Raw genomic sequence first — 54,716 nt, 5'->3', positions numbered from 1 at the left:
CTGACTTTCTGATGCCTGGCGGGCGTATATTGCTCGAAATTGGCCCCACACAAGCCGCGCAAGTGTCCGCCTTGTTGGATGCATCAGGTCTGGCTGACATCCGGATAATCCCCGATCTGGATAGGCGCGACCGCGTGGTTGGTGCCAGAATGCCTAGGTAAACGCAAAACTGAGGCCGAAAAACGCCGATCTCGGTAAAAAAGCTGAGAAAAATCCGAGAATCCTCTTGTCTGTACGCGCAGGACATGTTTACTCAGGATTAGTCGGCGAGGTAGACGCTGTTTCAGCGCGCCCCTGACGCCAAGCCCAAAAAGTCGATGACGCGTTACGGCACAAGCCTCTGAGCAGCGTAAGGTACGGGTTGATCGACAGCGAATGACAAGGCTGACGTAAAGTAGATGAGATCTTCCAAATCCCGCTCGCGGGCCAAGAATAACCGCAATCGTCCTTCTGGCGGCAACGTCGTAAACCGGGTTTTTGACAGCTCGGGTCCGGAAGGAAAGGTGCGTGGCACACCGCAGCAAATCATAGATAAGTACAATCAGTTGGCGCGCGATGCCCAGCTGAGCAATGACCGTGTTGCGGCCGAGAACTTTCAGCAACATGCTGAGCATTACTTGCGATTGCTCAGCGAAGCACAGAAAGAGATGGAAGCGCGCCGCGAAGAGCAGGAGCGCCAGAACCGCGAACGCCAGGCAGAACGCGATCGTGAACGCGCCGAGCGTCAGGAACGCGAAGCCGCCCGTCAGTCTGATCCGGCCGAGACGCCGCAGCCCGACGTCATGGATTTCGGGTCCGAGGCAGCTGCGCCTGAAAGCGGGCTGGTCGAAACCCCCGAAAGCCAGGGCAATGCGCCTGCAGAAGGTTCCGAGGCGCCAGAGCGCAAGGAAAAGCCAGCGCGCAAACCTCGCGCCCGCAAGCCGAAACCGGCACCCAAACCGGAAACGACCGGTGACAATGGCGATACGCCTGAGGCTGCTGAATAGTCAGCCCAACAGGCTTTGAGTTAAGAAACCCCGGTATATGCGCCGGGGTTTTCTTTTTATTGTATCAGGTTTTTCGAATTTCACGGGCCAATGCACAAAACGCTTCGAGCGAGATTTGCTCGGCGCGGTCTGTAGGCTTGATACCGGCGGCGATCAAGCGGTCTTCGATGTCCGGGGCGACGCCCTTCAGGGACGCGCGCAGCATCTTACGCCGCTGGTTGAAGGCCGCGGCAACTGTGCGGGACAAAGTGGCGGCATCTGCCGGATAGCGCGGTTCGGGCAGGGCAGTCAGATGAACGACCGAGCTGGAGACTTTGGGCGGCGGAGTGAACGCGCCCGGCGGCAGGGACATGGCAATACGCGCCTCGGCGCGCCACTGGGCAAGAATGGCCAGACGCCCGTAGGTTTTACTGCCGGGTTGGGCAACGATGCGCTCGGCCACCTCGCGTTGGAACATCAGCGTCAGGCTTTGCCAGAACGGGGGCCATTCTGGTGGCGTCAGCCAACGCACCAAAAGCTCGGTTCCGACATTGTATGGCAGGTTGGCTGCGACCCGGATCGGCGGCGTCAGATGAGCCAGAGGATCGATTTCCAGCGCATCACCTTTGATCACCTCAAGCTTGCCGGGATAGGCCGCGGCAATGTCATTCAAGGCGGCGATACACCGGGTGTCTTTTTCCACGGCGACAACCTTGCGCGCGCCTTCGGACAACAAGCCGCGTGTCAGACCTCCGGGGCCTGGGCCGATTTCCAGAACATCGCAGTCTTGCAAATCACCGGCCTGGCGCGCGATCTTGGCAGTCAGGTTGAGGTCCAGCAAAAAGTTCTGACCCAGCGACTTGCGGGCGGACAGTTGGTGTGACGCGATAACCTCGCGCAATGGGGGAAGTGTGTCGATGGCGCTCATGATCTGACTACCGTGGCGCGGAAAGGCAGCGTGGTGCCAGAGGTTTTTTGCCTCCGGCGGGGATATTTTTGGCCAGATGAAGCATCAAGGGGTCTGTGCCATCCGTTGGGCGAGTTTCAGAGCTTCGATCAGGCTGGTGGGGTTGGCGATGTTCTTTCCCGCGATATCCAGTGCAGTGCCGTGGTCAGGTGAGGTGCGTATGAAGGGCAGACCCAGCGTCACATTGACACCGCGGTCAAAATCCAGCGTTTTGATCGGGATCAGGGCCTGATCGTGATACATCGCAATCGCCGCGTCATAGCGGGTGCGGGCGGCGCTGTGGAACATGGTGTCCGCAGGCAGCGGGCCGGTAACCGTGTAGTGGTCGCTGGTCAGGTCCGACAGCAGCGGCGCGATCCAATCCAGCTCCTCGGTGCCCATTTTGCCTCCCTCGCCGGCATGGGGGTTCAAACCGGCGACGGCAAGTCGCGGGTGAGGGATGCCGAAATACTGCCGCAGGCCTTCAGCGGTGATCGCGATAGTTTCGCGCAACACCCCTGGGGTGAGTTCCTGAGGAACGCGTGACAACGGAATGTGGATGGTCGCAGGAACCACGCGCAGCTGATCGCTGGCGAGCATCATCACCACGCGGTTACGCCCGGCCAGCGCGGCGAGAAACTCGGTATGGCCGGGATAGGCGAACCCGGCCCCGTCGATGAGCGCCTTTTTATGGATCGGGGCGGTGCACAGCGCCGAAGCTTTGCCGGATTGCACCAAAGCAACCCCCTGTTCGATGGCATCAATGACCGACGGTGCGTTTGCTGGATCGGGATCGCCGGGTCTGTTCGCGGACGGGAACTCTAGTTGCAGCACTGGCAAGGCGGTTGAACTGACTCGTGACGCTTGCGACGGGTCTTCGATCACTTGCGTGGGCGTTTCATCCGGCAGGTGAGCGGCATCGCCGATATAGACAAACGGGCAGGCGTCACGCAGGTGATTCCACGCTTTGGCTGCGACTTCCGGGCCGATTCCAGCCGGATCACCGCAGCTAAGCGCGATAGGAGCCGTCATTGCTCGGTAATGGTTGCGTCGGCCCGTAGCTGTTCCAGCAGGCTGTCGGCAAAGGCTTGCAGGCGCTGCTGGGTCAGGGCATTGGCCACATCTTCGCGTGACGTGTCTTCACCCAGGTCGCGAGTTCGGTTGCACAGCATCAGGAACATCAGCGTTTGGCCATTGTTGCGGGTTAGCGTTGTCGACACTTCGTTTCGGTCAAGTTTGGCCAGTTCGACGGCCACATCGCGCGGAATCTCGGACGGGGCTGCGTCGATGCGATCCAGAACCTCGCGCGGCTGATCCTTCGCGATGCCATAGAGGTCATCGCAAGTGTCGATCTCTTCTTTCAAACGCGCAGCAGTTGCCAGCGTGTCGGCGCTGCGGCCGCCGGGCAGGTAGTAAATGGCGTAGTCGATCTTGGAGTATCTGGGTGCGCCTGTTGCAACTTCGCGTAGACCACGTAGCTGAAACAGAGCGACGGCATTTGGCAGAGAGATCGGATCAGTGACCTCGCCATTCTGCAGGCCCAGAATCACCGGTTGCAGAGCAGGTGGCAGGTTGGAGATATTGAGCCAATCCAGGCGTCCGCCATTGTCGCGGGTGGACGCTGCGGAATATTGCGCGGCTGCGGCAGAAAACGCATCAAACCCCTGTAATTGGGCAATTTCTTCTGCCAAAAGCTCGGTCTGGGCCAAAGTCTGGGGGTTTACGGGAATAATGATCTCGGACAACAAAACTTGCAGCCCGCCACCACCTGCCTGTCCCAAAGCGCGGTTGATTTCGTCTTGCGTCGGGCGGGCCTGAGACAGGTAGCGAGAACTGATGTAGTCGCGCCAGGACAATTGATCTGCCACGAAGTCCCGAACGGTTTCAGGTGCAACGCCGGCCTCGCCGAGCAGTTGCAGGAATTGTTCTGTCGTCAATTGTCCGCGCGCTGCAAATTCATCGATTCCCAATTGCACATCTTCGGGGGCAACCTGAATTCCAGCCTCGTTCATCGCTTGTTTACGCAACCTGTCATCGATCAAAGCCTGTCGGACTTCCTCATCCGAGCCGCCGGGAATGCCCAGCACAGTCAGAAACTGAAGCCTTTGGTCCAATTCGTACCACGTGACGATGTCCTGATTGACGCGTATCGCAGGTGAGAACAAACCTTGGGCACTGACATGCGGCGCAACGAAGCTAAGCGACGCGGCGATCAAAGCCGGAGCAACCGGTTTAAGCCAACCGGAACGAAGAAACCTGAAGAAACCTGATATCAACTGCATTTTCTCTTGTATGTTTGGCCACCACCTTCGAGGGCGTAACCTGTCAGCGACAGGGTAAAGCCGAATTCGGTCGAAGGCTCAATAGTTGATGTTGAAGTAAAGCGTCGCGTTACGGACATGTTAACCTGAACGCATTCGTTCTGGTAGGTCACACCGAGCCCAAGGCGGATGGGTTCGGATTCTGCGAAATCATAGCGAGCTTCGGCTTCTGTTAGCCAGTTTTGATCGATTGGGTACCGCCCAAGCAGCCAAATCTCAGAGATCTCATCGGTTGCATTTTCAGCGGGGTCTGTTTCTTGCCAGATGTAACTGCCTGACACGCCGGCACCATCTTTCTCCCAAGCGCCGCGAACCTCGGCTTTGACAAAACTCAGATCGCTATCCAACAAGCCGCGCCCGGCAAGTGACCAGCCATTGGCAGTGCGGATCTGGCCCGCCAACAACAGGTCTGAGGATGTGCCTTGTAATCCGGACGTCAGATTGAAATTCGGATCGGCATCCGCCCGGAACACCTGACCAACCGTAGCCAGCGCCTGCCAGCCATTTGCAGCATACCGGGCCCAATTGAGGCCCACGACCGCTGTCGCACCATCTTCTCGTTGGTCTTCTGCGGGGAACCGTGACAGCGATAGTAGGTTGCCCTGATCGAAGTCTTGAAAGGTGCTTTCGTCATTGGGGACGTCGGTGTCAGAAACATCTGTCCAGCCAAATTGCGCAATCGGTTCAAGGAATTGGGTCGCGCCGGATTTCTCACGCCGGGTCATCGGATAGCGCAGGGTGAGGGCCGCGCGCGGGGTCGAACGGGTGACTTCCGTGGGAAAGTTGCTGTCGTGGCGAATGTTGAACGTGTCAATCGACGCCCCAAGCTGGGCATCTGCCCGCAGGCCCGAGGCAAAGGTCCAGCTGCGCAACCACTCTGCATCAAACGTTGCCCGGGCTATGTCCCGCCCGACGACATCTTCGTCGCTGGTGCGTTCATGGGCATGACCGATAAAGCTGAGCCGGACTTCGCCCCCAAGTGTGCTTGGAAAAAAGCGTTTCTGGTAGTTCAGATCAAACACGCGCGACGGAATCTCGTCCTGATTTTCGCTGTCGCGCAGGGTTTTGTAGTGAATGAGACTGGTTCTGAACGCTGTGTCGCGTTTGATCCGTTCTAACGCAATTTCGCTGCGCAGGCGATCCAGATCCGGCAGGCCGTAATCGGCAAGATATGCATCGTCCGACGCGGTTTGAAGATTGAAGGTAAAACGGTAGTCGTTCTTCAGGGTGAACCAGCCGTTGGCAAACAGATAGCCGCGGTCCTGATCCTGCTGCACATCATCTCGTGTATAGGCGCCTTCGATCTGGATGCGGCCGTTCACAAACGCCTGACGGTATCGATAGCCCAGTGTTGTGGTTTTGGGCGAGAGGTAGGGCGTCAGCGTCAGGTCTTTGTGATCACCCAGCTTGAAGAAATACGGGACCTGCACCCCTGTGCCCAATTGCGAGGTTGTCCGGATCGACGGGACCAGAAAGCCTGTCGCGCGGTCCAGGGTCGGATCAGGCAGGCGCAGGTAAGGGAAATAGAATACCGGATAGTCCAGCACCCTAAGCTGCGCGCCTTCGAAATAGAGTTGTCGTTCCAGCTGATCATGCGTGACCTTGCGGGCCCGAATTTGCCACAGCGGCGGCTTCCCATTGTCGCAGACATGACATGAGGTGGCCGAGACCTTACTGAATTGCGTATAGCGGCCCGATGCCCTTTGGGCTTGCACCGACGCAATTTGAACTTGCTGGTCAAACACCATCCGCGCGCCGATCAGCAGGCCGTTTTGAATGCCGCTGTCTAGCTGGGCGGAATCGGCAAGAACCGTGGACCGACCACCCTGATCGATGCGAATGGGGCCTTCCAGTGTCAGCTCGCCGGTTTCCCGGTTGTAGACAACGCGCCTCGCAGACAATTTGATGTCGCCCTGGAACGCCTCGACATTGCCCTCGGCCACAAGGGCGCGATCTGAGGTGATGAACACCTTATCGGCGACCAGAAGGGCGGGTTCTTGCTGTTCCTGCGATCCTTGCGCCTGCAGCGTTGTCGTTTGCGCAACAAGGCCATCGGGAACCGACAAGGCAATTGCGCTTGTCAGCAGCAGAGCAACAATGTGCCGCATCAGCCATCCTCCGCATGTAAGAGCAAGCCGAGAGCCAGTAAGATTGCGGCAAAGGGCGGCGCCCAGGCAGCGACATAGATGGGCAATTGTCCGTTTTCCCCGAGAATTTGCGCAAAATTGCGGATGAAATAGATACCAAAGCCCAACAGAACGGCCGTCAGCACGGCAATTCCCGTACCACCGAAACGGACATGGCGCATGGTGAAGGCTGCTCCGATCAAGACCATTGCGACCAGGAAGAAGGGGCGGGCCAGTTGGGCCTGGAGCCAGACTTCGTATTGTTTGGTCGAAAACCCGGCCTCGCGCAGATCCGATATCAGCTGTGGGAGGTCATAGACCGAGACCGAGTCTTGTTGCCCAAGAGTATCCAGAATGCGTTCGCGCGTCAGTGATGTTGGCAGCTCTAACCGGTCATGCGCCACCGAGTTGAATTCTGGGTTCTGCCCATCCTGCAGCGTCCAGATTTTCGCTTGCGACAACACCCATTTTCCATCCTGCAGCTCGGCTCGGTCAGCGATGATTTGTTGAGTTGGTTTGCCATCGGGGGCAAAAGTAATGATGGTCACGTCATTCAGACCCAGCGTATCTCCATTCGAGGTGCCACGGGCGTGAATCACAGCCTGACCGTTTTCAGCACTTTGCCGCAGCCAAAGACCCTCGCTGCTGATCGACAGCGCAGAACTGCCATTGTTGCGATAGGAATCGGACAGGCGCTGAAATTCTTCAGAAGTGGCCGCTGCGATCGGGTTCAGCAACGCCACGGCAAGCGCACCGATAGTCAGCGCCAGCAGGACAGGGGCCACCAGCGCACGGATGCCGGACCGGCCCGTGGCGCGGGTCACCACCAGTTCGGATGTACGCGCCAGCCCAACAAACAGTGCAATTGTGGACAAAATGACCAGCAAGGGCAGCATTTCGCTGATTGCGGCCGGTGTGTTCAGCAGGGTCAAGTGCAGTAAACGTCCAAAGGACAAATCAACATCGTTAAAGCGGCGCACCTGTTCGATCAGGTCGATCAGAATCATCAGGGTCAGGAAAATGGCTCCTATGACCAGAAAACTCTGCAGAAATCTACGGGCGAAGTAACGATCGAGGATCACGGGCGTGCCCTCGTTAAGCTTGTGAAGTGGGGGTTCAGGCCGGAATCGACCACGCATTTAATAATGCGCGACGGCCTATGCCTGCCGTTTGGTGCCACTTCATTCTCCCCCGAGCCCGCCGGTTATTTTTTCGGGACCTTAATGCAATTGCGAGACGGGGAAAACTGCTATCTGGTCAAGTTGGGCAGCGCAGGCTAGGTCTTGGGGAACAGATTTTGAGGAGTTTGCAATGAGCAGTCTTGTACCGATCCATTTTCAGGCCTTCGACGTAGACGCAATGGCGCAGGCCGAAGGGCGCGTCGTGATCATTATTCCGTCGGACGGTAAAATGAGCCCGGCTGCGCGCCGCGCGAACCGGTTGACCAAAGGCGCTGTTGCACGGCTGGTGGAAAGTGAGAAATTTGGGAAGTCCAAATCAGGCGACGTGATCTCTCTGGCTTGGCCCGCGGGTATGGCGGCTGAGGCATTGGACGTTCTGGTTCTCCCGCGCCGCCCCGAACATGACGAAGCGCGTACAGCCGGTGCCGCCGTGGCCAAACTGGCGGGCAGCAAAGATGTATTGGTGATGGCGGGAAATCAGGTGCATGTCGAACATCTTGCGATGGGGATTGCCCTGCGCAGCTACGACTTTGACGCGCATAAAACCAAGGAAAGCGACGGTGCCGGGGCGGTGTTCATTGGCCACTCGAAACACGAAGAAGCCGAAGCAGCGTTCGCACCTCTATACGCAATCGCGGATGGTGTACGGATGACGCGGGATCTGACCAACGAGCCTGCGAATGTTCTGACCACCACCGAGTTTGCGGATCGCCTGGCCGAGATGAAAGATCTGGGCCTTGAGGTCGAAGTTCTGGAAGAAGATAAATTGGCAGAGCTTGGCATGCGCACGCTGTTATGCGTCGGGCAGGGCTCGGATAGCCCGTCAAAAGTCGTTGTCATGCACTGGAAAGGCGGAGACAAGGGCGACGCCCCGCTCGCGTTGGTCGGCAAGGGTGTCGTGTTCGATACCGGTGGCATCTCGCTGAAGCCTGCAGGCGGCATGGAAGACATGACCATGGATATGGGCGGTGCGGGTGTGGTGGCCGGCACTATGCGGGCCCTGGCCAAGCGCAAGGCCAAAGCCAACGTGGTCGGGCTGGTCGGGCTGGTGGAAAACATGCCCTCAGGTAACGCAACACGTCCCGGTGATGTGGTGACGTCAATGAAGGGTGATACGGTCGAGGTTATTAATACCGACGCCGAAGGCCGTTTGGTTCTGTGTGATGTCATGTGGTACGCGCAGGAGCGGTTCGAACCGGTTGGCATGATCGATCTGGCAACACTGACCGGCGCGGTGATCATCGGTCTGGGGCACGAGAATGCCGGTGTGTTTTCGAACAACGATACGTTCTGTGATGCGTTCCTGAAATCCGCCAAGGCAGAAGATGAAGGGGCGTGGCGGATGCCGCTGGGCGCCGGGTATGACAAGCTGTTAAAGTCGCGCATTGCCGACATGAAGAATGTGGGTGGCCGACCGGCGGGATCGATCACGGCTGCGCAGTTCCTCCAACGCTTTGTCAAAGAAGAAACGCCTTGGATTCATCTGGACATTGCGGGTGTCGCCTCGGTCACCACAGAGACGTCTTACGCGCCGAAAGGGGCGACCGGCTGGGGCGTGCGCGCGCTAAGCCGCTTCGTGCAGGACAATTTCGAGACTGCTGAAGAATAATCTGATGGGGGCCGTCTATTTCTATCACCTGACCCGCCAGCCGTTAGAGAGGACCTTGCCAGCCCTGTTGGACAAGGCGCGGCAGGCCGGGTGGCGGATTGCCGTGCGGGGCACCGACCCTGCACGGTTGGATTGGCTGGATGAAAAACTGTGGCTGGGACCCGAAGAGGGATTTCTGCCGCATGGCCGTGCCGGTGGGCCACATGACCAGGCACAACCCATATTGCTGACGACTGAGGCCGATGCCGCCAATGATCCGGCCTGTCTCATGGCGGTCGACGGCGCAGTGGTTGATCCCAGCGAGGTTGGGACGCTTGAGCGGGTTTGTATCCTGTTCGACGGCAATGATGACCAGGCTGTTCAGCAGGCGCGGGGTCAGTGGAAAGATCTGACCGATGCGGGATGTTCTGCGCAATACTGGTCCGAGGAATCGGGGCGGTGGGAAAAGAAGGCCGAGGCATAGCGCTTTGTCTTCGAACGTATTTTCAGGAGAGTGACGGATGGAAATGAAGCCCTTGGGCCGCACCGGAATCATGGTGTCGGATCTGTGCCTTGGAACCATGACGTTTGGCACCCAAACGTCCCAGGCAGACGCGCATCAACAGATGGACATGGCGCTTGAGGCCGGGATCAACTTTGTCGATGCGGCCGAAATGTATCCGGTGAACCCGATCTCGAAAGAAACCGTTGGGCGCACCGAAGAAATCCTTGGCAATTGGAACGCCGCCAATTCGGCGCGCCGGGACAGCTATGTTCTGGCCACCAAACACTCGGGGGCGGGGTTCTCGCATGCCCGGGACGGGGCGCCGATCTCGGGTCAGACGATCCCCGAGGCGATTGAAGGGTCTCTGCGGCGACTGAAGACAGATTGCATCGATTTGTATCAGTTTCACTGGCCCAATCGCGGCAGCTATATGTTTCGACAGAACTGGAGCTATGCGCCAACCGGCCACAATACCGACGAAGTTGTTGACAACATGCAGGAGTGTCTTGAGGCGTTGCAGGCAGAGGTAGATAGGGGAACTATTCGCGCCTTTGGTCTGTCGAACGAAAGCGCCTGGGGCACGGCGCGATGGCTGCGACTGGCAGAGGAAACCGGCGGGCCGCGTGTGGCATCGGTTCAGAATGAATACTCGCTTCTGTGCCGTCTCTATGACACGGATATGGCTGAACTCAGCATGCACGAGGATGTGGGATTGTTGGCGTTTTCCCCGCTCGCCGCCGGGTTTCTGACGGGCAAGTATCAGGACGGAGCGGTGCCCGAAGGCTCTCGAATGTCGCTGGTTCCCGAGATGGGCGGGCGCAAATACGAACGCGTCTTCGGTGCGGTCGCGGCTTATCTTGAAATTGCCGTGCGACATGGTCTGGACCCGACGCATATGGCGCTGGCTTGGTGCCGATCACGCCCCTTCATGATGTCCGCGATTTTTGGGGCCACGACGGTGAGCCAGTTGGAGCACATTCTGGCTGGGGCTGATCTGGACTTGTCAAAAGACGTTCTGGCCGAGATCAGTGCCGCCCATAAGGCGCACCCGATGCCCTATTGAGGGAAGGGGGCTCTGCCCCCATCACCTGCGGTGACTCCCTCGGGATATTTTTCGGCCAGATGAACGGACCCAGTCAGTGATGGGTGGGTTGCGTGTGTTTTTGCCGCAAGTCCCGGGCCGACTGACCGTGCGCTGTGCGAAATGCGCGGGCAAAGCTGGATTGCGATACAAAGCCGGTGGCCATGGCGACATCCATCAGAGGCATATTCGTATCGGTGACCAGACGACGCGCTTCGGCCAGACGAAGTTGCAGATAGTGATCCTGTGGGGTCGTGTTCAGGCGCAGGCGGAATTGCTGTTGCAAGGTGCGGGGGCTGGTGCCCAGGTTTGAGGCGATATCGGACAGCGCCAGCGGATCGTCCAGAGAGGATTCCATCAGCGTGTTCGCGCGGGCGGTCAGCGCTGTATGGCGATGGGGCAGACCCGTGCGGCTTTGCGGTTTCGACGGTTCGGGCGCGCCTTCGTAGAGGAACAACCCCGAGACGCGGGCCGCGAAACCTGCGCCGTGCCGGGCCGCGATAACATGCAACATCATCTCGACGGCGGGAATGGCGCCGCCAGAGGTCAGGCGCCCTTCGGAGACAGTGAACCGGTCGGGGCGCATGTCGACTTCGGGGAAGCGGGCGGCGAAATTGTCCAGATCTTCCCAATGGGTTGTGGCGGGGTGACCGTCCAGAAGACCGGCTTCGGCCAGCAGCCAGGGGCCGCCGTCTATCCCGGCCATGGTGGCTCCGGTGGCCGCGATGCGCCGCAAGCCGGCCAGCAGGCTGGGCGTGGCGTGGCGCGCCAGTTGGAATCCCGCGACCACGATCATCAGATCACAGCTTTGCAACCGCGCCAGCGGAGTGCCCGGAACGCTGAGCGCGCTGGTCAACATCGCTGGTTCCGCCGTAGCGGTCACATAATCCCAGTCAAAGGCAGGCCGGTCCGCCAGTCGGTTGGCGGCGCGCATCGGATCGACCGCAGATGCGAAGCTGAGCGTGTTGCATTCATCCAGAACCAGCACCGCCGTTTTCAGGGCGCGATGTTCGGGCTGAAGTATGTTTTTTGCGGATTTCATCAAGTCTGATTCGCATATTGCCAAGTTGTTTGCCTAAGGCTGCGCCAGAGTTGGCACTGACGCAAATCGGAATCCGGGGAGAAGTCTGGGGAAAACCCATGACAAAACCGGGTATAACTTGGGGAAAACGCCATGCCTCTGGAAATGAACCGCGAAGTCTTCATCACCTGTGCCGTTACGGGCTCGGGCGGGACGCAGGACCGCAGCCCGCATGTGCCGCGCTCGCCGAAGCAAATCGCCGACAGTGCGATTGCTGCGGCCAAGGCTGGTGCCGCGGTGGTGCATTGCCATGTGCGCGATCCTGAAACCGGCGCGCCCTCGCGTGATTTGGCGCTGTATCGCGAAGTCACTGATCGCATTCGGGATGCCGAAGTGGACGCCGTCCTGAACCTGACAGCGGGCATGGGCGGAGATATGGTCTTTGGCGGTGTCGAAAGCCCGTTGCCACTGGCCGAGGCGGGAACCGATCTGGTTGGGGCGACCGAGCGCGTGGCGCATGTGGCCGAATGCCTGCCCGAGATTTGCACGTTGGACTGCGGCACGATGAATTTTGCCGAAGCCGACTATGTGATGACCAACACGCCGGGTGCCTTGCGCGCGATGGGGCAGATGATGACTGATCTGGGCGTGAAGCCCGAGATCGAAGCTTTTGATACGGGCCATCTGTGGTTTGCCAAACAGCTGGTGAAAGAGGGCATTCTGGAGCCAAACGCGCTGGTGCAGCTGTGCATGGGCGTGCCATGGGGCGCTCCGGATGATCTGAACACTTTCATGGCGATGGTGAACAACGTGCCTGAAGACTGGACCTTCAGTGCGTTTTCTTTGGGGCGCAATGAGATGGCTTACGTGGCGGCCTCGGTTCTGGCCGGTGGTAACGTGCGGGTTGGTCTGGAAGACAACCTGTGGCTGGAAAAAGGTGTGCTGGCCGAAAACTGGCAGCTTGTCGAACGGGCCGGAAACATCATTGAAAACATGGGCGCGCGGGTCATTGGGCCGCAAGAGGTGCGAGAGAAATTGGGTTTGACCAAGCGTGCGCCCAAAAACTGAGCGCCTGCGAGGTGCCGAATGGAAACGCTGACCGGCAACAGCGGTGGCGTAAGGATCTGAACATGCGTTTGATCTCAGCGACGATGCTTTTACTGTGCTTCGCGGTTCAGGCAAGTTGTCAGACCGACAATCAGCCGGGTGTCGGTACGTCTGATGCGTCGGACAAACGGGTATGCGAGGCCAAAGGCGGTACCTATGAAATCGCCGGCCGCGCGCGCAGCTATGTCTGCTACCTGCCGCTGCCGGACGCAGGCAAGACCTGCGAAAAGGCATCCGATTGTGCCGGGTTCTGCCTGTCAGACACAAAACAATGCAGCGCGGTCACGCCGCAATTCGGATGTATTTCGCATCTGGATGAAGCCGGGCGCCTGCAGACGATCTGTATCGATTAGAGGACAGTATGACAAATACAGCAGCAATCATTGGTGGTGGCGTGATCGGTGGCGGATGGGCCGCCCGTTTTCTGCTGAACGGCTGGGATGTGCGGGTGTTCGACCCTGATCCTGAGGCGGAGCGTAAGATCCTTGAGGTTCTGGACAACGCGCGCCGGTCTTTGCCGGGGCTCAGCGACGTGCCTTTGCCGCCCGAAGGGACGCTGACCTTTCATGATGACATGGCTGAGGCCGTGTCCGGCGCCAGTTGGATTCAAGAAAGCGTGCCGGAACGTCTGGATCTGAAGCTGAAGGTCTACAAGGGTTTGCAAGAGGCATGTGATCCAGATGCCATCATTGGGTCTTCAACCAGCGGGTTCAAACCGTCCGAGTTGCAGGACGGGGCGTTGCGGCCCGAACAGATTGTGGTCACGCATCCGTTCAACCCGGTTTACCTGTTGCCGTTGATCGAAGTGGTGCCGACAGAAGTAAACCCACCCGAGATGATCCAACGGGCAAAAGACCTGTTGACCTCGGTCGGGTTCTTCCCGCTACACGTGAAGAAGGAAATCGATGCACATATTGCCGACCGGTTCCTCGAGGCTGTCTGGCGTGAGGCCTTGTGGTTGGTCAAAGACGGTGTCGCCACGACCGAAGAGATCGACGAGGCCATCCGCATGGGGTTTGGCATCCGCTGGGCGCAGATGGGCCTTTTCGAGACCTACCGCGTGGCCGGGGGCGAGGCCGGGATGCGGCATTTCATGGCGCAGTTTGGCCCGGCGTTGCAATGGCCCTGGACCAAGCTGATGGATGTGCCCGAGTTCACCGACGATCTGGTCGATATGATCGCCGATCAATCCGATGCGCAATCGGGGATGCATTCGATCCGCGAGCTGGAACGTATCAGGGACAACAATCTTGTCGGCATGATGCGCGCGCTCAAGGCGCAGAACTGGGGCGCGGGCGCGGTGCTGAACCAGCATGACCTGACGCTGAAACCCGGGGTGTTGCCGACGCTGGAGCAAGCTGACCTGAGCCAGCCAATCCTGACGCTGGCGCGCGCCGTGCCACTGGACTGGACGGATTACAACGGCCACATGAATGAGGCGCGGTATCTTGAAGCGTTTGCCGCGGCGACAGACCGGTTCATGGAGATATTGGGCTGTGACGCCGACTATATTGCCTCGGGCGGCAGCTATTTCACTGCGGAAAACCATATCCGCTATGTTGATGAGGTCCGGGCGGGCGCGAAGATCGAGGTGCGGACCCAGATGCTGCTGGGGGCCGGTAAGAAGCTGCACGTGTTCCACAGCATGTTTGAAGGTGACAAACTGCTGGCGACCGGTGAAAGCTTCCTGTTGCATGTCAGCTTGGAAACCCGCCGCCCCAGCGCGCCATCGGCAGAGATCGAGGCCGCAATGGCCCGGGTTGCCAAGGCACAAGCTGGATTGCCGTATCCCGAAGGGGCCGGGGCTGCGATCCGGAAACCCGCATGAGCGGACGTGTACTGATCACCGCAGGCGCCTCGGGTGTTGGGCGGGCGATGGCCGAGGCTTTTGATGCGGCTGGATGGCAGGTCTGGGTGGCGGATGTGGATCCACAAAGGCTCGCCGATTGCCCCTCTGACTGGATGACGGCAGAGGTTGATGTGTCGGATGAATCCGCAGTTGCCGGAATGTTTGAAGCGATTGACGCCAAATGGGGCGGGTTGGATGCGCTATGCGCAAACGCCGGTATAGCGGGGCCGACGGCGTTGGTTGAGGATGTGAGCTTAACAGATTGGAAAAATTGCCTTTCTGTCAATCTTGAAGGCGCATTCTTATGCGCGAAGCACGCCACCCCGATGTTGAAGCGACAGGGCCGTGGCGCTGTGTTGATCACGGCGTCGACCGCAGGCCAGTACGGATATCCCAATCGCGCGCCTTATGCAGCAGCGAAATGGGGCATGGTGGGGCTGGGAAAAACCTTGGCAATGGAGCTTGGGCCGCACGGTGTGCGATGCAACGTGATCTGCCCGGGCTCGGTCGAAGGCCCCCGCATGGAAGGTGTTTTGCAGCGTGAAGCCGCCGCCAAGGGCATGACCCGGGATCAGGTATATGCGGGGTATGCCTCGGGTACGTCGATGGGCCGGTTTGTCGAGGCACAGGACATTGCCAATATGGCCGTGTTCCTGGCCTCAGACGCGGCGCGGCTGGTGTCGGGCCAGGTGATCGCGGTGGATGGTCACACGGTCAATCCTGACCCGAAGCTCTAGGCGCCGTCAGCCTTGATTTGGGCCGCGAATCTGGCGGATTGACTGGCGGACAGCTTGCCAATCCTGTGCTTGCTGGCGGTTTCCGGCGGCCTCGCATTCGCGCATCTTTTGCGCAGCTTCCGCCTCGGCCCGGTCACCATGAGCGGTGTACAAGGCACGTGCGTATTGAGCGGTTTGGAGTGCGTCCATTCCTGATATCCTCCGTCTTTGGTTGGATCACCCGAAGGTTCGCGCCGGTTGACGATACCACAGGTTGAACGCTGCTGCATCACTTCGTCTTTGATGGGCCGGAAATCGCCTTCCGCAATGCGCGCAGATGGGCCAGAAAGTCGCGTGCTGTCAGGTCAGCCTCGCGTACAAGCGTGTCGAAATGACGGGTGAAAATCTCGATTCGGTCCCGGTCGCGGAAAGCCATGTAGTGGCTGCCAGCATAGAATACGCACAGCAACGGTCCGAAGATCGTGACCGGAGCGGAGTAAAGTCGTTTTGCATCAAATAGATAGATACGCATGCGTGGGTAAAGCTGCTCGCACAACGCCAGCAGATGGTCGATCTGTTCCAACCGGACATGAAGGGGCAAACCTTCATAATACCCGACAGCATGGGCAAAGCTGTGAATCTCATAGAGCGGCATCGCAATTTCATAGTCCGACTGCGCGCTGCGCATCCATTTAAGTCGGTCTTCAGACGCGCCGATGGCCTGGTCCGCAGTCCGACCCAGATGCGGCGCGTACTCCCATTCCAGCACAGCGCGGGTTTTTAGCATGTCGGGCAGGGTGGCTGGGACATAGCGGATTTTGTAACCCGCAGCCTCCTGATGCCATTCAAAGATGCGCTCATCGACCAGCGCACGGGGCGCTTCTGCCATGCTAAGCGAGCTTGCCAGCAGCTCCGCCGCACTTTCGGGTCGGTTCGACAGGCTCAGCAACCAATCAGCGGACACACCAAGGGCCGAGGCGCAACTGCCCACCACATGGGCATTGGGAAGGCGCGCACCTGCATCCGTCAGTAGTTGCGAGACGGTGGACCGGTCAACGCCGATACCACGCGCCAGCGCGCTTTGACTCATCTGTCGGTCCTCCATGGCCCGGGCCAAGCGGAGACGGAATTGAGTGGCGCGATCTCGTTTGTCGATTTTATCAGGCATGTGATGACAAATATCATGAATGATGAGTTTTGTTAATCATATTCAGAATTCCCCACATGAGGCGCGGTCTGTAACGCTTTTGCAGAACAATAAAAATGGGGTCTGGAATGGAAACGCGACAAAGATCTGTCGTGAAGGCAGTCGTTTGGAATGCGATGGGCCTGGCCGTCATGACGGGTGTTGGCCTGATCGCAACGGGCTCTGCCGCTGTGGGTGGCGCCGTCGCCTTGGTCAATACGGCCATCGGTCTGACGATGTATGTGGTCTACGAACGCATCTGGGCAGGGATTTCGTGGGGTCGCAATGGCTGAACCGACGCGGCCCGACTCCCCCGAATGGGGAACATTTGTTCTGATCGTTGCCTGCTATGCCGCGTGGCTGGTGGTGGTGTTTTTGCTTGCAAGCTGGTCGCTGTGGCTGGCCATTCCAGCGATGGGGCTTGTCGCGGCGCTGCATTCGTCGCTGACGCATGAGGCGTTGCACGGGCACCCGTTCCGCGCCACGTGGTTGAACGAAGCAATGATGGCATTTCCTTTGACACTGTTCATACCTTTCAATCGGTTTCGGGATTTGCATCTGGCACATCATCAGGATGCAAACCTGACAGATCCCTATGATGATCCCGAATCCAACTATTTGGACCCGCAGGTCTGGAGCGGTTTGTCCGGATTGCAAAAGCGGCTGTACACTGCCAACAACACATTGCTGGGCCGTGTGGTGCTAGGCCCGGCAATCGGGCAAGCAGCGTTCCTGCGGGACGAATGGCGCGGCGCTCTACGAGGAGATAAGGCTGTCTTGCTGGCCTGGGCGATGCATTTGCCTGGGGTGGCGGTTGTGCTTTGGATCGTGGCGCAGTCGGCCATGCCGGTCGGGGCCTTCATCGCCTCGGCCTATATCGGCTTGGGGCTGGTCAAAATCCGTACCTTCCTGGAACACCGTGCGCACGAAAAATCTCGGGCGCGAACGGTCATTGTCGAGGATCGCGGATTGCTGGCATTTCTGTTTTTGAACAATAACCTGCACGTTGTCCATCACATGAATCCGGCCGCGCCGTGGTATCGGTTGCCCGCACTTTATCGGTCTGGGAAAGAACGATATCTGGCCTGTAACGAGGCTTACGTATATCGGTCTTACGGCCAGATTTTCCGAGAGTATTTCTGGCATGCCAAAGATCCGGTGGCGCATCCGCTCTGGCCAAAGTCCTGATTAAGCGACACAAGGGACGCCATGAGTTTATGGATTCCCGTCGCGATCGCCGCGGCCACGTTTCAAACCGTGCGCTTCATGTTGCAGAAATCGCTAAGCAGCGTGAAGCTATCCGCTGCTGGTGCGACTTTCGCGCGGTTTGCCTATTCGATGCCGTTGGCGATTTTGGGTCTGATCATTGTGGTCTGGACTACCGGGGCAGAGCTGCCGCCGCTAACGGCCCGGTTCTGGATGTTTGTCGTTATCGGAGGCACAGCGCAGATCCTTGCGACAATCTGCGTGGTCGCCCTGTTCAAGCAGCGCAACTTTGCGGTCGGGATTACCTTCAAGAAGACCGAAGTGATCCAGACAGCCATTGTCGGGTTGGTTATCCTGGGAGACGGCATTTCCACCGGTGCGTTTCTGGCGATCCTGATGGGGCTTACGGCTGTTTTGTTGCTGTCCAAAACACCTGGTGGCGACGGTGCATGGTGGCGCCATCTGACCAATCGCGCCTCACAACTGGGTCTTGGGTCCGGCGTGTTGTTTGCGTTCTCAGCTGTCAGCTATCGCGGTGCCTCGCTTGAGCTCGGGGGGATCGAGGCATGGTTCCGCGCCCTGATCACACTGGCAACCGTTGTCACGTTTCAATTCCTGAGCATGTGGCTTTGGCTGATGTGGCGCGACCGGGCCGAATTGCGTGCGGTCTGGGACACCAGACGCACCGGCATCTTCGTCGGGCTGACCAGCCTGGGTGGATCATTCTGCTGGTTCTGGGCGTTCAGCTTGCAGAATGCAGCCTATGTCAAAGCGTTGGGGCAGGTGGAACTGATCCTAAGTCTGCTGGCTTCGACATTGTTCTTTAAGGAAACCATCACCCGGCGAGAGATCGCCGGGATTGCATTGTTGGGGCTGTCGATTTTGGTACTGGTCCTGGCCATCTAGGGTCAGTGGTTCGGTGCCTTAACCTGGTTTAACCCGTGCGACGTTCGTCAAAGCTTAGCGCGATGAAGCTGGGCAGGTGATCACCCATACCCACAACGTCAGGTCCGCGATCGTTCCGGCGGCCACGACCGCGCCCTTTAGGCTCGGGGTCCTTGCGGGGTTCAACTTTTTTATCGTCGTTCTTTTTCGGGGCCGGAGCTTTGGATTTCCGCTCGGGCTTTGGCGCCTCGGCTTTAGGCTCCTCGGCCTTGATCGGGTTGTCGAGGCGCGGAATGTCTTTCTGAATCAGCTTCTCAACAGCGGCCAACGCTTTTTCATCGCGAGAGGAGCAAATCGTGATCGCCTTGCCCTCGCGTCCCGCGCGACCGGTTCGGCCGATGCGGTGGACGTAATCCTCGGGGTGGCCGGGGACATCGAAATTGATCACATGGCTGACAGAGGGCACATCCAACCCTCGTGCGGCCACGTCCGAGGCAACCAGCAGGCGCAGGGTTCCATCGCGGAATCCGTCCAGCGTTTTCGTACGTTGGGACTGATCCAGATCACCATGGATGGCTGCGGCATCATATCCGTGTTTTTTCAGTGACTTGGCGCAGATGTCCACGTCGGTCTTGCGGTTGCAAAAGATGATCGCGTTGGTGCACTTTTCACCTTCGGCATCAATCAATGCGCGCAATACGTTGCGTTTCTGGCTGGCTTCGCGATCGCGGCGACCGCCTTTGAACATGACCACGCCTTGCTCGATCGTCTCGGAGGCGGTGGCCTGACGGGCAACCTCGACCCGCTTTGGTGCGGACAGGAATGTGTCGGTAATCCGCTCGATCTCCGACGCCATGGTGGCTGAGAAGAACAGGGTCTGCCGGGTGAATGGTGTCAGCGAGAAGATGCGCTCGATATCAGGAATGAAGCCCATGTCGAGCATCCGGTCGGCTTCGTCCACCACCATTATCTGAACGCCAGTCAGCAGCAGCTTGCCGCGTTCAAAATGATCCAGCAGACGGCCCGGAGTGGCGATCAGCACATCGACACCCCGGTCAATCAGTGCGTCTTGTTCCTTGAAACTGACACCGCCGATCAACAGCGCTTTTGTCAGCTTGAGATGTTTGGCGTAAGTATCGAAGTTCTCAGCCACTTGCGCAGCCAGTTCCCGTGTCGGGCACAGCACAAGCGAGCGCGGCATCCGCGCCCGTGCGCGACCGCGGGCCAACAGAGTTATCATTGGCAGCGTGAAACTTGCGGTCTTGCCGGTTCCCGTTTGGGCGATGCCTAAAACATCTCGCCCTTCAAGCGCGGCAGGGATCGCGCCTTCTTGAATTGGAGTTGGGGTTTCGTATCCAGCTTCCTCAATCGCTTTGAGGACCTTCGGGTTCAGGTTTAGTTCGTTAAACTTTGTCATGTATGTCCGGTTCATGCGGACACTTGACCTGGCCCGCGCGTCTGAAATGTGCCGGGCCCGGATGGCCATGCGCCTTGTGCGCTGTTTCGGCTTGAGCGCGGACATAACAAAAACGTGGGTCAGGGTCAAACAAAGACCTGTGGATCAGCGGGTTGTGGTGCCTGTCCCCGAATTTTTGCAACAATTCAGCTACTTCCGGGAAAGTGTTTCGCAACTTTTTCATCCAGACTCAGTGGCCGGTGCTTGATCATGCCATGCGCTTCCAGTCTGGCACGTACATCAGGGTCTGCGCCGCTCATTTCAGTGTAGAATGCGCGAAGGCCATCGGGCCCTTGTTCAGCCTCGATCCAGCTGAGCAATTCGTTCTTGTTCAACCCGCCTTGATCGCGCGGAACATTCGGGGACATACCCGGTTGATACGAACCGCGATCCATTCGAAACTTGTAGTGTGCAATCCAATGTTCCCAGTCCGACGCATGGCGGTGGCAGAGTTCGATTTGTGGTACTTCAAACTTACAAGGCAGCAGCTTCTTGTTCTGAAACAGGTTGTGGATACGAAAGTTTAGGTTCTCCATGCCGGATCGCACGAACAGCTTGCCCTGCACATGGCTTAAGAAGCCGCCCAGAACAAAAGCGCCGTAATTCGGATAGATTTCCTCGACGATGGCCTCTCGGTCAGCTGAGTTCGGGATATGTGCCTTGTACAAGTCTTCGCTGCCACCGATTGCTTCGATAGGTCGAACGCGCACGGCCGGTTTGTCGGCAGGAACTGAACTCAGAAGGTCTGTAATTGGCTCTTGCGACCAAAGGAATTCGTCAACATCGATGTGGGCCAGCCAATCCAGCTTGGTATAACGATAGGCGAATGTCGCATGAACGGTCTGGCGGATCTGGTGCTTTTCGGGGCGATTGCGCCGCCGTTCCTGCCAGAATGCGTCGTCACAGTTCCGAACCCGGATCTTAGGATGACAGGACAATGCCTCAAACGCGTCCGGGTTAGGTTCATCCATGTAGATGTACAAAAAATCCGCGCCCAGATCGAGGTGATGGGCGGCAAAACCAAGAATAGTGTCCGTTGGCCCCCGGACCATTGAAACGATCCCCCAGGTGATCATGCGCGGGCTTGCCGGGACAGGCGTGTGTCGCGCATCAGCTTTAACCTGCGAAAAACGCTGCCGGGGTCTTTGTTCAATTCGGTCATCAGGTGATCGACCAGCGGTGCGATGGTGGTATCCTGCAATGCTTTGGTCCAGATGGGCGCGATGAGATTGACGTCTAATCCGCCTTTTTCAAGGGAAAAAGATTTCATTTCGTAGGGCAGCGACGCCTCGCTTTTGCCGCGCATCCTGTGCGGCGTATCGGGGGCCACACCGGAAAATAACCGCTCGAATTCATAGAGCTTCATCATGCCGAATAGCATACACAGGGCCTGACCGACCTCACGCTGCGTCGATGTTTCCCCGTGGATGGCAAAGGTTTGAACCGACGAGACCAACCAGCGCAGATTTAACGCAGATATCAGGTGATCGGGGTGTTCGCCCCAAAGACGGCAGAAAAGCGCGGGGGCGTGGCGAGGGTATGAGCGTTTCCGCAGGTTTGACACCAGTTGCGCATTGAGAAAGGCAAGCTCGGAATTGCCGACAAATTCCGTGGCGATTTTTGCGCGCTTGCGGTTCCATGAGGTTCTTAGATCTGGTTCAGGCAGAACTGTGGCGCTTTCGGGCACGATCTGCTGGACCATCGAGGCAAGGTCTGCGTCCAATGGTGGCAGCGTTTCCAAACCAAACTCAAATGGGCTGCGCCGGTTTTCATAGCTGTCCAGCATGTCGGGCAGGCCGCCCGGGAAAGTCAGATCGTCTTCGCTCATGAGCGCAGAATTGCACAGCCAGACTCGACTGCGCAATCAGCCAGTTGCGTCACGTCATCATCTCTTTCGTCGCCGTCAGGGTAAGCTCGGGATAGTCGCGAACAACGCGGTCAATGTCCCATTGCAAACGAGTCAGATAGACGATGTCGCCATCATGGTCATGGGCGATATGTTGTTTGTTGGCGTTGACGAATTTCTCAACCTCGGCTTTGTCACCGCTGACCCAGCGGGCCGAGGTGAATTGCGAGACTTCGAAACGCACCGGCAGGCCGTATTCCATCTCGATCCGGCTGGCCAGAACCTCGAATTGCAGTGCGCCGACCACGCCGACGATAAAGCCTGAGCCAATCGATGGTTTGAACACCTTGGCGGCACCTTCTTCGGCGAACTGCATCAGGGCCTTCTCTAGGTGTTTGGCCTTCATCGGGTCACCCGGGCGCACGGTTTGCAGCAGTTCCGGCGCGAACGACGGAATGCCCTTGACCCGGATCGCCTCACCTTCGGTCAGCGTGTCGCCGATGCGCAACTGGCCGTGGTTGGGAATGCCGATGATGTCACCAGCCCAAGCCTCTTCCGCAAGCTCGCGATCCGAAGCGAGGAACAGCACCGGGTTCGAGATTGCCATCGGTTTTTTCGTGCGGACATGCGTCAACTTCATGCCGCGCTTGAAATGTCCCGAGGCCATGCGCACAAAGGCCACCCGGTCGCGGTGCTTGGGGTCCATATTGGCCTGTACTTTGAAGACAAAGCCTGCGACCTTCTTTTCCTCGGGCGAGATCTGCCGGGGTTCGGCGGACTGAATCTGCGGTTGCGGACCGTATGAGCCTATGCCTTCCATCAGCTCCTTAACCCCAAACGAGTTAATGGCCGAGCCGAACCAAATCGGAGTCATATGCCCCTCAAGCACTGCCTGGGGGTCCATGGCGGGCAGCAGCTCGCGTGCCATCTCAACTTCTTCCAGGAACTTTTCCAACAGGTGCTCGGGCACGTGTTCGGCCAGTTTCGGGTCGTCCAACCCGTTGATCTCGATGCTTTCGGCCACCTTGTTACGGTCGGCACGGTCCATCAGTTCCAGCCGGTCGCGCAGCATGTCATAGCAGCCGATGAAATCCCGACCTACACCAATCGGCCAGGCGGCGGGCGTGACGTCGATGGCCAGCATTTCCTGAATTTCGTCGATGATCTCGAACGTATCGCGGCTTTCGCGGTCCATCTTGTTACAGAAGGTCAGGATCGGCAGATCGCGCAGGCGGCAAACTTCAAACAGCTTCTGCGTCTGGCTTTCTACACCTTTCGCGCCGTCAATCACCATCACCGCCGCATCCACGGCGGTCAGCGTGCGATAGGTGTCTTCCGAAAAGTCCGAGTGTCCGGGTGTATCCACCAGATTGAACCGGAAGGTGTCATAGTCAAACGACATGGCCGAGGCCGAGACCGAGATCCCCCGATCCTTCTCCATCTGCATGAAGTCCGACCGTGTGCGGCGCGCCTCACCCTTGGCACGCACCTGGCCCGCCATCTGGATCGCACCCCCATATAGCAGGAACTTTTCAGTCAGGGTCGTCTTGCCCGCATCCGGATGCGAAATGATGGCGAATGTCCGACGCCGGGCGATCTCGGGCGGCAATACAGGTTGGTTCGTGGCGGTATCAAGCATGAGCGCGCGTATAGGCGGGGAAACCTGCCGAGGCAAGACAAAGGGGGTGTTCCGAATCGGATCGCCATGGCAAAAAGAACATATAGTGAACAAAAAGTGGAGTGGAGCAATGAATTTGAAAGAAATCGCGCAGGAACTTGTGGCCGGATGCCGAGAAAACCGGACAACCGAGAATCTGGGCAAGATCTATGCAGCAGATGCTGTTTCGGTCGAGGCTGTGGATGATCAGGGTATGGGGCGGGAAGCCCATGGCCTGGATGCGATCCGGGGCAAACATGCTTGGTGGGACAATGCCACCGAGGTCAGCGACTTCAGCGCCAGCGATCCAATGATACACGGCGATGACCGCTTTGCCGTGATTTTTAAAGTTCAGGGCAAATTCAAAGAAACCGGTGAGAGCTTTGATATGAACGAAGTCGCCATCTACCACGTCGCTGATGGCAAGATCGTGCGGGAGGAGTTCTTCTACTAAGCGTTGATCGTGCTTGAAAAATCCGTTTCTAGCCTTCCTTGCCGGACCGGTGCTAGATGTTTGGCAAGAATTGGTTGGGAGGGTTAGAATGGATCTTGGAATTCAAGGAAAACGCGCACTGGTATGCGCCAGCAGCAAAGGGCTCGGTCTGGGCTGTGCCGAGGCTCTGGCGGGTGCTGGCGTAAACTTGGTGATGAACGCGCGCGGGGCTGAGGCGCTGGAAACCGAGGCCGCGCGCATTCGTGCGGATCATGGTGTTTCGGTCGAAACCGTTGCCTGTGATGTGACCAGTCCTGAGGGACAGGCGCAGGTGATCGAAGCCGCGCAAGGGGTGGATATTCTGGTCACCAACGCCGGAGGGCCGCCCCCGGGCTTGTGGTCGGATTGGGATCGGGACGATTTCATCAAGGCGCTGGACGCCAACATGCTGACGCCGATTGCCTTCATGAAAGCCCTGTTGCCGGGCATGATAAACAAAGGCTGGGGCAGGGTGGTCAACATCACCTCGCAATCCGTGCGCGCGCCAATTGCGGTTCTGGGGCTGTCGAATGCCGCGCGGACAGGGCTGACCGGGTATGTGGCCGGAACAGCGCGGCAAGTTGCGTCGCATGGTGTGACGATCAACAATCTGTTGCCGGGAATTCACGCCACAGACCGGGCGAATTCGCTGGATGGCGGGGTTGCGGCGCAAAAGGGCATCTCGATGGATGAGGCGCGCGCCGAACGTGCCGCAACGATTCCCGCGCGCAGGTATGGGACACGGCAGGAGTTTGGCGCGACCTGTGCCTTCCTGTGTTCGCAGCACGCCGGTTTTGTCGTCGGGCAGAACATCCTGCTGGATGGCGGCGCAACCAATTTGACGATGTAACAATGGCACAGGGTTTTTCACTGAAGGATCAGTTGTTTAACGCCGAAAAGACTCGCTACCTTGCGGGTCTGTTCGCCGATGCCGACCCGTCCTTTGATGCAGGTGCGTTCGAGGCACGGGTCATGTCCCGGCTTCTAAAGCTGGAATTGAAGGAGCGTATGGCGTGGATCGCCGAGTGTTTGCAGTACGCCGTTCCCGGCGATTTGCCAGATGTCGCGCCCGTCATCCTTAATGCCCTGCCACCGCCGTTGGATCCCGACAAAACGGATGATGATTTTGGCGATTTCATCTTTGCGCCCCTGGGGGATTGGGTGGTTTCGGTGGGGTTGGATCATCCCGAACTGGCGTTGGATGTGATCGAAGAACTGACACAGCGATTTTCAATGGAGTGGGCCATTCGTCCGTTCCTCAACCGACATCCCGATCAGGTTATGGAACGCATGGATCGGTGGTGCGGGCATGACAGTTACCATGTGCGCCGTCTTGTCAGCGAAGGCACGCGGCCGCGTTTACCCTGGGGGCAGGCGATCGGGCTTGGCCTGAACGATCCGCTGCCATTGCTGGACCGGTTGCATGGGGACAAGACGCGCTATGTCACGCGGTCGGTCGCGAACCATCTAAACGATATCACCAAGAAAGACCCAGAACTTGTTCTGAACCAGTTACAAACCTGGCAGAAACAGGATCTGCAGCACCGGGATGAGTTGGACTGGATGACCGCGCATACGCTGCGGGGATTGGTGAAATCCGGGCACCCGCAGGCAATGAAAATGCTGGGCTATGACCCGGATGCTGAGGTTGCGGTGGACGTTCAGGTGCATGGCGCGCCCCGGATCGGTGACGCGCTTGAGTTCTCAGTCGATTTGACCGGAGCCTCGGGGCAGCCGGTGCTGGTTGACTATATCATTCACTTTCAACGCCCCGGCGGGAAAACAACTGCAAAGGTGCATAAGCTGAAGCAGGCGGTTTTGAAGGACGGGCAACTCTCGCTGACCAAGCGCCACAAGCTGAAGGCAGACGCCACCACATTCAAACTGGTGCCCGGTGCGCACAGGTTAGAGGTTCAGGTGAATGGCAAAGTTTGTGCGGGTGTAGATTTCGAACTGCTGGGGTAAGCGATGCCCGGGCCGCTCACGCTTTTGTCAAAACGTGTTTTGGCGGATTGCGCAGCACCTATACCTGCATTAGCTGAGAGACATTCGAGAACAGAGGAGCACCGCGATGAAGCATGAATCCGTACAGAACTATTATGGTGAAGTGCTGCAAGGCAGTGCTGATCTGCAAACCAATGCCTGCTGCACACCGGATGATATGCCGGATCACCTTAAGGGTATTCTGTCGCAAATTCATGATGATGTGCTGACCCGTTACTATGGCTGCGGGTTGATCGCGCCGCTTGATCTTGAAGGGATGCATATTCTTGATCTGGGATGCGGCGCAGGACGGGACGTTTACGCTCTGTCCGCGATGGTGGGCGAAAACGGTCGCGTTGTTGGCGTCGACATGACCCCCGAACAGCTGGACGTGGCGCGCGCGCATCAAGACTACCACGCGCAGACCTTTGGTCATGCGAGCAGCAACGTGGAATTCCATCACGGCTTTATCGAAAAGCTGGAAGAACTGGACCTTGCGCCCGGTTCCTTTGACATCATCGTGTCAAACTGCGTGATCAATCTGGCCACCGATAAAGAGGCTGTTCTGAGAGGAGCGCACCGCCTGCTAAAAGACGGTGGCGAGATGTATTTCTCGGATGTGTATGCCGATCGCCGCGTGCCAAAGGCGATGGCTGAAGATGAGGTACTGTATGGTGAGTGTCTATCCGGCGCACTGTATTGGAACGACTTCCTGTCTATGTCGCGTGCTGCTGGCTTTGGCGACCCACGCCGGGTGACGCATCGCCCGCTGACCATCGAAAACCCGGTGCTGGAACAGCGCGTGGCCCCTTTGAACTTCCTGTCAGCCACGTATCGTCTGTTCAAACTGCCCGAACTGGAACCAGCCTGTGAAGATTTTGGTCAAGCCGTCATCTACAAGGGCACGGTGCCGCACGCACCGCATGAGTTTGCGCTGGACGATCATCACATAATCGAGGCCGGCAAGGTCTTTCCGGTTTGCGGTAATACTTGGATGATGCTGAAAGACACCCGCTTTGCCCGGCATTTTGAGTTCATTGGGGATTTCTCGACCCATTATGGCATTTTCGAAGGCTGCGGCGGAGAAAGCCCGTTTGAAGCCAACGGCGAGGTTGCTTCCGGCGGCTGTTGCTGAGGTTGTCGGACCTAATAAGGCGCGATCTGGAAGCTTTCGGTAAACCTGTCGAACTAGGTTGGCAGGTTCTTTTGATATAGTGTACGCTTTGCGGACAAAACAGACTTTTGCGATTGGATAAGGCATGTCCGCTTTGCGCCTGGTCCTCAACCTTGGCGTCAGGATGTCTGAAAGCGCACTTGACCTACCCTGCGCTCATGTTTCCCAAGGAGGCTTTGCGCCAATCTCTGCGACCAGAAAGTCCATGAACACCCGCACTTTCGGGGACAGTACGTTCGACTTGGGATAGATCAGCCACAAGACACTGTCTTCACTGGCCTCAAAGTTTGGAAGAACCCGTATCAAACGGCCTGATTTCAGTTGGTCATGCACGCTCCATAGAGCGTTCAATGAAATACCTGCTCCAGCAAGCGTGGCGCGGACCTGGCTTTTACCGTCATCGATAATCAATTGAACCTTCGCAGATGCAGGATCGAAAATGGCGTTCTCGCCTTCCGGCCCTGTCAGTGGCCGCGGCTGGAGGTTTTGGAAAGCGATCAGACGGTGGCTTTTCAAATCGGCTGGTGTTTCGGGAACGCCGTGCTTGTCGAGGTAGTGTGGCGCAGCACAAAGAATACGCTGGTCATCAGCCAGTTTGCGGCCCTTCAGGCTGGTGTCGACGAGTGGCGCGTTCCTGAGTGCTAGATCATAGCTTCCTTCGATCAGGTCGAACTGCACATCCGACAGGCGCAGATCGAGCTTGAGATCGGGGTGCTGTTCAAGGAACTTAGGCAGGATTGGCGCGATGTAGAGCTGAGCAAAACTGCTTGGCGCGGCAAAACGCAATGTACCCTTGATCGTTGTCGTTTGTTTACCCAACGCAGCAAGTGCTGCCTCTTCCTGCGCAATGATCTCGCGGGCGAAGGGCAGGAAATCGGCTCCTTCAACCGACAGCGACACTTTGCGCGTCGTGCGGTGCAAAAGCTCGGAACCCAGGTTCTGCTCCAGCTTGGCAAGCCTTGCGCTGGAGACCGCTGGGACCATGCCCAGGTCACGCCCCGCAGCGCTGATGTTCAGCAATTCTGCCGCCTTTACAAACAATCGAAGCGCATCTGTGTCTAAGCCCATTATATTCAGTATCCGAATTATAAATCCATAATTGAGCAGTTTATCTGCAGTCTGATCGAAGTTAAATCCCTTTCACAGACACAACAGAGCTTATGCAGGAGGCGCAAATGACACGGACAGCCACAGTCAACTACCATGTTCACAAGTCTTATCGGCAAGCCTTTGAACTTGATGCTGGCGGGATCGCAGGCAACCTGATTTCCCCTGAACTGGCAGCGACATCTGTTGTGCTAGCGGACAACCGCACAACGACTTCTTCAGTTTCATTTGCGTGTGATGCCGTTGAAATCACGCCACTGAAAACGCAGGTCCGAGACTTTGCAGGCGACGGCTGGAAACCGATTTACGATACGGAACTAAAGGCGATGCTGCAGGACAGGCTGGGTGCGCGAGAGGTTGTGGTTTTTGATCACACCGTCCGGGTGGATGACCCCGAAGCAACGCGTAAACCGGCGCGCAATGTCCACAGTGACTACAGTAGAAATGGAGCCGAGCAACGCCTCGTCGATCTGTTGGGCGTCGAGACCGCAGCGGAATGGGCGCAAGGACACTATGCCTTTGTCAATGTATGGCGTCCTGTGGATCATCCTATAAACTCGGCACCCCTAGGATTTGTTCGCCCGTCGTCCGTTGACCCGTCTGACTGGATTCTGCTGGACCTGGTATATCCCGACCGCAAGGGGCAAATCATGGGGCTGGTGGGAAATCCTGATCATGAATGGATATATCAATCCAAGATGACGCCGGATGAGGTCGCAATCTTCAACATCTATGACAATCAAGGACTACCGTCGATTGCGCATAGCGCGCTCGATATGGTCGAGGATCCAAACGTCACTACCATTCGCAAAAGCATCGAGAGCCGCACTTTGGTGCGCTATTGAAGGAGGGCCAGATATGTTGGATGAAATGCAGCCGACTGAGTTTGCCCAAATCAACGTGGCCTACAACCGAGTGTTCCGTCCCGGGCGACTGAGTGTTGGCCTTGTGTTGCCTCTCGAAGCATATGCCGTCGGCGCAGAACCAACGCTACGGGATCATCTGGAAGCGGCTCAGAAAGCCGAGGAACTTGGGTTTGCAGCACTTTGGCTGCGGGATGTGCCTTTCAATGTTCCAAGCTTCGGTGATCCCGGCCAAATCTTCGATCCGTTTGTCTATCTGGGTGCGCTGGCAGCAGTGACGGGCCGGATTGCGCTTGGAACATCGAGTGTGATCCTGCCATTACGTCACCCCGCTCATGTCGCCAAGGCGGCAGCGACGGCTGATGTGCTGTCGGGTGGGCGTCTGCTGTTGGGTGTTGCTTCTGGTGATCGCCCTGAGGAATACCCGGCGATGAACCAGAGCTATAATGACCGTGGGACGCGTTTCCGCGACAGCTTTGGATACATCCGCGCGGTTGGATCGGCTTACCCCAAGCATGAAAATGCACAGGGCAAACTGCCTGGCGAGATTGACCTATTGCCAAAGCCGCACGGAACGCGCCTGCCGATGCTCATTACAGGTGGCAGCCAGCAAGCACCCGATTGGGTGGCGCAGAACGGAGATGGTTGGATGACCTATCCGCGCAGCGTGGTGGCTCAGGGCCAAGTCATTGCAGACTACCGGCGACTCGTGAAAGCAGCAGGCCAACTGGATAAGCCTGTCATGCAATCGCTCTATGTCGATGTCGTTGCCGACCCCGCTGCGCCTCCGCGCCCGATCCACCTTGGGTTTCAGTCTGGCACCAACTTCCTGCGCAGCTATCTGCACGAGATTGAAACGCTCGGGGTCAATCACGTCGCGCTGAACCTAAGGTTCAATCAAGCGCCCATCTATACAACCCTCGAACATCTGGCGGACACTGTGCTGCCTGACTTTTCCTGAAGGATCAGACCGATGAAAAAGACTATTCTCATTACAGGTTCAACCGACGGCATTGGCCTGCTGACAGCAAAGAAGCTGGCAGCCAATGGGCACAAAGTGCTCTTGCATGGTCGCAGTTTAGCCAAATTGGAGAGTGTTGCCACCGAAGTCGGCGGTGATGTCGAAACCTATGCCGCTGATCTGAGCGATCTGTCCGCGGTGCGAAAACTGGCCGAAAGCGTGCGGGCCAAGCATGGCAAACTAGATGTGTTGATCAACAACGCAGGTGTGCTGAAAGCCCCGCAAACCGTGCTTGAAAATGGTCAGGATATTCGCTTTGTCGTAAACACCCTTGCGCCATATCTGCTGACCGAATTGCTCTTGCCGATCATTCCTGCCGACGGGCGTGTGGTGAATCTGTCATCGGCGGCACAGGCCCCGGTGAACGTTAAGGCCATGCAGGGTAATGTGCCGCTGGCGGATATGGAAGCCTACGCCCAAAGCAAGTTGGCGATCACCATCTGGACCCAGAATTGGGCCAAGTCGCAAGCCGGAGCACCAGTTATGGTGGCTGTAAATCCCGGATCACTTTTGGCCTCCAAAATGGTGAAAGAGGGCTTTGGCGTAGCCGGGAACGACATGAACATAGGCGCTGATATTCTGATTGATGCGGCATTGGGAGAGCGGTTCGCCAATGCTTCGGGCGCTTATTTTGACAATGACAGCGGAGGCTTCGCGGATCCGCATGCCGCAGCACTGGACAAAGGTCACGTTGCCGACGTCATGAACACCATCAGAGGTTTGATTAGCCAGACCAACTGACCCGCGCGGCGCTAAAGCGCCAGCCGCTTCCAGCTTTAACACTCCCTTACCCCTCACGCGTGCTGCGTCGAGGCCCAAGAAAGGACTGCCTGATGAAATACGAAAACTTTCAAACTTTCGACGTAGCCGTCGAAAACGGCATTGCCACAGTGACATTCAACTTTGGCTCTGTGAACGTGCAAGGTCAGGAAATGCTGGCCGACCTCAACAGTCTGGCCATGCGCTTAGAGCGAGATCGCGACACCAAAGTTGTGATCTTTCAATCTGCCAACCCGGAAATCTGGGTCTGCCACTATGACACCGACCTGCTCAAGGACACGTCGACTGAGGCGGTATCCCGCGAAGATGCTCAGCTCTTGGACCTGCAGTCAGTCTGCGAACGCATCAGCAAGGTGCCGCAGGCCACCATCGCGAAGCTCGAAGGTTTTGCACGCGGAGGCGGGCACGAATTAGCGTTGGCGCTCGACATGCGCTTTGCCACGCGGGGAAAGTACAAGTTCATGCAGATGGAGGTCGGAATGGGCATCCTGCCCTGCGGCGGTGGCGCCTCGCGCATGGCCCGTCAAACCGGCCTTGGCAAAGCGCTTGAGATCATCCTGAGCGCGCAGGACTACGACGCGGATGATGCAGAGCGTCTGGGCACCATCAACAAAGCTTTGGAGCCGGATGAAATAGGCCCGTACGTGACAGCGCTGGCCGAGCGGATAGCACAGTTTCCAGCAGAGTCGATCAATGCCTGCAAACAGATGGTCTATGAATCGATCGACAAGCCTATTGATGAAGCGCTGAAAGCCGAAGCCTATTGGCTTTATCAGGCGACCAGCAAGACCCCAGCCGTCAAACGTTTCACCATCGCTGATGAACAAGGTCTGGAACACGACATCGAGAACCAGCGCAAATGGGGCGATCTGGTGATGCAGGTTCAGGACATCAACTGACCACCCCGAAACACAATGATCTTGTCAGGCGTGCATTGTTACGATGTGCGTCTGATGCAACATCCCAAAGGAACACCTTAATGAAAGCATTGGTTTTAACGCCTATGGATCCGACGCGCCGTTCGCGCTTACTGAAATGCCTGACCCTGTCACGACATCTGGATATGTAGTTGTCAAAGTGGCCGCGACCAACGTCAACACCGTCGATACAATGATCCGAGGCATGGGCGCGGACCTATCTCTGTCCACCAAATTACTAGCTGTGCTTGGCATGGATTTTGCTGGCACAATCGTCGCAATTGGCGAAGGCGTCAGAGATTTTGCCATAGGCGATGAGTTATATGGCTGTGACGGTGGGTTGAGGGACATCCCGGGCTCTCTCGCAGAGTACATTAGTGCAGATGCCCGCCTTATTGCATACAAACTCAAGACGCTGAGGATGCGAGACGCCGCAGAGCTGCCTCTCGTCGGTATCACCGCCTGCGAAGGGCTGAGCCGTGCTGGTGGTGGCGAAGGGCAGACCGTGCTGGCGCAAGGCGGTGCCGTTGGCGTTGGTATTATTGCCATCCAAATCGCCTGTCACCCTGATGCCAAAGTGTCCGTAACAGGCCGCGGCGCAGATCAGGTGGCCCTGATCGAGAACCTCAGGGGGCGTCCACTGGATTTCACAATGCAACAAATCGAGGACTATGTGGTAGAGCATACCGATGGCATGGGATTCGATGTGGTTTTCGACAGCGTGGGTGGGCCGAACCTGACGAACTCGTTCGAAGCCGCCAAGCTCAATGGCCATGTCGCCTCAACGGTCGAGATTGACTCGACGCCTGTGCATTTCAAAGGTCTGTCTCTGCACTTCGTCTTCATGTTGATCCCGCTGAATCACAATATCGGACGGCAAACCCATGGTGACATCCTGAGGATATTGGCCGACATGGCAGATGCGGGCGGGCTTAGACCAGTAGTCGACGAGTAAAGGTTTGGTTGGGCCGATGTCAGCGCAGCTCATACGCAATTGGCTAGTGGATCTGCGATCGGCCAAGTCGTTGTGGAGCTGTGACAAGATTCGGCTGGGATTGGTGCGTGCATATTGACCTTGCGCACCAACTCAGTTTGAGCTGCAATTGATATCGCCTATCAGTGCTTGGCTGGCTTTAGTGCAAATTGCAGCATAGGTTGCTTTAGGGCTCGCTGCGGACGTTGCGCCAGAAGGTTGGGTACGTAGACTGCATCCAGCGACGGGCTCTGTTTCTGTTGCGCACGGGGCTCGAAGTGTTCGGCATAGCAGTTCCTAAGTCTGTTTGCGTTCCGCAAGTGACGAAAGAAAGTGAGAGTCTCCGATGGTATGTCCCAAACCTCCGTATGCAGGCGCCTGCCTTTGTGGTGCTGTGCGGGTCAAAGTGACCGCGTCGCCGCTTTTAACCCTGGCATGCCATTGTCGCGATTGTCATAAATTCAGCGCGAGCGCGTATTCTCTCACGACGATGTTTCCAAGTGACAGTTTTTCTTACACTGGCGAAGTGATCAAAGGCGGTCGCCATTCAAGCGGACGGACGCATTTTTTTTGTGCGTCGTGCCTGAATTTCATCTATTCCCGGATTGAAGGGGCGGATTGGCGAGTTAACCTGCGGACGTCAGTGCTGGACCAAGCCGCGTCGTTCGAACCGTTCGTGGAATTGATGACTGATGAAAAGATGCCTTGGGTGGATGTGCCCGTCGCTCACAGTTTCTCACAGTTTCCTCAGTCACTGGACGACTTACAAGCGCTTCTGGATGGCTACGCCGAATGGTGGCAGAGGAGCGGAGGAACAGATGAGCCAACGCGGCGATCATAGCCACCGGCCATCCCATGTACGACATTGGTCAATTTAGGCTTGGAATTGGCATTATATCGTTTCCGGAACAAGGTGGGCCGCGGTGTGTTGCGCACGTAAGCTGATCGCTTGCGCCTGAGGGGCGGGATTGCTATCTCGGCCCAAGCCCGATGAAATTGATCGGGAAAGGCAACGGGGTCCATTGGTGACAGAGAACGCAGCTCCTCCTCGGTTGGAAATTCGAAATCTGGTCGCCCGGTATGACGGGCGGGTCGTGGTGGATGATGTTTCCCTGACCGTGCAGGCGGGGCAGGTGACCTGTTTGCTGGGCCCGTCTGGTTGCGGAAAGTCCACGACGCTGCGAATGATCGCGGGTGTCGAGATGCAGGAAAGCGGCCAGATCTACGTCGATGGCAAGCTGATTTGCGACACGGTGTTTCGGGTGCCGCCCGAGCGGCGGGAAATTGGCTTGATGTTTCAGGACTTTGCCCTTTTCCCGCATCTGAGCGTAGCCAACAACGTGGCGTTTGGCCTTAAGGGCAGTAAAGACGAAAAACGCGCCCGCGTGGAACAGCTGTTGGCCAAGGTCGATCTGATGCGCTTCATCGACGGGTTTCCGCATCACCTGTCGGGGGGCGAGCAGCAGCGTGTCGCGCTGGCCCGTGCGCTGGCCCCGCGTCCACGCATCATGCTGATGGACGAGCCCTTCTCGGGGCTCGATAACCGTTTGCGCGATGGTATCCGTGACGAAACGCTGGCAATCCTTAAGGAAGAAGACGCTGCTGTTCTGCTGGTCACGCACGAACCGGAAGAGGCGATGCGCATGGCCGATGAGATTGCGTTGATGCGGGGCGGCCGTATCGTGCAGCAAGGCGCGCCCTACAATGTGTACACACGCCCCGCGGATAAAGCGGCGGTCTCATTTTTTAGCGATGTCAACGTGTTGCGATCGCAAGTTAACGGAGCATTGGCCGAGACACCTTTTGGTCAATTCCTGGCGCCAGGGGTTCCAGACGGAACAGATGTCGAGATTGTCTTTCGCCCGCAACATATCAAGCTGGATTTCGACCGTAACGGCAAAGGTCCCCTGCCGACGGCCACGGACGGAGTTGCCGCACGCGGTGTTGTCGAGCGGGCCCGGTTTTTAGGCAATGAAAGCCTCGTCGAGTTCCGTATGGACTATGACGGCTCGATCCTAAGGGCAACGGTTCCGAACGTGTTCGTTCCGGGTCCGGGGAGGGTCATGTGGCTAACCATTCGACGTGACAGGTGTTTTGTATTTCCGGTCTGACAGGGTTTGCCCCGCAGTTTCCAACTAAGTGGTGCGCGAAAGCCGCAGATTGTGGCGGCGCGTCGCTTGCTGCAACGCGGTGGCACGTCTATCAAGGGCCAAACGCGGGGGTGGAACGGGCATGCGTATTCTTCTGACCAACGATGACGGGATTAACGCTCCGGGGTTGATCACGCTCGAGGCGATCGCAGCGGATCTGGCCGGACCCGACGGTGAGGTCTGGGTGGTTGCACCGGCATTCGAGCAATCGGGCGTTGGGCATTGCATCAGCTATACCCATCCCATGATGGTCGCAAAACTGGGGGACCGCCGATTTGCCGCCGAAGGCTCACCCGCGGATTGCGTTTTGGCCGGGTTGCACGACGTGATGATCGAATGCCCGCCGGATCTGGTGTTGTCAGGGGTGAACCGGGGCAACAACTCGGCCGAAAACACGCTGTATTCGGGGACAATCGGTGGCGCGATGGAGGCCGCTTTGCAAGGTGTGCCCGCAATCGCCCTGTCGCAGTATTTCGGACCGCGCAATCTGGGTTTGGAAGACCCGTTCGAGGCCGCCAAGCGGTTTGGCGCCGATCTTGTGCGCCGCATTTTGGACGCCACACCAGACGAGCAGGGCGATTACAGACTGTTCTACAACGTGAACTTTCCACCGGTTCCGGCCGATGAAGTTTTGGGCACTCGTGTCGCGCCGCAGGGCTATCGCAAAGATACCCGCTTTTCGGTCGAGCCGCACAGCTCGCCTTCGGGGCGACGGTTTCTGTGGATCAAGGGCGGATACCAGCACAACCCAACCGCGCCAGGAACAGATGCCGCCGTCAATCTGGAAGGATATATCTCGGTCACACCGATGCGTGCCGACCTGACGGCCTATGATACGCTGGAGGCGTTGAAGTCGATCGAATGAGCGGACTGGACCCGGAAACAGTGATGCAATTCCTGTTCGCCCTACGCAAGCGGGGCGTGACAGATGCGCGTGTTCTGGCCGCGATGGAAAAGGTTGACCGGGGCCGGTTTGTTACTGGCCTGTTCGCGGACCGGGCCTACGAAGATATGCCACTGCCCATCGCATGTGGTCAGACGATCAGCCAGCCTTCAGTTGTGGGGTTGATGACTCAGGCTCTGGACGTGCGCCCACGCGACACGGTGTTAGAGATTGGCACCGGGTCGGGGTATCAGGCAGCCGTCCTGTCCAAGCTGGCGCGCCGTGTCTACACAGTCGAGCGTCATCGGCGTTTGGTAAACGAAACCGGCAAGCTGTTCAGCGAAATGGGGCTGACCAATATCACTTCGATGTTGTCAGATGGATCCTATGGTTTGCCCGAGCAGGCGCCGTTTGACCGGGTCATTGTAACAGCCGCCGCCGAGGACCCGCCAGGACCGCTCTTGGCGCAGCTTAAAATCGGGGGTATCATGGTGCTACCCGTGGGACAGTCGGATGCGGTGCAGCAGCTTATCAAGGTGACGCGTACCGAGGACGGTCTGGACTATGACGAATTAACGTCTGTTCGTTTTGTGCCTCTGCTTGAGGGGCTTGGGAAGGACGAGACGTAAAGGACGTACCGAATTGGTCGCCGGAACCCCGGAAAACAGGGGCAGGCGTTGAGGACAAAATGATGAGAGCAGTTTCCAAATCAGCGATACGCCGCTGTGCGACAGGGGTTGCCGCACTGGCGGTTTTGGCCGGGTGCGAAGGTCCGTTGGACTATGATCTGCGCGGTGAAGTCGGCGGATTTTCGACATCGCCAGCCGCGTTATCCGCAACCGCCAACAGGCCAGCGCCGGATGGGCGTGGCGTTATCACCTATCCCAACTATCAGGTTGCCGTTGCCCGCCGGGGTGACACGGTTGCAGATGTGGCCGCCCGTGTGGGCCTGCCTGGAGGGGAACTGGCCCGTTTCAATGGCCTGCAACCCAATGACGGGCTGCGTGATGGCGAAATCCTCGCCCTGCCGCGATCGGTCGGCGGTGCGAGTGGCGTAGACATTGCCACAATTGCTGGCACAGCGATTGATCAGGCACCCGATTCTGGCGGTGTTCAGACGACGACATTGGAGCCCGCCAAGCCCAAAGCCACCACGGCGCCCGTGCAGCCCGGTCCAGAGCCGACGCGACATAAAGTGAAACGTGGCGAAACCGCCTATACGATTTCGCGCCTGTACAACGTACCGGTCGAGTCGCTGGCCGAGTGGAACGGGCTGGGGCCTGATTTCGCAATCCGGGAAGGGCAGTACCTGCTTATTCCCGTCAAGGACCAGGCGGCCCCTCGGCAAACCGCAGCGGCTGCTCCGGTTGCTGCGACCGAGGTGACTCAGCCGGGACAGGGCTCACCCACACCGACCCCGCCTAGTGCGACGCAACCATTGCCGGAAGAAAAGATTGAGGCGGCTGAGGCGCCGGATGTCACAGCCGAGGCGCCCAGCAATTCCACCGGATCAGGGGCGTTGTCTCTGCCTGTGTCGGGTAAGATCATTCGGACCTACGACAAGGGCAAGAACGAAGGCATCGATATCGCAGCTGCCCCGGGGACCTCGGTTCAAGCGGCCGAAGCAGGAACAGTTGCAGCCATCACGGCGGATGCAGACCAAGTGCCAATCATAGTGGTCAAGCACACCAACGATCTGCTGACCGTTTACGCCAATGTTGAAGGCATCACCGTCAAAAAAGGTGATCGGGTTCGGCGCGGTCAAAAGATTGCTGCGCTGCGCGGTGGGGACAATGCCTATGTACACTTCGAGGTGCGCAAAGGATTTGAATCTGTCGATCCCGAGCCATATCTGAAGTGATTTCGGCGCCGTCCGTACCCGGCCACCTCGCTGATAAAGCTTCGAAGGAAATCACGCGGCATCAGGCGGTTGGGTCATAGTCACTCAACCGTTTTCCTGGCTCGTCCGCAAAGACTTCGGGCATAGGTGTGACGGTTTCGGTCAGGTCGATACGGAACACGCGAAAGCCTTCTCGCAACTCGCACCAGGCGGTCAGCGTCCAGACTCGCCCCCAGTATTCCATATGCAGGGGGCGGATAACTCGATCTGTCAGAACACCGTCGATACGGCGATAGGACAAGCGTAGTTTTTGACGGGATTTGATCGCCGCTCGGATCGGGGCCATATGAGCCAGACCACGCGCGGCATCTGCAGAGGGATAGACGGCGAATTTCCAGGTATCGGCCTCGGCCACGACCTGTGTCGGCAGCACAGAATCGATCTTGTCGGCAAGCGACCCCGCAGCCGCCTTTAGGTCGGGATCAGCTGCCTCGGCCACAATGGCCATGCCCAGATTCAGCGCTTCAAGCTCGGCGGGTGTCAGGTTCAGCGGGGGCAGGGTGATCTGCTCGCGCACCATATATCCCACACCACGCTCGCCCTCGACCGGAACGCCCGAAGCAACCAACGTGTCCATGTCGCGATAGATCGTGCGGACCGACACCTCAAGCCGGTCTGCAATGTCCTGCGCGCGGTGTAATTTGCCGTCGCGCAGGATCTGAATGATATCAAACAGTCGATCAGTGCGGCGCATTTGCTTTCCTCGGGCGCGCCGCCCTGTCCGTTACGATGTCATATTCCATAGCACATGCTCATGTCTGACCTGAACGCTGTCTGGCTGCATAGTGGCCATCAGGGCCGAGGCAAAATTCTGCTCCGGGAATTGCGCGGCGGCATCTTTCGCGGACTGCATGTCCTGCCAAATCACATAATCGGTCCATTGACCTTCCTCGCCCAGACTGAGCTGACGGTGCATAAAGCCGGGCGCTGAACGCACGAACTCTTCCGAGGCCTGACTGAGTTTCACGAACTCTTCCGAGGTGGTGCCATTGGCCAGCTTGAATGTTACAATTTCTGCGACTTGGGTCATCTGAGTCTCCGTTGACTGGGTTTAGATGCCCTAGACCTAGCCACCATCAACTGACATAAACCTGTCAGTTGAAAAAGGCGAGCCCTTAGAAAATGCCCAAACTCATCAATTTCGGGCCATCCAATGCCTCAGATCTCTTTCTGCAGAGCGCTTTGGGTCGTAAACACAACGCGAAAACAGATTTCCGGCGCGCTTAGCGTCGACGCACTAGGAGAAAAGACATGCTTAACAATATCGGTTTACCCGGCATCCTGCTCATCGCAGTTGTGGTTCTGGTCCTGTTTGGACGCGGAAAAATCAGTTCGCTGATGGGCGAAGTCGGCAAAGGCATCACTTCGTTCAAGAAGGGTGTTAAAGAAGGCGTGGAAGAGGGCGAACAGGAAGCCTCGGAACTGGCCAAGGACGTCACGCCGGAAACCGAAAAAGACAAGGTCTAATTCCCAATGTTTGATCTGGGCATGACCGAGCTTCTGGTCATCGGCGTCGTCGCCCTGATTGTGGTCGGGCCGAAAGACTTGCCGGTGTTGTTCCGCAATGTCGGCCGATGGGTTGGCAAGGCGCGGGGCATGGCGCGTGAATTCAGCTCGGCGATGAACGATGCGGCTGATGAGGCCGGCGTGAATGAGATCAAAAAGGGGCTGAATGCCGCGACCAACCCGGTCGGGAGCGCGATGGACGGCGTGAAAGAGGCCGCGCAAGATATGGCCAAAAGCATCGATCCAACCAAGTTCGATCCAGACAGCGAAACTGGCAAGCTTGCGGCCGAACGGGCAGAACAGGCCAAGAAAATTCAGGCCACGACGGCCCGTGCTGCGGCCGAACGCAAGGCCAAAGAAGCTGCTGACGCACTGGCAAAGGCAGAAGAGGCCGAAGCCGCGCTGAACACTGAAAGCAAAACATGAGCAAGACCGACGAAATCGAGGATTCCTCGGCCCCTTTGATTGAACATCTGGCCGAACTGCGCACGCGGCTGATCCGGTCCGTCATCGCGTTTGTTATTGGCATCATCGTCGCGTTCACGGTGGCCGAACCGATCTTGCAGTTTTTGGTGCAACCGATCGAGGCAACGCTGCGTGCCCTGGGTGATCCTGCGCCGACGCTGCAATATACGTCGCCTCAGGAATACTTGTTCACGCTGTTCAGGATCTCGATGGTGTTCGGGTTTGCGCTGGCGTTCCCGGTGATCTCGTACCAGTTGTGGCGCTTTGTGGCACCGGGGCTTTACAAGTCTGAAAAGGGTGCTTTCATGCCCTTTCTTGTCGCGTCACCGTTTATGTTCCTGCTGGGCGCATCCTTTGCGCAGTTTGTCGTTACGCCCTTGGCGATGCAGTTCTTTTTGGGCTTTGCAGATGTCAGCTCGATTTTCGCCAACCTGCTGTCAGCCACAAGTGGCGATGTACCTGAAGAAATCGTTGTTGTCCCTGAAACCGCTGAAGGCGTGAAAATCACCTTCTTTGGCAAGGTCAACGAGTCCTTGGACATCACACTCAAATTCATCATTGCGTTTGGCCTGTGTTTCCAGTTGCCAGTGTTGCTGACCCTTATGGGCAAAGCCGGGCTGGTCAGTGCCGAAGGCCTGGGCAGCGTTCGAAAATACGCGATGGTAGGCATCCTTGTCTTGGCTGCGCTGGTCACACCGCCAGATGTGATCACTCAGATCATCCTGTTTGTCGTGGTCTATGGTCTGTACGAGGTCTCCATCTTCCTGGTGGCACGTGTCGAGAAGAAGCGCGAAGAAAAACTGCGTGCCGACGGTTATTACGACGACGAAGCCGAGGCAGACGATGACCTGATGCAGGACTTCGAAGACGACAAGTAATGTGCTTGTGAAATTGGATCAGGCGCGCCCTTGTTTGGCGCGCCTTTTTCATGTGCAGCCCTTGTTGCGCGGGACGGAACATGATTGAAACCCTGCGAAATACTCCGGAGGAACCGATGGACGATCAAGCCCTGAATCGTATTGCCGACGCGTTGGAGCGTATGGCACCAGCACCTCTGGCCGCGCCCGATTTCAACGCCGCTTCGGCTTTTGTATGGCACGTGGATCCAGATCGGCTGGTGCCGGTTGCGCAGGTCAATCGGGTCGATCTGGACTTGCTGGTGGGCATCAATCGGTCGCGGGATACTCTGCTGGATAACACGCGTCGGTTCGCAACTGGCTTCAAGGCCAACAACGCGCTGCTTTGGGGCGCGCGGGGGATGGGGAAATCCAGCCTAGTGAAGGCGGTTCATGGCACGTTGCACGCGGATCATCCTGACCTGAAACTGGTGGAGCTGCAGCGCGAAGATATGGGCTCGGTCGCGCGCTTGCTAAACCACCTGCGCGCCGCGCCGCACAGGTTCATCCTGTTTTGCGATGACCTGTCTTTCAGCCATGATGACCAGCACTATAAATCGCTCAAAGCGGTTCTGGATGGCGGCATCGAGGGCCGACCCGAGAATGTGGTGTTCTACGCTACCTCTAACCGCCGCCACCTGATGCCAAGGGACATGATCGAAAACGAACGCTCCAGCGCGATCAACCCGTCCGAGGCGGTCGAGGAAAAAGTATCGCTGTCGGATCGTTTTGGCCTGTGGTTAGGCTTCCACCCCTGTGATCAGGACGAATATCTGGCCATGATCGACCGCTACTGCGCGGCTTATGGCGTTACTGTCGATGCGGAAATGCTGCGGGCTGAAGCCATTGAATGGCAAGCCACGCGCGGCGCGCGCTCAGGCCGCGTCGCCTGGCAGTTTTTTGTCGACCTGGCAGGTCGCAACGGCGTCTATATCGCATAACGCGCCGCTTCATCTGGCAAAAAATATCCCCGCCGGAGGCATGGCCCGAAAGACCATTCCTAAATCTGAGCGAGAACTTGCGCGGCTGCGTCCGACGTGCTGGTCAGTGCATCACGGTCTTCACCGGGATGAAACCGGGCCCGTACTGCCGTGGGCATAGGCGCAGGTTCGACGATCGAAACCCTAGGTCCGGTGCGCTCGGTTTCAGCTGCCCAGCTGCGCGCCAGGGCCATCTGGGTCGCTTTGGTCGCACCGTAAATGCCGTAGAATTTCTCTCCGGCTTTGGGGTCGTCAAAGAATACGGCATGCCCGGCCTCACCCAAAAGTGGTGCAACATACGGGATCAGGATCGACGTGGCATTGGCATTTGTATTGATCGCCTTGGTCCATTCCTTGGGGTCGACAAAATGCGCAGGCGTAAGGGCCGAGGTATGGATTGCGGTATGCAGCCACAGATCGATCTTGCCCCAACGATCATGAATGCCACGGCACAGGGTCGCCATGGCGTTGGGGTCCGTGATGTCCATCGGCGCCAGAGTGGCCGAGCCACCTTTGGCCTGAATGCGGTCGTCCAGCTCTTCCAGCCCACCGGTTGTGCGGGCCACGGCGACGACGTGATAGTCGGGCACCAGCGCCTCGGCCAAGGCTGCACCCAATCCGCGAGAAGCCCCTGTGACAAGGGCGATTTTGATCTGATCGGTCATGACTGCGGTTTGACCCGCCGCACGCGGGGCGTCAAGATGCGATTAGCTGCCGGGGATGGCGATCCGCTTGGTTTGGCCGCTTTGTCGCAGCATGATGCCATGTTCGTCGATGGCAACCACCGTGCCCGAGGCGACCCGGCTGCCGGTTTTCACCTCTTTCACACGGCCGGATGACAGTCGCATCAGAGCATGCAGGTCAGCTTTCGGCCCAAATATCCCCAGAACCGAGACCGAATTCTTTTTCAACGCGCCCTTTTGAGTGGCCGCGCTTTTGACAGTGGCGTTTGACATGAAATGCGGTCAGGGCAGGGGCCCAACCCCTTTTTGGTGAGTGGTGGTCAGGCGCCGGCTATCAAACAGGATAAGGGAACAAAAGACTGCCGCAGCGTCGCAAAATCTCATGTGACACGGGCTTTCTGGAACCCCTTGCTAAACCGTCATATTCTGGATGGCATCGTGCGCGGATTTCTACCGGTGACGGCAAATGGTCAGGCGACACCGGCAATACATGCCGCGGCACTAGATGTCCAAACGCATCGCGATTCGGGTCGAGACCGCCTGTCGATGCCGGTGATCAACCCGAGGCGAGCTTGGCTGCATTCCACGACCCGCCCGGAACTTGCATATCCTCCCGCTTTTTGCTGACGCGGGTGCTGTTTTCCAGGCTGTCCAGATAATCCGGGCTGACACTGCCGGTGATGTATTCGCCGTCAAAACACGAACAGTCAAATGCCTCGATGTCAGGATTGCCTTCTTTGGCGGCCCAGATCAGATCGTCCAGATGCTGATAGAACAGGGCGTCTGCGCCCAGTTCTTCGCGGATCTCTTCGATGTCTTTACCGTTTGCGATCAATTCGTGTTTTGTCGGCATGTCGATGCCGTAGACATTTGGATATTTCACCGGCGGTGAGGCGCTGGCGACGTAAACTTTCTTAGCACCTGCTTCCCGGCACATCTGAACGATCTTTTTGATTGTGTTGCCGCGCACGATCGAATCGTCGATCAGCAAGACATTGTGGTCTTTGAACTCCAACGGAACCGCGTTTAGTTTGCGTCGTACGGATTTCTGGCGTTCTTCCTGGCCCGGCATGATGAAGGTCCGTCCGACATAGCGGTTCTTGACCAGACCTTCCCGATACGAAATGCCGGTGGCCTTGGCGACTTCCAGTGCCACAGGGCGGGCGCTGTCAGGGACCGGTATGATCCGATCGATCTCAAGCCCTGCGGCCTCAATCTGGCGTGCCAGCGTCTGGCCCATGCGCATTTGGGTTTTGTAAACGGATACACCGTCCAGCATCGAATCCGGACGCGCCAGATAGACGTATTCAAAGATACAAGGTGTCAACTGACCGTCGACCGCCTGGAACGTGTGCATGTTGCCGTCCAGATCAATCAGGATGGCCTCACCCGGCTTGACGTCGCGCAGCTTGTCAAAGCCGTTGATGCCAAATGCTACGTCCTCGGACGCAAATGCATAGTCGTCGCCTGCGCCGTCGACCTCTCGCTTGGCAACTGACAGGGGGCGAATGCCATAAGGATCGCGGAAGGCCAGCATCCCGACGCCGGCCACCAGACAGATCACCGAATAGGCGCCCTGAACACGTTCCATGGTCATTTTGACCCCAGCAAAGATGTTGCGGATCGGGTCGGCGTTGCCATTGACCTTGATCGCATCGGCGACTTTATCGGCCATCACGTTTAGTAGAATTTCGGAATCCGACGTAGTCCGCAGGTGGCGACTGTACTTGCCGGTGACCTTCTCGCGCTGCGCGGCGGTGTTGGTGATGTTGCCGTTGTGAACCAGATAGATGCCGTAGGGCGCGTTCACGAAGAACGGCTGCGCCTCAGACGCGCTGAGCGATCCTGCTGTTGGATAGCGGACATGGCCCATGCCGATTTTGCCCATAAGAGTCTCGGCATCGCTGGCATTGAAGACGTCCTTCACCAGACCGTTGGATTTTTTCTCGCGGAAAAATTCGCCATTGTAAGTAACGATACCCGAGGCGTCCTGGCCGCGGTGCTGCAACATCAACAGCCCATCATAGATTTCCGCAAAGACATCATGTGTCCGGCTTGCGATCCCCAAAATCCCACACATGTACGGGCTCCAACTTCTATGATTTTTTGACGCGAGGTTTGACTGGCCGCCGGGATCGGATCATTTGCATCGAGGGCGCATAGCGTGTGATTTCTGCTGTTCTTGACGCCAAATAGGCGAACATCATAGCCGCGGCGGCAAATGAATACAGAAAGAACAAGATCGGCGGCTCCGATTCCGTGACGGGTTGGGTTCCACATACTGCCTAACAGCGGCGCTGTCATCAAAGGATCACAAACACCTATTGCCGCAGGTCATATTTGTGTTCGGCAAAGACACAGCACGAGGTTGGTGACATGCGCAAACATATATGCTGTCATGTTGATGCGTCGGTGCAATTCTTATTCCAGAGTCGCAGGCAGGGTTCGAGTATGTGGCAAAACAAACCTACCTATCGCAAAGAAGAAAAGCCCAAGCGGCGCTGCCATCGGTGCCAGGGTATGGGGCGGGCGCCCTGTCAGATTTGCAACGGGACGGGTGAAGTGATCAAAAGCCGCGATGTTTATGGCAAGCCGATCAGCAGCCGTTGTGATGGGTGTTTCGGGGTGAAATCAAGCCGTTGCACTGTCTGCGGCGGAGAAGGCTTCGTCTGAGCGCTGCGCAAGAAAAAGCCCGGTCAAACGCCGGGCTTAGATACAAACTTGTGAACTTGCGTAATCAGCTATCGGAGGGTGCCGCTTCGGCAGGTGCCTCGGTACCAGCGGTACAGCTTGCCACCAGCTCTTCATACTGTTGTGTCACCCAGCCCAGAGCTTGTTCTGGGTTCTGCTCTTCGATTTGCGAGCTGAACTGTTCGAACACTTTGGCCGAGCGGCTTTCGTCAACGATCGTATAAGACTGCCCGGTCATTACGGTGTCGTACACAAAGAAGGCGATGGCCACCAACAGGATGCCCCTGGCAATACCGAAGAAGAACCCCAGCGCCTGATCCAGCCCGCCAAGCGCCGAGCGCTGCACCAGCGAGGAAAACAGCGGTGTGAAGATGCTGACCACGATCAGGGCGATTGCAAAGACGGCAGCGAAACCGGTGATCACCGACAATTCACAGCTGTCGCGCAGGAAATCTCCAACCACCGGGATTTCCTTGACCAGCGGTACCGCTTGTGGCGCGAAAATGAACGCCAGAACGGCGGCCGCGACCCAGCCTATGATGGCCATGACTTCGCGCATGAACCCGCGCGAATAGGCCAGCAGGCCCGACAGAACGATGATCAGGGCGACCACCCCGTCAATAATTGTAAAACCTTCCATGGCCCTCGCCTGTTCTTTTTTTCTGCCCCTCAGGGCGCGACCTTAACCTGCTCCGAAGGTTTCGCCAACAAACCCCACCAAATCAGAGGGTCGGGTGAGTGTCAGACCTGCCACAGTGCCGGTTTTGCCACCTGCCGGAGCAATCGCAGCTGTGAAACCAAGTTTTTGCGCTTCTTTCAACCTGTTTTCGGTCTGCGGGGCCGGTCTAAGTGCCCCAGATAGCGAGATTTCTCCAAAAACAACGGTATCAGCGGGCAGGGCCGTGTCTTCGCGCGCGCTCAATAGTGCGGCGGCCACTGCCAGATCGGCTGCAGGTTCGCCAATTTTCAACCCGCCGGCAACGTTGAGATACACATCAAGCCCGGCAAAGGGAATCCCGCAGCGGGCTTCGAGCACCGCGAGGATCATCGCCAACCGCCCGCTGTCCCAGCCTACAACGGTGCGGCGGGGTTGCGAATGCGGCGATGGGGCAACAAGGGCCTGTAGTTCCACCAGTACGGGCCGGGTGCCTTCGATCCCTGCGAATACAGCAGACCCCGGGCTTGGTGTGCCGCGTTCGGACAGGAAAAGTGCAGAGGGATTGGTGACCTGAGCCAACCCCTTGCCGGTCATCTCGAACACTCCGATCTCGTCCGCCGGACCAAAACGGTTCTTGACGGCGCGCAGGATGCGGAACTGGTGGCCGCGTTCGCCTTCGAAATAGAGCACGGTGTCGACCATATGTTCGACAACGCGGGGCCCTGCGATCTGGCCTTCCTTGGTGACGTGACCAACCATGATGATCGACACCCCGTGTCGTTTTGCAAACGTGGTCAATTCATGCGCTGCCGCACGAACTTGTGACACCGAGCCGGGGGCACTGTCGACATTGTCGGCCCACATGGTCTGGATCGAATCGATAATAGCGAGGCCGGGTTTCTCGGCCTCAAGCGTGGTCAGGATATCGCGCAGGTTGGTTTCGGCTGCCAGTTGCACCGGCGCGTCCTCGAGCCCAAGACGCCGGGCGCGCATCCGAACCTGAGCGCTGGCCTCTTCGCCCGAGACATAGATGGTTTTGACGCCAGCCCGGGCAAACCGCGCGGCAGCTTGCAGCAGCAGGGTCGATTTCCCGATCCCGGGATCACCGCCGACCAGAAGGGCCGAGGCCGGCACCAGACCACCCCCCAGCACGCGGTCGAGTTCGTCCACGCCACACAAGGTGCGTGGTGGCGGGGCTTCTTCGGTCGCCAGATCGGACAGGACAATGGACTGACCGCGCTTTCCACCCAAGGACTTTTTGGCCGGGCCCGCTGATAGCGGTGCGTTCTGTATGATGGTGTTCCATTCGCCGCAGCCGTCACAACGCCCGGACCAGCGGGTATGTGTCGCGCCGCAGGCCGAGCAGGAGAAAGTTGTCGTCTTTGCCATGGCGCCCTTGGTGCCCGAGGATGGGCGGTTCTTCAAGCCCTTGCGGGCTTTCCTCACCGCCGGTGGCGCGCCGCGTCCTCAGGCCTGCGGGCCATCGGGTGCGGCGGGCGCTGACGCGCCGTCGCGTTGGTTAAACCGGAGCGTCGCTGGATTTGCTTTGGCGTTCTGTCAGGTAGCCCAGAAGGATCGACGCCAGGATGCAGAGTGTGAACAGGTATAGACCCCATGCTGTTTCGATTGTCGCGTATGAGATTCCCTTGGCCAATGTGATGTAAAGCGCGATTAGGAAGATGTCGGCCATGGCCAGTTTGCCGAGGATGTTCAGTGCGGGTTGGACACGGGCGTCCAGCAGGTTCCATTGGATCAGGGCGGTGCCGATGGTTTTGATATAGGGGGCGAAGAGCGCGAAGATGGTGACGACCAGTGCGAGGAAGACGTCGGATTTCCACAGGGACTGAAGGCCGGTGATGACGCTGATCTCTGAAAGGCCAAAGATCGGAAGGAACCCGGCGCGCATCAGCGGGGCGAACCACGCGATGGGGTAGAGGATCAGCAGGGAAAGGGTGGCGAGGCGGAGCATGTGCCTACATTGGTTATTAAAATCAGGATTCCAAGCGTCAATTTGAATTGGCTGTCTAGTTTTGGAGTTTGATAGATCTCAAGCCCTTGGATGGCGATGCAACTAGGACAGAAGCGAAAAGAACCACCAAATCACTAGAATGCAAAAGAGGATCGTTAGGAGACTATGAATGACGTAGAGTCTCTTGTGAATGGCAATTGCTGCAACGCCGACGGTCACAACAGGGCCAAGAAAAACTTCAAAAAAAATAAAGTACCCCAACCATTTGCCATAAAATATCAGTTCTTTGACAGGTTCTGGAAGCTCGGGCATGTAAAATAGGGCAATTGCAAAAACAGTGTTCCAAACGAAGCTGAGAACAGGCACCCAAATCAGAATGCATCCAAGTCTTTGAAACGGCGTATTTTTTCTAATTTTTGTTCCCAGCGAGACCGAAGTCCATACAGCTATTACCGGAACAAAAAGAACTAGCAAAAGAAGGAATACCATTGCTCGTCCCGCGAATTTTTAGCCAATAATTCTATGGAGTTGAGAATTCAACGCACCGCCTCAATCGGCCCCTCAGCACTCCCGCTGATGAACTGCTCCACATAGGGATCACCCGACGCATCCATCTGAGTAACGGGCCCGGTCCACTGGATCACGCCTGCGTGCAGCATCGCGACATTGTCGGCGATGGCGCGGACCGAGCTCATGTCGTGGGTGATGGTCATCGCGGTGGCGCCCATCTCGGTCACAATCTCGCGGATCAGGTCGTTGATGACGCCGGACATGATCGGGTCGAGGCCGGTGGTGGGTTCGTCGAAAAAGATGATCTCGGGTTCGGCGGCGATGGCGCGCGCAAGGCCGACGCGTTTTTGCATGCCGCCCGACAGTTCAGCCGGGAAACGGTCGGCGACGTCGGATTTCAGACCGACGCGGCGCAGTTTCTCGATGGCGATTTCGCGGGCTTCGTCCGTAGGGCGTTTCAGCGAGCCGCGTAGCAGGCGGAAGGCGACGTTCTGCCAGACGGGTAGAGAATCAAACAGTGCGCCGCCCTGAAACAACATCCCGAACCGGGCCAGAAACGCGTCGCGGTCACCGGATTGCGCGTCTTTGCCATCGACCAGGATTTTGCCGCTGTCCGGGGTGATCAGGCCCAGAATACATTTCAACGCCACGGATTTTCCGGTGCCCGAGCCGCCAATGATGACCATCGACGTGCCCTTGGGAATCTCTAGGTTCATGCCTTGCAGGACGCGGTTGTCACCGAAGGCTTTATGTACGTTCTCCATCCGTATCATAGCGAGAAGAACACCCCTGTGAGAACGAAGTTGGCGGCGAGGATCAGCACGGCGGCGGCTTCGACCGAGCCCTTGGTGGCGCGGCCAACACCCTGTGCGCCGCGACCCGAGGACATGCCGTAATAGCAGCCCATGATGGCGGCGATCAGACCAAACGCAGCACCTTTGACCAGGGACGAGACGATGTCGCGCAGTTCAAGGAAATCGACTGTATTCTTAAGGTAGGTCGCAGGATTGAAGCCCAGGTTCTGGGTGGCGACCGTGTAGCCTCCGGCAATGCCGATGACGTCACCGACCGCGACCAGTGCGGGCACAGTGATCACCGCCGCCAGCACACGCGGGGCCGTGAGGTACTTCATCGGATGGGTCGAGAGGGTGACCAGCGCGTCGATCTGTTCGGTCACTTTCATAGTCGCTATCTCGGCCGCGATGGATGAGGTCACGCGTGCGGCGATCATCAGTCCAACCAGCACCGGTCCAAGCTCGCGCACCATGCCGATGGCCACGATCTGGGGCACCACGGCCTCGGCATTGAAACGGGCACCGCCTGCATAGATTTGCAATGCCAGGGCGCCGCCGGTGAAGATCGCGGTCAGGCCAACAACCGGCAGCGACAGCCAGCCTATGTTCAGCAGGGCCAGACCGAATTCTCGCGGGTAAAACGGGGGGCGGATGATGTGGGAAATGGCGTCTAGCGCAAACAAGGCCACACGCCCGAATGCGGCCAGCAAGCCGAGGACCGCGCGGCCCAATCCACCCAGCATTGCAACAGGCGTCATTCCACGTAACCCCGTGAATAGCGTTGGCCGATCGAGGTCAGGATTTCATAACCGATGGTGCCAGCGGCTTCGGCCAGATCATCCACGGTCTGATGGCCGTTCAGGATGCGCAGGTGATCCGGGTCGTGGGGCAGATCGGTGACGTCCACGGTGATCAAGTCCATCGAGATGCGCCCGACAACCGGACAGGGCTGATCGCCCGAAAAGGTGTCGATTCCACCACCGATAGCACGGTGCAGACCGTCGGCATAACCCGCCGCAACGGTTGCAATGCGCGACGGACGCCGCGCGGTCCAGGTGTTGCCGTAGCCAACGGTTTCACCGACTTCGACGGCGCGCACTTGGATGACCGGCAGATCGATGGTTGTGACAGGTTTGGCCCCTGCAAACGGCAACCCGCCATACAGCCCGATGCCCGGACGGCAGAGATCAAAGTGAAACGCAGAGCCCAACAGAATGCCGCCCGTTGCCGCCAGAGACCGGGGTGCTGACACGCCTTCGGTCATCTCGCGAAACGTCTTGAGCTGTTGCTGGTTCATCGGATGATCAGGTTCGTCTGCACAGGCCAGATGCGATATCACAAGGCGGGGGTTCAATGCCTTGATCTTTTCACGCAGTTCGGCCCAATCACCAGGCTCAAGCCCCAGACGGTTCATTCCGCTGTCCAGTTGGATACCAAACGGATGGTCGGGCAACGCTTGCAAATGGCGCTGAAACTGTTCCGGGGAATTGATCAGCGGTGTCAGGTCATGGGCCCGCAGCAGATCAGTGTCGCCTTCCATATGACCCGAGAAAACCTCGATCATCGGGCCGGGACCTACAGCCTTACGCACGTCGGCGCCTTCTTCGGCCACGGCCACGAAGAACGTGCGCACGCCTTCTTCGGCCAGTGCGGATGAAACCGGCCCGGCACCCAGGCCATAGCCGTCGGCTTTGACCACGGCTGCGGTTTCAACTTCGGTGGTCGCATCAAGAGCCCGCCAATTGCTGACGAGTGCTTGAAGATTGATTTTTAAACGCGCGGTACTCATGGCACTGTTCATGACATCGGAGCCTTCGAGGTCAAGGGGGCAGAGGCAGTTTATCGGGGGATTTCCGTGCGTCATAAGCAACTTCCGGCTTGATACAGGGTTAATTCACCCGGTTTTAGACATTCTGATCGAATGTGTCGGCCAATAGTTTTGCACCAAGCGGGATCAAACCCGACCGCGATTGCCGGTCGTTCTATCATGCTGGAACGCAACCAATCGTAAGTGACCGCTGTTGGCCGCTATGGGCTGTATGTTGACGTCATAAGGTGATTTAAAACTCGCGGGATCAGAACACGCTGCACTCGGGGAAACATGTGATGAAATGCGTCGAAGGATATGCGGGGTTTGAAGTCGAAATTCCAAACCTTTTCGAAAGCGTTTTTTCCGCGTCCGAGGGGGTCGATGAGGGTCAGATCATCCGCGGGTTCGTCGATGATCTGATGGTTACAACGCCGGATACGGACCTGTTTGTCTATGTCGCGTTGGATAAGGGTACCTTGCTTGGGTGTATCTTCTTTTCACGGCTTGAGTTTGCCGGGGATGCGCGGCTGGTCTGTTTGTTGTCACCGGTTGCCGTTCGGACGGATCGGCAGCGGGCAGGGGTCGGGCAGAAACTGATCGCTTATGGATTGGACGACCTGCGCGGAAAGGGGTTCGACATCGCGGTGACCTATGGTGATCCTGAATATTACAGAAAAACCGGATTTATGCCTGTTTCTGAGGATGTTGTACCTGCGCCACTTCCGCTGAACCATCCTCATGGGTGGCTGGGTCAATCGCTGCATGGGTCGGATCTGACACCTGTGCCGGGCCCGTCCCGCTGTGTTCCGGCTTTGAACAAGCCGGAGCTTTGGTGATACGCCGATTGACGGTGATCAGTACCCTTCGACCTGACCGTCTTGCTGCCAGGGCTTGACCAGATTGCCGAAGCGAGTGAATTGCGCCTCGAATGACAGGTCAACCGTCCCGATGGGGCCGTGGCGCTGCTTGCCGACAATCACTTCGGCCTTGCCATGCAGGCGTTCCATGGCCTGCTTCCACTCTTCCATCTTGTCCAGCTCGTGGTCACCGGGTTTTTCACGTTCTTTGTAGTATTCCTCGCGGTACACGAACATCACCACATCGGCGTCCTGTTCGATCGAGCCTGATTCCCGCAGGTCGGACAGCTGTGGGCGTTTGTCGTCGCGGTTTTCGACCTGACGCGATAGCTGGGACAGGGCAATCACCGGAATCTGCAACTCTTTGGCGATGGCCTTCATGCCCATCGAAATCTCGGCAATCTCGTTCACGCGGTTCTCCGCCATACCGCGGCATAGCTGCAGATAGTCGATCACCAGCAGGTCCAGCCCATGGGTCCGTTTCAATCGCCGCGCCCGGGCGGCCAGCTGCGAGATCGGCAGGGCAGGGGTATCGTCAATGAACAGAGGACAGGCTTCCAGTTCTTTGGCGGCGTCCACGAAGCGGCGGAACTCGGCCTCGGTCATGTCACCCTGACGAATTTTGTGCGACGAAATTTCGGACGCTTCGGCCAGAACACGGCCCGCCAGCTGTTCGGCGCTCATCTCCAATGAAAAGAACCCAACGACGCCACCGTCAACGGCGCCTTCGCTACCGTCCGGCTTCTGCCCGCGCTTATAGGCTTTGGCTACGTTGAACGCCACGTTGGTCGCCAGAGAGGTTTTTCCCATCGACGGTCGCCCCGCCAGAATGATCAGGTCAGACGGGTGCAAACCCCCCAGCTGTTTGTCCAGATCGGCCAGACCGGTGGAAATCCCAGCCATGCCGCCACCGCGCTGGTAGGCCTCGTTGGTGACGTTAACGGCTTCTGTGACCGCCTTGAGGAAGGATTGGAAACCCTGTTCGGTCTGGCCCTGCTCGGATAGTTGGTAGAGCTGTTGTTCGGCCTCGACGATCTGTTCCTTGGGTTCGCTGGACACTTCAACACGTGCCGCCTTGTCCGAGATATCGCGACCAAGCCGGATCAGCTCGCGCCGGATGGCGAGATCATAGATCATCTGTGCATAGTCATGCACCGCAAAGGCGCTGATCGAGGCACCGGCGAGTTTAACCAGATAAGCCGGGCCACCCAGTTCCTTCAGGCCTTCATCCTCGGCCATGAAGGATTTCAGCGTGACCGGTGAGGCCAGCGCGTTCTTGGCGATACGGGTCGCGGCGACCTCGTAAATGCGCGAATGAACCGGATCATAGAAGTGTTCCGCCCCAATGATTGAGGCGACCCGGTCATACAGGTCGTTATTGGTCAGAATCGCACCCAGAAGCTGTTGTTCAGCCTCAATGGAATGCGGCATGGTTTCGGCGTTCTGAATTTGCGCCGCTGCCTGCTCGATACTGCTGATCTCGTTCATACTGCCCCCGCTGCCATTCGGCGGTTCTACACGTGATGCCCCGGTTCAAGCTATCTGCAAATGAATGGGGGTAAGTCGGGATAACTGCCCACCCGATTGGGGATAACATTGCCCCATCTTGTCATGAGAACAGTGTTCTCGCAACATTTGGTAGGGGTGAGGCGAAAATTAGCTAAATAAGCGCGCAAGGGGACGATTCGGACTGCCGATATCCCCAAACCACTCACAGCCACTAATTTACGATTTATGCGCCTCTTGCCAGCCGCGTGGGTCGTTCAGGAAGGCTTCGACGCCATCAAGTGTTTCCTGATCAAAAGCTTTCTGCGCTTTGGCCTCGGCCAGCACGTCCCACCATGTGCAAAGGCTGTGCAATTGAACCCCGTGATCGCCCAGCGTTTTCTCGGTTTCAGGGAAGATGCCGTAATAGAAAATGACGGCCGTGTGCCCGCAGGTTGCGCCGGTTTCCCGGATTGCATCAACGAAGCTTAGCTTTGATCCGCCATCGGTGGTCAGGTCCTCGACCAGCAAAACGCGATCGCCTTCGCCCATCGTTCCTTCGATGCGAGCATTGCGACCGTAGCCTTTGGGTTTTTTGCGAACGTACGTCATCGGCAGCGCCATGCGTTCGGCGACCAACGCGGCAAAGGGGATGCCTGCTGTTTCACCGCCTGCGATGTTGTCGAATGCCTCGAAGCCTACGTCGCGCATCACAGTGACCGTCAGGAAATCCATCAGGGTCGAACGGATGCGCGGGTACGAAATCAGCTTGCGGCAATCGATATAGGTCGGGCTGGGCAAACCGCTGGATAGCGTGAAGGGTTCGCGGGAATTGAAATGGACGGCCTTGATCTCCAGCAGCATCCGCGCGGTCAGGCGGGCGATTTCGGTGCTATCGGGAAATGAACTGGGGATCATGTCGGGACCTCGGCGGATTGCAGTGACGTTGCGGGCTGATAGCCCGTCGACAAGGCCAGAGTCGAGAGGGGGTGGCGCAAAAGAAAAGCGGACCCCTAAAGGTCCGCTTGTGCCCTTGCGGGCAGAGCAGGCTAAGGTGGGCTCAGCTGCTCATATCGTAGGCGCGCTCTCCGTGGACCGAAAGGTCGAGCCCGTTTGTCTCGGTCTCAGCGTCTACGCGAAGCGGCGTAATCAGTGCAACCACCTTGACCAACACAATTGTCACAACTGCCGTAAAGGCACCCACGATAACAAGCCCGCCCAGCTGCGCGGTCCATGTGCCCAGACCAAACAGTGCGATCATGAGCGTGCCAAAGATGCCGCCGACCCCGTGCACAGCAAACACATCCAGCGTGTCGTCGATTTTAAGGACGTTGCGAATAACATACACGGCCTCCTGACACAGGATGCCCGCAACGCCACCGATGATCAGCGCCTGGACCGGCCCAACAAAGCCAGAGGCGGGTGTTATTGAGGCCAAACCAGCGATTGTGCCGGTGACAAGCCCCACCATCGAGGCTTTGCCAAACCTGACCTTTTCCCACAAGGCCCAGGTCAGCGAGGCCGTGGCCGCCGACAAATGCGTCACG

Annotated in this window: 59 protein-coding genes and 1 pseudogene (2 of these 60 cut by a window edge); 32 read left to right on the top strand and 28 right to left on the bottom strand. The window is 57.8% G+C overall.

All coding sequences use genetic code 11. The features are described 5' to 3' along the window. Together prmC and Q1B13_RS03220 are read left to right on the top strand one after the other, a co-directional pair. Positions 1-161, top strand: the 3' end of a protein-coding gene (prmC, locus tag Q1B13_RS03225; RefSeq protein ID WP_299075843.1) for a peptide chain release factor N(5)-glutamine methyltransferase. 685 nt of this gene lie to the left of the window's left edge; only the last 161 of its 846 coding nucleotides appear in the window; its start codon lies off the left edge, out of view; the stop codon is at positions 159-161. Positions 162-398: 237 nt separating this feature from the next. Beyond that, positions 399-986 carry a DUF4167 domain-containing protein gene (locus tag Q1B13_RS03220; RefSeq protein WP_298934801.1) on the top strand — a complete coding sequence of 196 codons (588 nt, stop codon included), beginning with the start codon at positions 399-401 and terminating at the stop codon, positions 984-986. A gap of 64 nt (positions 987-1,050) precedes the next feature. Here Q1B13_RS03220 and rsmA read toward each other — a convergent pair whose 3' ends face one another. From rsmA to lptG, 5 genes are all read right to left on the bottom strand, one after another. Beyond that, positions 1,051-1,893 carry a 16S rRNA (adenine(1518)-N(6)/adenine(1519)-N(6))-dimethyltransferase RsmA gene (gene rsmA / locus Q1B13_RS03215; protein ID WP_299075840.1) on the bottom strand — a complete coding sequence of 281 codons (843 nt, stop codon included), beginning with the start codon at positions 1,891-1,893 and terminating at the stop codon, positions 1,051-1,053. A gap of 84 nt (positions 1,894-1,977) precedes the next feature. After that, positions 1,978-2,943, bottom strand: coding sequence for a 4-hydroxythreonine-4-phosphate dehydrogenase PdxA (gene pdxA / locus Q1B13_RS03210; protein WP_299075837.1), 966 nt, complete (start codon positions 2,941-2,943; stop codon positions 1,978-1,980). After that, complete coding sequence (locus Q1B13_RS03205; RefSeq protein ID WP_299075834.1) at positions 2,940-4,193, bottom strand: peptidylprolyl isomerase; 1,254 nt, start codon at positions 4,191-4,193, stop codon at positions 2,940-2,942. The genes pdxA and Q1B13_RS03205 overlap by 4 nt, the downstream gene beginning before the upstream one ends. Beyond that, positions 4,184-6,340 carry an LPS assembly protein LptD gene (locus tag Q1B13_RS03200; RefSeq protein WP_299075831.1) on the bottom strand — a complete coding sequence of 719 codons (2,157 nt, stop codon included), beginning with the start codon at positions 6,338-6,340 and terminating at the stop codon, positions 4,184-4,186. Before Q1B13_RS03200 ends, Q1B13_RS03205 begins: the two co-directional genes overlap by 10 nt. Beyond that, positions 6,340-7,440 carry an LPS export ABC transporter permease LptG gene (gene lptG, locus Q1B13_RS03195; protein ID WP_299075828.1) on the bottom strand — a complete coding sequence of 367 codons (1,101 nt, stop codon included), beginning with the start codon at positions 7,438-7,440 and terminating at the stop codon, positions 6,340-6,342. The genes Q1B13_RS03200 and lptG overlap by 1 nt, the downstream gene beginning before the upstream one ends. 229 nt (positions 7,441-7,669) lie before the next feature. Between lptG and Q1B13_RS03190 the strand changes: the two genes are divergently transcribed. From Q1B13_RS03190 to Q1B13_RS03180, 3 genes are read left to right on the top strand one after another with little or no spacing between them, the layout of a single operon-like run. Next, on the top strand, positions 7,670-9,148 hold the full coding sequence (locus Q1B13_RS03190) for a leucyl aminopeptidase (RefSeq protein WP_299075825.1): 1,479 nt from the start codon (positions 7,670-7,672) through the stop codon (positions 9,146-9,148). Between the two features lie 4 nt (positions 9,149-9,152). Next, entirely contained in the window at positions 9,153-9,611 is a 459-nt protein-coding gene (locus Q1B13_RS03185) for a DNA polymerase III subunit chi (RefSeq protein ID WP_299075822.1), read from the top strand. Positions 9,612-9,648: 37 nt separating this feature from the next. Then, positions 9,649-10,695 (top strand): aldo/keto reductase, encoded by a 1,047-nt coding sequence (locus Q1B13_RS03180; protein WP_299075819.1) that lies wholly within the window; start codon positions 9,649-9,651, stop codon positions 10,693-10,695. Positions 10,696-10,768: 73 nt separating this feature from the next. Here Q1B13_RS03180 and Q1B13_RS03175 read toward each other — a convergent pair whose 3' ends face one another. Beyond that, complete coding sequence (locus Q1B13_RS03175; protein ID WP_299075816.1) at positions 10,769-11,755, bottom strand: GlxA family transcriptional regulator; 987 nt, start codon at positions 11,753-11,755, stop codon at positions 10,769-10,771. 132 nt (positions 11,756-11,887) lie between these two features. Between Q1B13_RS03175 and Q1B13_RS03170 the strand changes: the two genes are divergently transcribed. The 4 genes from Q1B13_RS03170 to Q1B13_RS03155 all read left to right on the top strand — a co-directional run bounded on the left by Q1B13_RS03170 (position 11,888) and on the right by Q1B13_RS03155 (position 15,427). Continuing rightward, on the top strand, positions 11,888-12,802 hold the full coding sequence (locus tag Q1B13_RS03170) for a 3-keto-5-aminohexanoate cleavage protein (RefSeq protein WP_299075813.1): 915 nt from the start codon (positions 11,888-11,890) through the stop codon (positions 12,800-12,802). 62 nt (positions 12,803-12,864) lie between these two features. Continuing rightward, complete coding sequence (locus Q1B13_RS03165; protein WP_299075810.1) at positions 12,865-13,194, top strand: hypothetical protein; 330 nt, start codon at positions 12,865-12,867, stop codon at positions 13,192-13,194. A gap of 8 nt (positions 13,195-13,202) precedes the next feature. Further along, on the top strand, positions 13,203-14,669 hold the full coding sequence (locus Q1B13_RS03160; protein WP_299075808.1) for a carnitine 3-dehydrogenase: 1,467 nt from the start codon (positions 13,203-13,205) through the stop codon (positions 14,667-14,669). Then, positions 14,666-15,427 (top strand): SDR family oxidoreductase, encoded by a 762-nt coding sequence (locus Q1B13_RS03155; RefSeq protein ID WP_299075805.1) that lies wholly within the window; start codon positions 14,666-14,668, stop codon positions 15,425-15,427. The genes Q1B13_RS03160 and Q1B13_RS03155 overlap by 4 nt, the downstream gene beginning before the upstream one ends. Positions 15,428-15,433: 6 nt before the next feature. Here the strand turns inward: Q1B13_RS03155 and Q1B13_RS03150 are convergent, their stop codons facing one another. Continuing rightward, entirely contained in the window at positions 15,434-15,616 is a 183-nt protein-coding gene (locus Q1B13_RS03150) for a hypothetical protein (RefSeq protein ID WP_299075802.1), read from the bottom strand. A 79-nt stretch (positions 15,617-15,695) separates the two neighbouring features. Then, the gene (locus tag Q1B13_RS03145) at positions 15,696-16,574 is read right to left on the bottom strand and encodes a helix-turn-helix transcriptional regulator (protein WP_299075799.1); all 879 of its coding nucleotides are present in this window, start codon (positions 16,572-16,574) and stop codon (positions 15,696-15,698) included. 107 nt (positions 16,575-16,681) lie between these two features. On the opposite strand from Q1B13_RS03145, the gene Q1B13_RS03140 reads away from it, so the two are divergent. The 3 genes from Q1B13_RS03140 to Q1B13_RS03130 are packed head-to-tail and all read left to right on the top strand — an operon-like array spanning position 16,682 to position 18,704. After that, on the top strand, positions 16,682-16,885 hold the full coding sequence (locus Q1B13_RS03140; protein WP_298934816.1) for a DUF2061 domain-containing protein: 204 nt from the start codon (positions 16,682-16,684) through the stop codon (positions 16,883-16,885). Then, complete coding sequence (locus Q1B13_RS03135) at positions 16,878-17,780, top strand: fatty acid desaturase (RefSeq protein ID WP_299075796.1); 903 nt, start codon at positions 16,878-16,880, stop codon at positions 17,778-17,780. Before Q1B13_RS03140 ends, Q1B13_RS03135 begins: the two co-directional genes overlap by 8 nt. A 21-nt stretch (positions 17,781-17,801) precedes the next feature. After that, complete coding sequence (locus Q1B13_RS03130; RefSeq protein WP_299075793.1) at positions 17,802-18,704, top strand: DMT family transporter; 903 nt, start codon at positions 17,802-17,804, stop codon at positions 18,702-18,704. A gap of 28 nt (positions 18,705-18,732) precedes the next feature. Here the strand turns inward: Q1B13_RS03130 and Q1B13_RS03125 are convergent, their stop codons facing one another. From Q1B13_RS03125 to Q1B13_RS03110, 4 genes are all read right to left on the bottom strand, one after another. Next, entirely contained in the window at positions 18,733-20,100 is a 1,368-nt protein-coding gene (locus Q1B13_RS03125) for a DEAD/DEAH box helicase (RefSeq protein ID WP_298934819.1), read from the bottom strand. Between the two features lie 185 nt (positions 20,101-20,285). After that, entirely contained in the window at positions 20,286-21,215 is a 930-nt protein-coding gene (locus Q1B13_RS03120; RefSeq protein WP_299075790.1) for a glycosyltransferase family 2 protein, read from the bottom strand. Further along, the gene (locus Q1B13_RS03115; protein ID WP_298934821.1) at positions 21,212-21,967 is read right to left on the bottom strand and encodes a hypothetical protein; all 756 of its coding nucleotides are present in this window, start codon (positions 21,965-21,967) and stop codon (positions 21,212-21,214) included. Before Q1B13_RS03115 ends, Q1B13_RS03120 begins: the two co-directional genes overlap by 4 nt. Positions 21,968-22,016: 49 nt before the next feature. Continuing rightward, entirely contained in the window at positions 22,017-23,624 is a 1,608-nt protein-coding gene (locus Q1B13_RS03110) for a peptide chain release factor 3 (protein WP_298934822.1), read from the bottom strand. Between the two features lie 109 nt (positions 23,625-23,733). On the opposite strand from Q1B13_RS03110, the gene Q1B13_RS03105 reads away from it, so the two are divergent. The 4 genes from Q1B13_RS03105 to Q1B13_RS03090 all read left to right on the top strand — a co-directional run bounded on the left by Q1B13_RS03105 (position 23,734) and on the right by Q1B13_RS03090 (position 27,232). Continuing rightward, positions 23,734-24,096 (top strand): nuclear transport factor 2 family protein, encoded by a 363-nt coding sequence (locus Q1B13_RS03105; protein WP_299075787.1) that lies wholly within the window; start codon positions 23,734-23,736, stop codon positions 24,094-24,096. 88 nt (positions 24,097-24,184) lie between these two features. After that, the gene (locus tag Q1B13_RS03100) at positions 24,185-24,964 is read left to right on the top strand and encodes an SDR family oxidoreductase (RefSeq protein WP_299075785.1); all 780 of its coding nucleotides are present in this window, start codon (positions 24,185-24,187) and stop codon (positions 24,962-24,964) included. Positions 24,965-24,966: 2 nt separating this feature from the next. Continuing rightward, a complete protein-coding gene (locus tag Q1B13_RS03095) occupies positions 24,967-26,079 on the top strand; it encodes a hypothetical protein (protein WP_299075783.1) in 1,113 nt (370 codons plus the stop codon). 106 nt (positions 26,080-26,185) lie between these two features. After that, positions 26,186-27,232: a methyltransferase domain-containing protein gene (locus Q1B13_RS03090; RefSeq protein ID WP_299075781.1), complete on the top strand. Its 1,047-nt coding sequence runs from the start codon at positions 26,186-26,188 to the stop codon at positions 27,230-27,232. 195 nt (positions 27,233-27,427) lie between these two features. Here Q1B13_RS03090 and Q1B13_RS03085 read toward each other — a convergent pair whose 3' ends face one another. After that, positions 27,428-28,339 (bottom strand): LysR family transcriptional regulator, encoded by a 912-nt coding sequence (locus Q1B13_RS03085; RefSeq protein ID WP_299075778.1) that lies wholly within the window; start codon positions 28,337-28,339, stop codon positions 27,428-27,430. Positions 28,340-28,446: 107 nt separating this feature from the next. On the opposite strand from Q1B13_RS03085, the gene Q1B13_RS03080 reads away from it, so the two are divergent. From Q1B13_RS03080 to Q1B13_RS03030, 11 genes and pseudogenes are all read left to right on the top strand, one after another. Continuing rightward, positions 28,447-29,223, top strand: coding sequence for a CmcJ/NvfI family oxidoreductase (locus Q1B13_RS03080; RefSeq protein ID WP_299075776.1), 777 nt, complete (start codon positions 28,447-28,449; stop codon positions 29,221-29,223). 13 nt (positions 29,224-29,236) lie between these two features. Further along, a complete protein-coding gene (locus tag Q1B13_RS03075) occupies positions 29,237-30,202 on the top strand; it encodes an LLM class oxidoreductase (protein WP_299075774.1) in 966 nt (321 codons plus the stop codon). Between the two features lie 12 nt (positions 30,203-30,214). Beyond that, positions 30,215-31,003 carry an SDR family NAD(P)-dependent oxidoreductase gene (locus Q1B13_RS03070; RefSeq protein ID WP_299075772.1) on the top strand — a complete coding sequence of 263 codons (789 nt, stop codon included), beginning with the start codon at positions 30,215-30,217 and terminating at the stop codon, positions 31,001-31,003. Positions 31,004-31,095: 92 nt separating this feature from the next. Then, positions 31,096-31,941: an enoyl-CoA hydratase/isomerase family protein gene (locus Q1B13_RS03065; RefSeq protein WP_299075770.1), complete on the top strand. Its 846-nt coding sequence runs from the start codon at positions 31,096-31,098 to the stop codon at positions 31,939-31,941. A gap of 136 nt (positions 31,942-32,077) precedes the next feature. Further along, positions 32,078-32,914: a zinc-binding dehydrogenase gene (locus Q1B13_RS03060; protein ID WP_299075767.1), complete on the top strand. Its 837-nt coding sequence runs from the start codon at positions 32,078-32,080 to the stop codon at positions 32,912-32,914. A gap of 364 nt (positions 32,915-33,278) precedes the next feature. Beyond that, a pseudogene (locus Q1B13_RS03055) lies at positions 33,279-33,608 on the top strand (GFA family protein); the annotation flags it as partial. Positions 33,609-33,617: 9 nt separating this feature from the next. Beyond that, a complete protein-coding gene (locus Q1B13_RS03050; protein WP_299799718.1) occupies positions 33,618-33,773 on the top strand; it encodes a hypothetical protein in 156 nt (51 codons plus the stop codon). Between the two features lie 184 nt (positions 33,774-33,957). Further along, positions 33,958-35,043, top strand: a complete 1,086-nt coding sequence (locus Q1B13_RS03045; RefSeq protein WP_299075762.1) for an ABC transporter ATP-binding protein — start codon at positions 33,958-33,960, stop codon at positions 35,041-35,043. Positions 35,044-35,164: 121 nt separating this feature from the next. Next, entirely contained in the window at positions 35,165-35,947 is a 783-nt protein-coding gene (gene surE / locus Q1B13_RS03040) for a 5'/3'-nucleotidase SurE (RefSeq protein ID WP_299075760.1), read from the top strand. Further along, positions 35,944-36,594: a protein-L-isoaspartate(D-aspartate) O-methyltransferase gene (locus tag Q1B13_RS03035; RefSeq protein WP_299075757.1), complete on the top strand. Its 651-nt coding sequence runs from the start codon at positions 35,944-35,946 to the stop codon at positions 36,592-36,594. Before surE ends, Q1B13_RS03035 begins: the two co-directional genes overlap by 4 nt. A 62-nt stretch (positions 36,595-36,656) precedes the next feature. Beyond that, a complete protein-coding gene (locus tag Q1B13_RS03030) occupies positions 36,657-37,826 on the top strand; it encodes a peptidoglycan DD-metalloendopeptidase family protein (protein WP_299075754.1) in 1,170 nt (389 codons plus the stop codon). 61 nt (positions 37,827-37,887) lie between these two features. On the opposite strand, the gene Q1B13_RS03025 is transcribed toward Q1B13_RS03030, so the two are convergent. Together Q1B13_RS03025 and Q1B13_RS03020 are read right to left on the bottom strand one after the other, a co-directional pair. Beyond that, on the bottom strand, positions 37,888-38,559 hold the full coding sequence (locus Q1B13_RS03025) for a YafY family protein (protein ID WP_299075751.1): 672 nt from the start codon (positions 38,557-38,559) through the stop codon (positions 37,888-37,890). Between the two features lie 30 nt (positions 38,560-38,589). Beyond that, positions 38,590-38,895, bottom strand: coding sequence for a hypothetical protein (locus Q1B13_RS03020; RefSeq protein ID WP_299075748.1), 306 nt, complete (start codon positions 38,893-38,895; stop codon positions 38,590-38,592). A 221-nt stretch (positions 38,896-39,116) separates the two neighbouring features. On the opposite strand from Q1B13_RS03020, the gene Q1B13_RS03015 reads away from it, so the two are divergent. The 4 genes from Q1B13_RS03015 (at position 39,117) to Q1B13_RS03000 (ending at position 41,673) form a co-directional block, all read left to right on the top strand. Beyond that, positions 39,117-39,332, top strand: a complete 216-nt coding sequence (locus Q1B13_RS03015; protein WP_120635614.1) for a twin-arginine translocase TatA/TatE family subunit — start codon at positions 39,117-39,119, stop codon at positions 39,330-39,332. 6 nt (positions 39,333-39,338) lie between these two features. Continuing rightward, positions 39,339-39,797: a Sec-independent protein translocase protein TatB gene (gene tatB / locus Q1B13_RS03010; RefSeq protein WP_299075745.1), complete on the top strand. Its 459-nt coding sequence runs from the start codon at positions 39,339-39,341 to the stop codon at positions 39,795-39,797. Continuing rightward, complete coding sequence (locus Q1B13_RS03005) at positions 39,794-40,714, top strand: twin-arginine translocase subunit TatC (protein WP_299075742.1); 921 nt, start codon at positions 39,794-39,796, stop codon at positions 40,712-40,714. Before tatB ends, Q1B13_RS03005 begins: the two co-directional genes overlap by 4 nt. 116 nt (positions 40,715-40,830) lie before the next feature. Then, entirely contained in the window at positions 40,831-41,673 is an 843-nt protein-coding gene (locus Q1B13_RS03000; RefSeq protein ID WP_299075737.1) for an ATP-binding protein, read from the top strand. Between the two features lie 59 nt (positions 41,674-41,732). Here the strand turns inward: Q1B13_RS03000 and Q1B13_RS02995 are convergent, their stop codons facing one another. The 10 genes from Q1B13_RS02995 to alr form a co-directional block, all read right to left on the bottom strand. Further along, positions 41,733-42,377: an SDR family oxidoreductase gene (locus Q1B13_RS02995; RefSeq protein ID WP_299075734.1), complete on the bottom strand. Its 645-nt coding sequence runs from the start codon at positions 42,375-42,377 to the stop codon at positions 41,733-41,735. A gap of 42 nt (positions 42,378-42,419) precedes the next feature. Continuing rightward, the gene (locus Q1B13_RS02990) at positions 42,420-42,668 is read right to left on the bottom strand and encodes a hypothetical protein (protein ID WP_298934845.1); all 249 of its coding nucleotides are present in this window, start codon (positions 42,666-42,668) and stop codon (positions 42,420-42,422) included. A 283-nt stretch (positions 42,669-42,951) separates the two neighbouring features. Next, entirely contained in the window at positions 42,952-44,475 is a 1,524-nt protein-coding gene (gene purF / locus Q1B13_RS02985) for an amidophosphoribosyltransferase (RefSeq protein ID WP_299075731.1), read from the bottom strand. A 657-nt stretch (positions 44,476-45,132) separates the two neighbouring features. Further along, a complete protein-coding gene (locus tag Q1B13_RS02980) occupies positions 45,133-45,726 on the bottom strand; it encodes a CvpA family protein (protein ID WP_298934847.1) in 594 nt (197 codons plus the stop codon). A gap of 42 nt (positions 45,727-45,768) precedes the next feature. After that, the gene (radA, locus tag Q1B13_RS02975) at positions 45,769-47,133 is read right to left on the bottom strand and encodes a DNA repair protein RadA (protein ID WP_299075728.1); all 1,365 of its coding nucleotides are present in this window, start codon (positions 47,131-47,133) and stop codon (positions 45,769-45,771) included. A 130-nt stretch (positions 47,134-47,263) separates the two neighbouring features. Further along, on the bottom strand, positions 47,264-47,713 hold the full coding sequence (locus tag Q1B13_RS02970) for a paraquat-inducible protein A (RefSeq protein ID WP_299075722.1): 450 nt from the start codon (positions 47,711-47,713) through the stop codon (positions 47,264-47,266). A gap of 102 nt (positions 47,714-47,815) precedes the next feature. Continuing rightward, complete coding sequence (locus Q1B13_RS02965; RefSeq protein WP_299075719.1) at positions 47,816-48,202, bottom strand: hypothetical protein; 387 nt, start codon at positions 48,200-48,202, stop codon at positions 47,816-47,818. Between the two features lie 47 nt (positions 48,203-48,249). Further along, complete coding sequence (locus Q1B13_RS02960) at positions 48,250-48,996, bottom strand: ABC transporter ATP-binding protein (RefSeq protein WP_299075716.1); 747 nt, start codon at positions 48,994-48,996, stop codon at positions 48,250-48,252. Beyond that, positions 48,993-49,775: an ABC transporter permease gene (locus Q1B13_RS02955; RefSeq protein WP_120635602.1), complete on the bottom strand. Its 783-nt coding sequence runs from the start codon at positions 49,773-49,775 to the stop codon at positions 48,993-48,995. Before Q1B13_RS02955 ends, Q1B13_RS02960 begins: the two co-directional genes overlap by 4 nt. Next, a complete protein-coding gene (gene alr, locus Q1B13_RS02950; RefSeq protein WP_299075712.1) occupies positions 49,772-50,806 on the bottom strand; it encodes an alanine racemase in 1,035 nt (344 codons plus the stop codon). Before alr ends, Q1B13_RS02955 begins: the two co-directional genes overlap by 4 nt. Before the next feature lie 317 nt (positions 50,807-51,123). Between alr and Q1B13_RS02945 the strand changes: the two genes are divergently transcribed. Next, complete coding sequence (locus tag Q1B13_RS02945) at positions 51,124-51,663, top strand: GNAT family N-acetyltransferase (protein ID WP_298934853.1); 540 nt, start codon at positions 51,124-51,126, stop codon at positions 51,661-51,663. Between the two features lie 18 nt (positions 51,664-51,681). Here the strand turns inward: Q1B13_RS02945 and Q1B13_RS02940 are convergent, their stop codons facing one another. The 3 genes from Q1B13_RS02940 to Q1B13_RS02930 form a co-directional block, all read right to left on the bottom strand. After that, a complete protein-coding gene (locus tag Q1B13_RS02940; RefSeq protein ID WP_298934854.1) occupies positions 51,682-53,172 on the bottom strand; it encodes a replicative DNA helicase in 1,491 nt (496 codons plus the stop codon). A 237-nt stretch (positions 53,173-53,409) separates the two neighbouring features. Beyond that, entirely contained in the window at positions 53,410-54,087 is a 678-nt protein-coding gene (locus Q1B13_RS02935; protein WP_299075710.1) for an orotate phosphoribosyltransferase, read from the bottom strand. A gap of 142 nt (positions 54,088-54,229) precedes the next feature. Continuing rightward, positions 54,230-54,716, bottom strand: partial view of an ammonium transporter gene (locus tag Q1B13_RS02930; protein ID WP_299075707.1) — the end only. It continues 695 nt past the right edge of the window; the window shows 487 of its 1,182 coding nt (coding positions 696-1,182); its start codon lies off the right edge, out of view; it ends in the stop codon at positions 54,230-54,232.

The sequence above is a fragment of the uncultured Ruegeria sp. genome, assembly GCF_947489545.1.
Lineage (GTDB): Bacteria > Pseudomonadota > Alphaproteobacteria > Rhodobacterales > Rhodobacteraceae > Ruegeria.
The sequence above is the reverse complement of the archived record's forward strand: the minus strand, read 5'-3'. Positions and strand labels throughout refer to the sequence as shown.

What these genes read in the sequence shown, in the direction of transcription:
- Q1B13_RS03220 (WP_298934801.1), top strand. Translation starts at nt 399, where the DNA reads ATGAGATCTTCCAAATCCCGCTCGCGGGCCAAGAATAACCGCAATCGT.
- rsmA (WP_299075840.1), bottom strand. Translation starts at nt 1,893, where the DNA reads ATGAGCGCCATCGACACACTTCCCCCATTGCGCGAGGTTATCGCGTCA.
- pdxA (WP_299075837.1), bottom strand. Translation starts at nt 2,943, where the DNA reads ATGACGGCTCCTATCGCGCTTAGCTGCGGTGATCCGGCTGGAATCGGC.
- Q1B13_RS03205 (WP_299075834.1), bottom strand. Translation starts at nt 4,193, where the DNA reads ATGCAGTTGATATCAGGTTTCTTCAGGTTTCTTCGTTCCGGTTGGCTT.
- Q1B13_RS03200 (WP_299075831.1), bottom strand. Translation starts at nt 6,340, where the DNA reads ATGCGGCACATTGTTGCTCTGCTGCTGACAAGCGCAATTGCCTTGTCG.
- Q1B13_RS03190 (WP_299075825.1), top strand. Translation starts at nt 7,670, where the DNA reads ATGAGCAGTCTTGTACCGATCCATTTTCAGGCCTTCGACGTAGACGCA.
- Q1B13_RS03185 (WP_299075822.1), top strand. Translation starts at nt 9,153, where the DNA reads ATGGGGGCCGTCTATTTCTATCACCTGACCCGCCAGCCGTTAGAGAGG.
- Q1B13_RS03180 (WP_299075819.1), top strand. Translation starts at nt 9,649, where the DNA reads ATGGAAATGAAGCCCTTGGGCCGCACCGGAATCATGGTGTCGGATCTG.
- Q1B13_RS03175 (WP_299075816.1), bottom strand. Translation starts at nt 11,755, where the DNA reads ATGAAATCCGCAAAAAACATACTTCAGCCCGAACATCGCGCCCTGAAA.
- Q1B13_RS03170 (WP_299075813.1), top strand. Translation starts at nt 11,888, where the DNA reads ATGCCTCTGGAAATGAACCGCGAAGTCTTCATCACCTGTGCCGTTACG.
- Q1B13_RS03165 (WP_299075810.1), top strand. Translation starts at nt 12,865, where the DNA reads ATGCGTTTGATCTCAGCGACGATGCTTTTACTGTGCTTCGCGGTTCAG.
- Q1B13_RS03160 (WP_299075808.1), top strand. Translation starts at nt 13,203, where the DNA reads ATGACAAATACAGCAGCAATCATTGGTGGTGGCGTGATCGGTGGCGGA.
- Q1B13_RS03155 (WP_299075805.1), top strand. Translation starts at nt 14,666, where the DNA reads ATGAGCGGACGTGTACTGATCACCGCAGGCGCCTCGGGTGTTGGGCGG.
- Q1B13_RS03150 (WP_299075802.1), bottom strand. Translation starts at nt 15,616, where the DNA reads ATGGACGCACTCCAAACCGCTCAATACGCACGTGCCTTGTACACCGCT.
- Q1B13_RS03145 (WP_299075799.1), bottom strand. Translation starts at nt 16,574, where the DNA reads ATGCCTGATAAAATCGACAAACGAGATCGCGCCACTCAATTCCGTCTC.
- Q1B13_RS03140 (WP_298934816.1), top strand. Translation starts at nt 16,682, where the DNA reads ATGGAAACGCGACAAAGATCTGTCGTGAAGGCAGTCGTTTGGAATGCG.
- Q1B13_RS03135 (WP_299075796.1), top strand. Translation starts at nt 16,878, where the DNA reads ATGGCTGAACCGACGCGGCCCGACTCCCCCGAATGGGGAACATTTGTT.
- Q1B13_RS03130 (WP_299075793.1), top strand. Translation starts at nt 17,802, where the DNA reads ATGAGTTTATGGATTCCCGTCGCGATCGCCGCGGCCACGTTTCAAACC.
- Q1B13_RS03125 (WP_298934819.1), bottom strand. Translation starts at nt 20,100, where the DNA reads ATGACAAAGTTTAACGAACTAAACCTGAACCCGAAGGTCCTCAAAGCG.
- Q1B13_RS03120 (WP_299075790.1), bottom strand. Translation starts at nt 21,215, where the DNA reads ATGATCACCTGGGGGATCGTTTCAATGGTCCGGGGGCCAACGGACACT.
- Q1B13_RS03115 (WP_298934821.1), bottom strand. Translation starts at nt 21,967, where the DNA reads ATGAGCGAAGACGATCTGACTTTCCCGGGCGGCCTGCCCGACATGCTG.
- Q1B13_RS03110 (WP_298934822.1), bottom strand. Translation starts at nt 23,624, where the DNA reads ATGCTTGATACCGCCACGAACCAACCTGTATTGCCGCCCGAGATCGCC.
- Q1B13_RS03105 (WP_299075787.1), top strand. Translation starts at nt 23,734, where the DNA reads ATGAATTTGAAAGAAATCGCGCAGGAACTTGTGGCCGGATGCCGAGAA.
- Q1B13_RS03100 (WP_299075785.1), top strand. Translation starts at nt 24,185, where the DNA reads ATGGATCTTGGAATTCAAGGAAAACGCGCACTGGTATGCGCCAGCAGC.
- Q1B13_RS03095 (WP_299075783.1), top strand. Translation starts at nt 24,967, where the DNA reads ATGGCACAGGGTTTTTCACTGAAGGATCAGTTGTTTAACGCCGAAAAG.
- Q1B13_RS03090 (WP_299075781.1), top strand. Translation starts at nt 26,186, where the DNA reads ATGAAGCATGAATCCGTACAGAACTATTATGGTGAAGTGCTGCAAGGC.
- Q1B13_RS03085 (WP_299075778.1), bottom strand. Translation starts at nt 28,339, where the DNA reads ATGGGCTTAGACACAGATGCGCTTCGATTGTTTGTAAAGGCGGCAGAA.
- Q1B13_RS03080 (WP_299075776.1), top strand. Translation starts at nt 28,447, where the DNA reads ATGACACGGACAGCCACAGTCAACTACCATGTTCACAAGTCTTATCGG.
- Q1B13_RS03075 (WP_299075774.1), top strand. Translation starts at nt 29,237, where the DNA reads ATGTTGGATGAAATGCAGCCGACTGAGTTTGCCCAAATCAACGTGGCC.
- Q1B13_RS03070 (WP_299075772.1), top strand. Translation starts at nt 30,215, where the DNA reads ATGAAAAAGACTATTCTCATTACAGGTTCAACCGACGGCATTGGCCTG.
- Q1B13_RS03065 (WP_299075770.1), top strand. Translation starts at nt 31,096, where the DNA reads ATGAAATACGAAAACTTTCAAACTTTCGACGTAGCCGTCGAAAACGGC.
- Q1B13_RS03060 (WP_299075767.1), top strand. Translation starts at nt 32,078, where the DNA reads ATGCCTGACCCTGTCACGACATCTGGATATGTAGTTGTCAAAGTGGCC.
- Q1B13_RS03050 (WP_299799718.1), top strand. Translation starts at nt 33,618, where the DNA reads ATGACTGATGAAAAGATGCCTTGGGTGGATGTGCCCGTCGCTCACAGT.
- surE (WP_299075760.1), top strand. Translation starts at nt 35,165, where the DNA reads ATGCGTATTCTTCTGACCAACGATGACGGGATTAACGCTCCGGGGTTG.
- Q1B13_RS03035 (WP_299075757.1), top strand. Translation starts at nt 35,944, where the DNA reads ATGAGCGGACTGGACCCGGAAACAGTGATGCAATTCCTGTTCGCCCTA.
- Q1B13_RS03030 (WP_299075754.1), top strand. Translation starts at nt 36,657, where the DNA reads ATGAGAGCAGTTTCCAAATCAGCGATACGCCGCTGTGCGACAGGGGTT.
- Q1B13_RS03025 (WP_299075751.1), bottom strand. Translation starts at nt 38,559, where the DNA reads ATGCGCCGCACTGATCGACTGTTTGATATCATTCAGATCCTGCGCGAC.
- Q1B13_RS03020 (WP_299075748.1), bottom strand. Translation starts at nt 38,895, where the DNA reads ATGACCCAAGTCGCAGAAATTGTAACATTCAAGCTGGCCAATGGCACC.
- Q1B13_RS03015 (WP_120635614.1), top strand. Translation starts at nt 39,117, where the DNA reads ATGCTTAACAATATCGGTTTACCCGGCATCCTGCTCATCGCAGTTGTG.
- tatB (WP_299075745.1), top strand. Translation starts at nt 39,339, where the DNA reads ATGTTTGATCTGGGCATGACCGAGCTTCTGGTCATCGGCGTCGTCGCC.
- Q1B13_RS03005 (WP_299075742.1), top strand. Translation starts at nt 39,794, where the DNA reads ATGAGCAAGACCGACGAAATCGAGGATTCCTCGGCCCCTTTGATTGAA.
- Q1B13_RS03000 (WP_299075737.1), top strand. Translation starts at nt 40,831, where the DNA reads ATGGACGATCAAGCCCTGAATCGTATTGCCGACGCGTTGGAGCGTATG.
- Q1B13_RS02995 (WP_299075734.1), bottom strand. Translation starts at nt 42,377, where the DNA reads ATGACCGATCAGATCAAAATCGCCCTTGTCACAGGGGCTTCTCGCGGA.
- Q1B13_RS02990 (WP_298934845.1), bottom strand. Translation starts at nt 42,668, where the DNA reads ATGTCAAACGCCACTGTCAAAAGCGCGGCCACTCAAAAGGGCGCGTTG.
- purF (WP_299075731.1), bottom strand. Translation starts at nt 44,475, where the DNA reads ATGTGTGGGATTTTGGGGATCGCAAGCCGGACACATGATGTCTTTGCG.
- Q1B13_RS02980 (WP_298934847.1), bottom strand. Translation starts at nt 45,726, where the DNA reads ATGGAAGGTTTTACAATTATTGACGGGGTGGTCGCCCTGATCATCGTT.
- radA (WP_299075728.1), bottom strand. Translation starts at nt 47,133, where the DNA reads ATGGCAAAGACGACAACTTTCTCCTGCTCGGCCTGCGGCGCGACACAT.
- Q1B13_RS02970 (WP_299075722.1), bottom strand. Translation starts at nt 47,713, where the DNA reads ATGCTCCGCCTCGCCACCCTTTCCCTGCTGATCCTCTACCCCATCGCG.
- Q1B13_RS02965 (WP_299075719.1), bottom strand. Translation starts at nt 48,202, where the DNA reads ATGGTATTCCTTCTTTTGCTAGTTCTTTTTGTTCCGGTAATAGCTGTA.
- Q1B13_RS02960 (WP_299075716.1), bottom strand. Translation starts at nt 48,996, where the DNA reads ATGATACGGATGGAGAACGTACATAAAGCCTTCGGTGACAACCGCGTC.
- Q1B13_RS02955 (WP_120635602.1), bottom strand. Translation starts at nt 49,775, where the DNA reads ATGACGCCTGTTGCAATGCTGGGTGGATTGGGCCGCGCGGTCCTCGGC.
- alr (WP_299075712.1), bottom strand. Translation starts at nt 50,806, where the DNA reads ATGAGTACCGCGCGTTTAAAAATCAATCTTCAAGCACTCGTCAGCAAT.
- Q1B13_RS02945 (WP_298934853.1), top strand. Translation starts at nt 51,124, where the DNA reads ATGAAATGCGTCGAAGGATATGCGGGGTTTGAAGTCGAAATTCCAAAC.
- Q1B13_RS02940 (WP_298934854.1), bottom strand. Translation starts at nt 53,172, where the DNA reads ATGAACGAGATCAGCAGTATCGAGCAGGCAGCGGCGCAAATTCAGAAC.
- Q1B13_RS02935 (WP_299075710.1), bottom strand. Translation starts at nt 54,087, where the DNA reads ATGATCCCCAGTTCATTTCCCGATAGCACCGAAATCGCCCGCCTGACC.